Origin of the sequence: Bacillus sp. HMSC036E02, from assembly GCF_001836235.1 — a bacterium.
Taxonomy (GTDB): Bacteria; Bacillota; Bacilli; order Bacillales; family Bacillaceae_G; genus Bacillus_A; species Bacillus_A cereus.
Genome location: NZ_KV827842.1, coordinates 1 through 43,477, shown reverse-complemented (window position 1 = coordinate 43,477; position 43,477 = coordinate 1). Strand labels below are relative to the sequence as shown.

The following is a 43,477-nucleotide window of genomic DNA, read 5'->3' as shown; positions in this document are numbered from 1 at the left end:
TATTCCTATTCCAGAGGTAAGAGCATATTTGGCAACAAAGTTACCACATTATATGATACCTCAACAACTTATACCAATTCACAATATACCATTAACACAAAATGGGAAAATAGATAGAAGTAAGTTACCGAAGCTAAATACACTGGGCAATAGTAATTATGTACCACCAAGAAATGAAATAGATAGTAGTTTAATTGATATTTGGAGTAGTATATTAGGCGTAAATAATATTGGTATAAATGATAATTTCTTTGAATTAGGTGGTCATTCTCTTAAGGGACTAAAGTTATTCGAAAATATCAAGAGAATGTTTAATGTGCAACTGCCATTAAGTTTATTATTTCAAAAGGCTACTATTGAACAATTAAGTGATGTAATAAGTAGGAATAAAGGAATAGACAGTGAGTGTTTAATTCCAATTCAAAATAGAACAAACAAGGATAGTCAATGGTTCATTATTCATGGGCAAGGCGGGGGTATATTAAACTATTATGATTTGGCTAGAGAATTAGGAGAGGATAAGACTGTATATGGGTTACAATCTATAGGATATGATGATAGTAGATTTCCAAACTTATCTGTAGAGGAAATGGCGGTAAGATATATAGAAGAGATTAAACAAGTAAAAAAAGAAGGGCCATATACCTTATTAGGATGGTCTTTTGGAGGAATAGTTGCATTTGAAATGGCTAGAAAATTAGAAGAACTAGGTGATAAAGTTAGTTTTCTAGGTTTACTTGATGTTCATCCTATTGAACAAGGTAGGGAGATTCTTAGTTTAAATATTAAGAATGCATTTGAAGAATTGGAAAAATTCAATGATCAGTTAGGGATTGAGAAAATTAGTTTTGAGCAAATGAGTGAAGAACAATTAATAGAATCTTTACTGAAAAAATTTACATTGAATGAAAATAGTTGTCAGCAAAATTTTGAAGATCCAATGATGAATAAGTTAAAAGTAATGATAGCTAATAGATATGCATACCTAAAATATAATTGTAAACAAAAAATAAAAGCAGATATCTTTCTATTTAATGCATCTATTAATGACATTCACCCACTAGTAGATTATAACAGATGGAATGAATATACATCAGGGGAAGTATACGCTTTGCAAGTGCCAGGTTCCCATCTGAGTATGTTAGAGAAACCGCATATTCATGAATTGGTAAAGAGTATAAAAATGAATTTTAAACAAATGCTCTTATTAGCACATGTAAATAGGTGAAATATTATTTGAAATCGTACACTATTAGTTTTCTAAAAGTCTCATAAATTCGTGTATAACATATTATGAGACTTTTTTCTTTGAGACCAGTCAATAATAAATATAAAGAGGTTGGAAAATAAGTGGAAAATATGAATATAAAATAGAATATTATCCTCTGAAAATGTTTTTTACTATTAAAAATAAATAGGAATTGTTCATTGAGAGTTTTTTATATATATATAAGATGTTAGGTGGGAAGGAAATAATGAATATATATAAGGTACGTGTGCCAAGAAATATAGAACATAATATTATGCAGAAACTTATGTGTTTGGTCTCAAAAGAAAAGCAGATGAAAATACAGAAATATAAAAGAAAGCCCGACCAATATAGTGCCTTAATTGGAGACATTATAATAAGATATTTAATTACTACAAATTTCTCAAAAGAAAATAAAGATATTAAATATAAATACAATGAATACGGAAAGCCTTATGTTGATGAGTTAAATCATTTTCATTTTAATATATCACATTCCGAAAGTTGGGTTGTTGGAGCTATTCATGAGGAAGAAGTAGGAATAGATGTAGAAAAAGTTCGGCCCATAGATACTACAATGATTAAAAATATATTTACTGAGGAAGAATTTAATTATTTAAATTCATTAAATGTAGAACAACAATTAGATGTGTTTTATGAATTATGGACTATAAAAGAAAGCTTTGTTAAATGGATAGGGAAAGGGCTAACTATACCTTTAAACTCTTTTGTTATTAATAAAAATACAATATTTTATGGTGACATGTTATCTAATGAGGTTTATTATAAAAAGTTTACTATTGGTAAAGATTATAAGCTTTCTTGTTGTGCTTCTTTAGACAGTTTTCCAGAATCAATAATTGAAATTGATTTTGTTGATTTGTGTAATTACTTTATAGAAGATAAGCATTCTTACATAGTTTAAAATGAGCGATATTTCCCTAAGGAAAGAAAATTTTCGGGAATTTAATTTTGAAAATTCTAAAAGTAAAGATCTGAATAAGTAATTAAACTTGCTGGATATGCAATCATTTTACGCTTAATAGATTACTTTGTGTATATATTAGTATGCCATTCATTGTTTGTTTACTTAGATCAATGGTTACAATAATAATTGTTAGCGTTGTAGCTGTAACAATTAAGAGATTATCATAACTATAAATAGCGAGCCAGTAGAAGGAGTATATCTCTTTTAAAGAGGGCTCTTTAATGACTGCAGCAGTAATTTGCATCTTAACTGACAATCCGGAAAACGATACTTTTGAATGGGCGGATTTTATAGAGATGGGGCTATAAAAGAAACGGCCAACATTGTATGTATATTATTAGTAAAAAAGAGAATTCAAGTATGAATTGACAGAAAATTGATAAAAGAATTGAGAAAGCTGAAAATTCAGTATTTTGAGTATATTTTTAGCGTTGTAGTGTGTAATATATTCAGCAGAGCTATATCATAAAAAATAGGAATATAGACTAACAATAGAATTATATGTAAGTATTTATGAGTAAAAATAGTATTCGAGTTCATATAGGCTATATATCAACTGCTATACATTAGTTTAAAAACAAATATAGAAAAGTGTGGTAATGGATCCACTTAAATTATATTTGCAATCTATTATGTTTTACCTTAGCTGTTTAATAGTTTTGATTTACATATATGTGTAAATACATTTTTGTTACATGCACTTATTCAAAAGGGAGGTAATATAATAATGGCTATTCGAAAACATTTAATTACTCTTGAGGATCTTACTGATAGTGATATTAACCAAATTGTAACTCGTGGGGTAGAGTTTGCCGCAGGTAAATCGCAACCTAATCACATATTAGCGGGAAATATAATTGGGATTTACTTCCGTAAAACATCGACTAGAACTCGATCGGCATTTTCTGTTGCAGCATTAAAGATGGGTGCACAAATTGTATCGTATGGTCCAAATGATTTGCAAGAAAATACAGGGGAGTCTATAGAAGACACTACTCAAGTACTTTCGCGAATGCTGGATGGACTAGTAGCAAGAACTGCAGATAGTCAAAAGGAAATGGAAAAACTGGCATCTCAAAGTCGTATGTCAGTCATTAATGCAATGAGTGCGGAAGAACATCCAACACAAGCGCTAACAGACCTAACAACAATGAAACAAAAATTTGGTGAAATAGCTGGATTACGGGTTTTATATATGGGAGAAGGTAATAACAGTGCAGCAGCTCTAGCTCTTTCTTTATCTCGTTTTCCAGGTACGGAGTTATATCTTTTTACACCTGCTGGTTATGGAGTGTCTCCAAGTGTGCTTGAAAAATCAAAAGAATATGCACGATTTTCTGGTGCTAAAGTTATAGAATGTCATGATATAAAAATGTTACCTAGTGAAGTGGATGTTGTATATACAACAAGGTGGCAAACAACAGGGACAAGCAAAATAGATCCTTTATGGAAAGATGCATTTAATCCATTTGCAGTGACAGAGAGAATTTTGACTTTATATCCGGAAGCTACTTTCATGCATGACCTCCCAGCACACCGGGGGGAAGAAGTAGCAGCAACAGTTATTGATGGACCGAAAAGTATTGTATTTACCCAGGCCGAAAACAAGCTAAATAGTGCTATGGCAGTACTTGAATGGTGCTTAGCTTACCGATACTAAAGAATTTAGCATTTATTGTGTTTCAGCTATAAGTTCTATTTGAGCTACATTCGAAAGGACATTTAAAGTAAACATGAATATAAGTTATTTAAAAGTGATTTATATTAGAACTTACAAATGTTTAATTAATTTTTTTAGATTTTAACCAAGAAAGGAAGCAAATTATGCTCAAGAAATTAGAGAGTTTAGAAAGGGTAATCGGCAACACACCTATGATTAAATTAGAGCATGAAAAGATTAATTTGTATGCAAAACTAGAATATTACAATTTAATGAATAGTGTTAAAGTACGTGCTGCTTACCATATTTTAAAATCAGCAATAAGTCGCGGTGAAGTGACTGAAAATTCTACGATTATCGAATCTTCATCTGGTAACTTTGCGGTTGCTCTTGCTACTCTTTGTAGGTATATCGGCCTGAAATTCATACCAGTTATTGATCCAAATATTAATGATAGTTATGAGAATTTTTTGAGAGCAACTTCCTATCAAGTAGCTAAAGTGGATGAACGAGATGAAACAGGTGGCTATTTATTAACGCGTTTAAATAAGGTGGAAGAACTTTTAAATACTATTCCTAAAGCATACTGGACAAATCAATATAATAATGCTGATAACTTTGAAGCCCATTATCAAGGAATTGGTGGAGAAATATCTAATGATTTTAAACAGTTAGATTATGCCTTCATTGGAGTGAGTACTGGAGGAACTATCGCTGGGGTATCTACACGATTAAAAGAAAAATTCCCTAATATTAAAATTATTGCGGTAGATAGTCAAGGGTCCATTATTTTTGGTGATAAGCCTCGTAAACGGTACATACCAGGAATTGGTGCCAGTATGATACCTGGTATGGTTAAAAAAGCATTGATTGATGATGTAATGATTGTACCGGAGGTTTATACTGTTGCAGGTTGTTATGACCTATTTAATAAACATGCAATATTTGCTGGTGGATCATCAGGGACTTCATATTATGCAATCCAAAAGTATTTTGAAAATAAGGATGTTCAAAATACACCTAATGTTGTTTTCTTGTGTCCTGATAATGGACAAGCTTACACATCAACTATTTACAACGTAGAGTGGGTAGAATGGCTCAATACACAAAAATCAGTAGAAGACCAATTAGTTTCTTTATAAAAATGATATAGAAATGAGGAAGCAATTATGATGTATTTAAATACCAAACATATCAATGAAATGGGTGTTAATTGGGAAGAAACAATAAATGTCATTTCAAAGGCAGTAAAAAGTCTTGATTTAGATGATTTTTCTCAGCCAATTAAGCCATACTTACGTTTCGATGATCCGTCTAATAGAATTATTGCTATGCCAGCTTATATTGGAGGAGAATTTAAGGTTTCAGGAATCAAATGGATAGCTAGTTTTCCGAAGAATATTGAGAAAGGTATTCAACGTGCTCATTCAGTTACTATATTAAATGATGCTATGACTGGAAAACCATTTGCGACGCTTAATACAGCAATGGTCAGTGTTATACGAACAGCTTCTGTTACAGGATTAATGATTCGAGAGTTTGCCAAGTTAAGAGATTTAAATAATGTTAAAGTTGGAATTATTGGATTTGGACCTATTGGTCAGATGCATTTAAAGATGGTAACTGCCCTATTAGGCGATAAAATCGAAAGTGTTTACCTATATGATATCAATGGAATTAAAGACGAATTAATTCCTGAGGAAATTTATTCTAAAACTCAAAAGGTTAATGCTTATGAAGAAGCCTATAATGATGCTGATATTTTTATTACTTGTACTGTTTCTGCAGAAGGTTATATTGATAAGAAACCTAAAGATGGAGCGCTACTACTCAATGTTTCTCTTCGTGATTTTAAGCCTGATATCTTAGAATATACAAAATCCCTAGTTGTTGATAATTGGGAAGAAGTCTGTCGTGAAAAAACTGATGTTGAAAGGATGCACCTTGAAAGAGGTTTACAAAAAGAAGATACAGTATCAATTGCTGACGTTGTAATCCGAGGAGCACTGCAAAACTTCCCTTATGACAAAGCAATATTATTTAATCCAATGGGTATGGCCATTTTTGATGTAGCCATTGCTGCTTATTACTATCAAAGGGCTAGGGAAAAGGAAATTGGTGTTTTATTAGAAGACTAGTAAAATTATTAAAGCGCAGTTTGAAATAATTGTCTAATAGCTGCTAAATATCGGTAAACACGACTAATCATTATAGAAAATTAGTTATTTGATAAGCTTAGAATTTATGTAATTATTTGAGGAGCTGTTTTTATGAGTGAAATTATTTCGGCCTTAGATCTCTTACATCCCAAGCAAATTCGCTTTCATGAATCATATGAACACAAAAGATTGGAACAAATTTGTCGTGTAATGGAAAGCGAAGGTGTTTTACGGAATCCTCCCTTAGTATCTGAGCTTAGTGATGGTAATTATCTGTTACTTGATGGTGCCCATCGTATGAAGGCTATGATGGCATTAGGTTGTAAACGCGTTGCTGTACAGGTAGTACCTGATGAAAAAATAAAAATTCGTGCTTGGAATCATTTATTACCAATGGGGGAATGGGTAAATCATTTAAAGAAAGAACCTACAATAATTTGGTCAGGTAAGGTTATTGCTAATAAACGTTTGCTTGCAAAGATTACAGAAGCAAATAAACAAGAACATTTTTTATATGTAAGGGATTTAAATAGCGATTTATTTACCCATTTAGAGATATGGCATCGTATTGTTGGTTTATATCAACATGAGTACACGGTACGCCGTCATTCAAATGATACTGAGGTCTGGCCTCATTCAAATGAAATATTGATGAGTTATCCAGAATACTCGTTGATGGAACTGAAAAAGGTAATTGAAGCAAAGTTTTTAATGCCAGCGGGAGTTACTCGTACGACGCTTAGTGGTCGGTTATTGAATTTACGTATACCACTTCATATATTGCGTACGGAAGTATATCCTGCTGGTGAATGGGAAACGTTATGTGGAAATTGGTCAAAATGTTTACGCCTTTATGATGAGCCAATATATGTTTATGATGCTTAATATATTGTTTAATGATTATGATGTATATTTTTTATTTATTTGTAAAAATTTCATTATATGATTTATATTAATTCCAAAATATTTTTATTATGTTATAAAAACTTTTTGAATTAGTATTTAAGACTAATCTAAGAGAGGTTTGTTATCGGATGGGGTAAATATTACCAAAAAAGATAAAGTGGAGATCTCTAAAAAATTAAAAACTTTCTTGGGTGATCAATATTCACTTGAATTAGGAGATTACATAAGCTTTGAGATACTTGAATTTATAATAAAAGAATTAAATCCACATTTTAATCTAGCTACAAAAAATAGGTTGGAAATTCTCTTGAAAAATATAGAGAAAGAGATATATAGTGAATTAGTTTCACATGAAAATAACAAAGTATAGGCAATATTACATGTATTTAAATGTAGAATAGTATAAACCTATATCTACATAATGTGTTGCTATTAATTTGGTAGAATAGTGAGGAACAAGAGAATTGGTAATATACAATTTTTAGAAGAGATGGAATTGAGAAGTGAACATACTTACAATTTCATCTTTTTATTTTTGACACGCTTTTTGCAATTAAAGTATGAAAAAGGTAGCTGTACTTTTGTACAGCTACCTTTTTTAAAAAATTTCGTATACAAGAACAACTTTAGCGTAAACTTGCGCTTAATGGTACTTGAGAATAAACTGTGAAATTGTTACTATAAGTGCCATGTTTAGAAAATGAGGAAGAAATTGAACTGTTCCAACTCTTGTAGATAGATCCAGATGTATCTGCTCTTAGAAGTACGTTTGAAAAGCTAGCTTGGCTAAAAGAATTACGTCCAGTATCTTCAACGCCCTGAACCATTTTTACTGGTTCGTATTGAGAAAATGAGCCATATACAGGCTGATTTGTATATCTAGGGATTCCATTTACATACATAGTAACCGTACCATTGCCGTTATTAATTATTTTAAGGTTTACTCGATCACCATCTTTAATTGATGTATCATATTGTGTGTTCCAATACTTATTGTTTTGACCTGATTCATTATATCCTGAATTAAGAAATACTTTATATCCACTTGGTGTTTTTGAAATACCACCTTCAACTTTAGATGCTCCAATACCTAAATACCAATTCACATATCCATCCTTAACAACAACTGATTTTGGTAGGTTTATATCAGCTGCAATTCCAGTATAATTACTATTTGTAACACTTTTTATAGCACCTTCTGTAGCTGCAAAACTTGTAGTTGAAAACATTGATAGAGAAATTAGAAGTGAACCGATTAGATACATCATTTTTTTCTTACTTTTCCTTAATACTTGATTCATTTTTAAATCACCCTTATTTTTAATTATTAAATTGTATTAAAAGTTGGCCAACTAACTAAGACTTACAAACCAAAGATACATTAGGTTTAATTAAATGTATATATTTTCCTGGCATAAGTCATTGAAATGTCAAATAAATTAGATGTTTCATATTTATCAATATAGGGGGAGTTGACAGCATGAAGTGTTATGTCTATTTAAAATTATGAAGGTTTTGTTAAAAATAAGATTAAAGCTTATAAATTTGTTGGGTATAATGTGTATTACGATTTATTTAAGAGAGATAAATATGAATGGAATACCAGGGGTTTTTCAAAAGATATATTTGAAATTCTGAGAAATAAAATAAAAACAAATGAAATAAATGAATTGCTTGTGTTAAAGAATTTATTGGAATAGTTAGTAGGTAAAGGGAAATATATGATTTAAAAAAGTTAAAGGCCTTACTTCAAAAAGAGAAGAAATTACAGAATAAGACTAAGTGGAAGTTTTAAGTTTATAATTAATAGACAGTTTTAGTTAAGGAAATTTAAAAGCCGTGTCTTTAAAGACACGGCTTTTAAAAAAAGGGATAACAGTTAACAACTGAAGGTACCACCATATTACCATTATTGGAATTTTTATTCCATATTATCGTGTTGATAAATAATTTATGTTATAGAAAGTGGGATGAGGAGAGAATCTTTGTAAATTTTGTAATAAGGAAAGCGAATATTGAATTTAAAGTTATGTTTAAAAAGGAATAGAATTATTCCTTTTGCTTTGCAACGTATATTAAGCATGGTTCAAAATCATGTATAGATTATAATATGATTAAATATAGTGTGGCTAAAAAATTTCAAGACAACAATTCATTGGAACGGTAAAAACTGTTTTCGGAATAGGTGTCTTTTTTTGTATTGAGTAGAATATATTTTCTCAACAGGAAAAATTGTAATTATCTATAAGTATTACTTATAAGGATAATAGGAAAATAGAAATTAATAATAAAGGAGAATGCGAAATGTTAACAGTAATATCTAATAATGACCTAGCTAAAATACGCGAAGAAGATGTAGATGTAATAAGGGTAATGGCACATCCGATTCGATTAAAAATTATAAGCGAGTTAATACATCATAAAATGTGCAATGTTACACAGTTAACAGAAATATTAAAACTTCCACAATCCACTGTTTCACAACATTTAGCAAAGTTAAAAGGAATTGTAATCCGTGCAGAAAGAAAAGGATTAGAGATGCATTATTATATTAATAATAATAAAGCACGTCAGATTGTAGAAATTTTAGGGCTGTAGATTAACATAGAAAAAAGTTTCCTATTATAAAGGGAACTTTTTTCTATGTTAATCAAAATATAATAAGTTATAAAGAAATTACAGCTAAAAAAAAAGAATGGTCTCAAATAAACATAAATAGGGTAAAAGAAGAATTGAAAAAAACTTCAAACCACAACTTCGCACGAAATGCTAATTTTACGAACAATAAGATGTATAAATAAAAATATAATACAGTATTTAGGGATTTCGAGCTCAATTGCATGAATCTCCGTATATTGGTATGTGTCCATATAATTCATATTTTATATAGGAATCATTAAATACTGAACTATTCATTGAAAATATTCATAGTAAATTACCTTTTACTATATAGGATTTTTTCTTATGTTGATCTAATTAACTCCTCATAATTATGATTAAATTAACCAATTCATGTTAGATAACGAATTTTAAACTGTTTTCATATATTGATTTTTTGTATGAATTTATATATAAAAATTGTTTTATTTTGCACACCTGTGAACGTAATTTTTGTACTAATTTTTATAGCTTAATACAAATTTATCACGTGCTTATCTATAATTTTATTAGAATGACTACACTATCCTTAGTTAATTTCGAGTATATTTTAGCATCCCATAATTTAATTATGTAAATAAGTCTGTGTAAAAATTGAATTTTACGCGAACTTGCGTTCGCGTATTTTTCTGTTATAGTATATATGAGGTGATTTTTATGGATTACAGCAAGCAACGTCAAAAATCCGTACATCGTAAAAAATTATACGAGAATCTAAATGAAATGCCCTTTTACATAGAAGAATTTGTGGAGTACAAAGAATTGCATGATGCCTCTCCCTCCACCCTACTGAATTATGTATATGATTTTAGAGTCTTCTTTAACTGGCTATTATCTGAGCAAATTATTGAATTTAAGCCCATTAAAGACATATCCTTCTCTGATTTGGAGAATTTAAAGAAAAAAGATGTTGAGAACTTCATGAGGTTTCTAAAACTACAACAAAACATGCAGAATTCCTCTGTTAATAGAAAAATTTCAGCCTTAAAGTCTTTATTCAAGTACCTTACTTCCCTATCAGAGAATGATGAAGGAGAATGTTATTTTTATAGAAATGTAATGGCCAAAATTGAAATACATAAAGATAAAGAAACATTAAATGCCCGTGCAAAACGTATGAGATCTAAGATATTTCATAATGATGACGATCAAGAATTTTTGAATTACGTTAAGTACGAACATGAAAAATCTTTAACAAAACATCAGTTGTTCTATTTTCTAAGAGACAAAGATCGTGATGTAGCTATCCTCTCCCTCTTTCTTGGTAGTGGTATTCGTGTAAGTGAATTAGCAGATCTTCGTATGGAGGATATAAACCTAAAAGAAAGACTAATTGATGTAATCCGCAAAGGAAATAAAGAAGATTCAGTATGGATTACCCCCATTGCATTGAATGATCTTGAAAAATATATGGAAATTAGAGATAACAAATATGCCCCAGGAAAAGAATTAAAAAATGTATTTTTATCGAAGTATAAACATACTGCTCAGCCACTTTCGGTTAGAGCTATCCAAGATATAGTAGAAAAATATACTAAGGCCTACGGTAAAAGAATGTCTCCCCATAAATTAAGACATACATTGGCAAACAAATTATATATGGAAGAAAAGGATTCATTACAAGTGATGCAGCAACTTGGGCATACCAGTCAAGATACAGCTTTGCTATATACACAACTTGGGGAAACAACTATTAAAGATAGTTTAGGCAGAATAGGAAAGAATAAAGAATAAGGGGTTAGCAATTTTGTATTGCTGAACTCTTATTCTTTTCCCTATCCAAAAACCAAAGGGTTTAAATATTATATATATTTCGCTTGAAATGAAGTTTTATTATATGAAAAATACATATTATAAATTTCACATTAATTAGTTTATAAAAACATTTCATAATATCCATGAACCTCCAGCTATATTAGCATGTGCTAATCGAATTGGGATTTGAAAGTTCACTAAATTGGAACATTCAATCGAATCCAACTATGCTAAAATAATTAATGTAAGCGGTCAACCTCTCAGTGAATGCGTAACGGATTGTGTTTCAATTTAGTATTTGATCTTCATTACCCACAAAAAAGCCACTAAAGTAAGCGGCTTTTTTTGTTTTGAAGCTATTAATTTAGAGTGACAGGTTTGCTGTTATAAACCGCAGAGTATAATTTAATAAAAATGCTTAAAAACTTTTGACTAGATTCTTTGTAATTCCCTCTTCTAACATAATATTCCATTGAAATCAAATAATTAAATAAATTAGAAAGGTTCTGGAGCTATCTACCTTCGCGAAAGTTTAGGAGGGAATCTACTGGTGAAAAATTATAATCTTTAATTATTAATATTTGTTACATAATAAGCTTTTCAAATTATTAAAGCATTACTCCTGTGATTTCAATGTTTATACATGTTTAAATTGTTTTTACGCCATAATTGTTTTTTCTGTTTGATTCTTTGAGGGAAACTAATTCAAATACTAATTATTAATTTATGCCCATCTGTAATAATGAATTAATTACATAATAGGTATTATCTAAATCTATTCAAACTTGAAAGTTCACTAGATTGGAACATTTATTTGAATGCAACTATGCTAAAATAGTGAATGTACCGTTAATCTTTCAGCAAATGTATAATGGCTTTTGTTACGATTTAATGTATAGTTGTAAAATAAAAAACCACTACTTTAAGTAGTGGTTTTTTATTTTACAGTTAATACTTTATAAACGACAAATTTCTAAAAAATTCAACTGCAACTTACTAAAAAATAATGCTATATTTACTGGCTAATTTTATATAAATTAAAATGATTATCTACTATTAAATTGTTCCTTATACTCTTTTAATGCTTCTTTCCAATGTCTTAATGGTTTTAATCCATTCAGGATAATGCAATCTTTGCTTAACACTGAGTATTTAGGTCTATTGGCTATTTGCGGGAATTCTTCCGTCATTAAGGGAATTATATTTATGTCTTTATTGAAGCCTTTAAAAAATTCAACTGCAAACTCATGCCATGAACATATTCCTTCGTTTGTCACATGATATAATCCGTATTGATCCGTCTCTATTAACTCTTCAATAAAATTTGCTAAATCTAGTGCATAGGTAGGTGAACCAAACTGGTCAGATACCACGCGGACTTCACCGTATAGATTTGCTATTTTTCTTATCTTAGCGATAAAGTGACCGTCTCCCTTTCCAAATATCCACGAAGTTCTTATAATAAAATGCTTATTCGTGTATTTTGTTACTAAATGTTCTCCAGCCAATTTTGTTTCTCCATATATATTTAATGGATTAGGATGATCCACAAGATTGTATGGTGTATGCTTTTCGCCATCAAACACATAATCCGTACTAATATATACAAATTTACATTTTATTCTTCCTGCAGCTTGAGCAATATACTTGGTACCTAATACATTTACTTCATATGCCAATCCTTTATTTTTCTCTGCCCCATCTACATTTGTAAATGCTGCACAGTGTACAATTACATCTGGCTTTAACCTATCAAGATAAGAGCTAACTCTTATTTTATTTGTAATATCTAACGTGGTACGATTCACACCATATAGCTCATGATGTGTTCTGCTGAGTACTTGCATTAAAGTTTGTCCTAATTGTCCATCTACTCCCGTTATCAGTATCTTCATTTTAAAATTCCTCGTTTAACTTATGTAATTTTTAGTTAATAAAATTCATTCCCACCACGTACGGTTATCTATATACCACTTAATTGTTTGGGTAAGTCCATCATCAAATAGATAGTGTGGTGTCCAACCTAATTCTTCTTTCAACTTAGTAGCATCCATGGCGTAACGTCTATCATGTCCTAAGCGATCTGAGGTAAATGTAATTTGCGATTGATCTTTATTTAGGAATTTGAGTACTTTTTGTACAATATCTAGATTTGTATATTCATTATCTCCTCCGATATTATAAATGTGCCCATCTGCTCCACCATGCAGAACTAAATCAATAGCTACACAGTGATCCTCTACATGAAGCCAATCTCTTATATGTAATCCATCACCGTATAGAGGAATATTTTTATTATTTAACGCATGAGTTATTGTTAATGGTATTAATTTTTCCGTGAACTGATAGGGACCATAATTATTGGAACAACGAGTTATATTCATAGGTAAACCGAATGTCTCATGATACGCTCGTACCATTAAGTCTGCACTAGCTTTACTTGCACTATAAGGACTATTAGGAGCTATTATTGTATGCTCTGTAAACGCACCCGTTTGAGATAATGTCCCATATACTTCATCTGTAGAAATTTGTACAAACTTTTTCACTTTTGTTTTATATGCTGAGTGTAATAAGGCTTGTGTACCTAATATGTTAGTTTGGACAAAGATATGGGGAGTTTTAATACTTCTATCAACGTGAGATTCTGCTGCGAAATTTAATACATAATCAAATTTCTCTTTTTTAAATAGCTTATCTATGAATATTTCATTTGAAATATCCCCTTTGATGAATTTATAATTTTGATTTAGTGATATTTCCTTTAAATTAAATAAATTTCCTGCATATGTTAATAAATCTACATTTACAATTTGGTATTGAGGATATTTCTTTAACATATACCGAATAAAATTACTACCAATAAATCCTGCCCCACCCGTTATTAATAATTTCAATTAAAATCATCTCCATAAACAAAGTTGACATTAGTATCTTTTAATCTAGGTAGTTTTTTATCTTTCTCTGATAAAATTGGTTTATTAGTTGGCCATAAAATCCCTATTGTTTCATCATTCCATAGAATTCCCTCTTCATGGTTAGGTGAATAATACTCATCTACTTTATACTGGACAATAGTATTAGGTTCTGTAGTACAAAAACCATGAGCAAACCCTTTAGGAACGGTAAGTAGACGGTTATTATACTCATTTAAAATTGTTCCGAACCATCGTCCATACGTTGGGGAGCCCTTTCGGATATCTACAACTACATCGTAAATAGAACCTGAAATGCAGCTCACTACCTTCATTTGGGCTTTAGGATTCAACTGATAATGCAGCCCACGTATCGTGCCTGTGTGAACAGATAATGATTGATTATCTTGTACAAAGTCTCCCTGTATATCTAAGAGTTCAAATTTTTTCTTATTACATGTTTCAATGAAGTAACCACGTTTGTCACTGCATTTATCAAGCTCTATAATAAAAACACCATCTAATGCTGTATGAATTTTACGCATTCTTCTCTCTCCATTCATTTAAATGCTATTGATGGGCAACCCTTAATAAATATCGGCTGTATTGATTTTCCTTTACCGAATTTGCCATTTTTAATAGTTGCTGCTTGGTTATATATTTCTTTTTAAATGCAATTTCTTCTAAACAAGCTACTTTTAAACTCTGTCTTTTCTCAATTGTCTCTATAAATTGTGCTGCTTCTAATAATGATTCGTGTGTACCTGTATCCAGCCATGCATAGCCTCTTCCCAATAATTCAACTTCTAATTCTCCCATCTTAAGATATTCTTTGTTTATATCTGTTATCTCTAATTCCCCACGATTAGATGGTTTAATATTTTTTGCTATTCCTATCACACGTTTATCATAAAAATACAGGCCAGTTACTGCATAGTTTGATTTTGGTTCCTTTGGCTTTTCCATGATATCAATCACATGCTTTTTAGAATCAAACTCTACTACCCCAAAGCGCTCTGGATCATTGACATAATAACCAAAAACTGTAGCTCCCCTAGTCTTCTTAACAGCTTTTTCTAGTAATTCTGTTAGTCCATGACCATAAAAGATATTATCGCCAAGAATTAAAGCTACATTATCATTTCCAATAAATTTCTCAGCTATAATAAATGCTTGTGCTATACCTTCTGGATAAGGCTGAACAGTATATGAAAGGGTAATTCCATATTTTGAACCATCACCTAACATTTGCTCAAATTTATTAATATCTTGTGGCGTTGAAATAATTAGTATCTCTCTTATACCCGCCAACATTAGTACTGATAAAGGATAATAAATCATGGGTTTATCATAGATAGGTAATAATTGCTTCGATACAATTTGGGTAAGGGGGTACAATCTAGTACCGTTTCCACCTGCAAGAATGATACCTTTCATGGCATTATGCTCCTTCATAGTTTTTCTGATATGCTCAATTAAGAGCTTAAGCTTTAAAAACTATATAGCTTATTTTGCAGGAGACCGATACATACTTAATAAAAGTGGCCTCCTACATAAATAATTAATTTAAATATTTTCCTATTACAACAGAATTATAATTACCACCATAAGAATATGTACTAATTAAGGCATTGCTCACCGGAGCCTTACGAGGATTTTCTGTGACGAGATCTATTCTTCCTCTATGACTCTTTACATTTTGCGTAGCTGGTATTTCACCATCAAATGCACATATTACACTAATGAGAGAAAGAAGGCCTGCAGTTGCATGAGTTTCCCCAAAGATAGATTTTGTAGCACTAACAGGAGCCCCGATACCAAATATACGTTCTATAACTCTCTCTTCAATACGGTCAAAATATGTATGACCATTGGCGGCTGCACAAATATATTCTATCTCTTCTGGAGAAATCATTGCCTCTGTCATTGCTAAACGCATAGATTCCTCCCATGCCTTTCCTAGATGATTTAGGTCCCCTATTTTACTGTCATCAGATGTTAATCCAAAACCTTTAATTTCAGCTAAAATATTACCATTTCTTTTTAACGCTGCCTCCTCACTTTCTACAATAAAGGCAACGCTCCCTTCACCAAGTATGGTACCGCTACTATTACAATCAAAAGGCCTTATATTCTCAGTTGTTAAGTACCTTTTTATTTTTGAGTGTCCCTCTATTATTGGATTATTTACTTCATCTGCCGTTACCACAATGAATGTGTCATAATCACTAGATTGAATCATGGCATAGGCATAGTACAGTGCACTAATACCAGAAACCCCACCACATGAAATAGTTGAAGTAGGCCCTTTTATTTTAAAGTTTAATGAAATATGTCCAGCTGCTGCGTTCATAACTGTGTTTGGAAATAATTTAGCATTGGCGGCCTTAACACCCTCTTGGATAATAATCCGGTTAAATGATTCTACCGTTCCTACTGGTCCTGTACCAGTAGCAAAAATAATTCCTATCTTGTCCCTATTATTTTTATCTATCTTTAAGTTCCCGTTTTCTATAGCCATTTTCACTGACAATACTGCATGTTTGCTAATTGAATCCATCTTCCTTAATAAATTAGGATGTATTAGCCTTCGATAGTTTTGTTCTGGTATTTTCCCGGCTTGTATGCACTTAGGGTTGTCGTTCCAATGTTTAATCTTTGAGGTACCACTCTTTTCCTTAAACATACAATCTTTAATTTCTTGAAGGTTTGAAGAATTCCCAGCAAGTCCCCCTACACCAGTAATTACGACTTTTTTTTCTTTAATTAGCTTTTCCTTTGCCGCTGATAACTCAAGGTTCTCATTGTACTTACAGAATAAGATACTTGCATTGTTTCCACCGAAAGCAAATGAATTTGATAGTACATAACTCAAATCACTTACCCTACCTATGTTAGGTACAAAATCTAGATTAAACTTTTGACTTTCAACTTCAAAGTTTATAGTTGGAGGTAAATATCCATGTTGAATAGCAAGAATACTTGTTACTGCTTCCGCCGCCCCTGCGGCTCCTAACATATGTCCTATCATTGATTTAGTTGAAGAAACTGGTGTCTTATTTTCAGTAATTAATGTACGAATTGCTTTTGGCTCTGATACATCATTTGCGGGTGTACCTGTTCCATGTCCATTGATATAGCTTACTTCCTTAGCATCTATGCTGGCTTTTTTTAAAGCACCTCGCATGGATCTCAAAGCACCTTCCCCACCTGGATCTGGTGCTGTCTGATGATATGCATCTGAAGATAAATCGTAATCTACTACTTCAGCTAGGATATTTGCACCCCTTTTAATCGCATGATCTAATGATTCCAAAACAAGAATAGCTGCACCTTCTCCGATTACCACGCCATTACTCTTGCTATAGGGCGATGGTGGCGTTGGTGCTAGTGCTTGTAAACTATTAAAACCACTCATTGACAATTTAGATAAGGGATCTACACCACCGGTTATCATGATATCTGCTTTGTTATTTCGAATTGTATCCAGCGCAAATCCAATTGAATTTGTACCAGCGGCACATGCATTCGAAATAATCATTTTTGGCCCTTTTATTTTTAAGTCTCGCGTAATATTGTCACAGGGCGTATGGATTGGATACTTAAAAAGTAACGTTTCATCTGCTTTTTCAATTCCATCTTTAATCCACTGATTATGAAATTCTTCCCCGCTCAACATGCCTCCTAAAGATGTGCCTAATGATATTCCAATTCGGTATGGATTAAAGTTTTCTATTTTTAATTTTGCGTTTTCTACCGCTTCTCTTGCCGCCATGACACCTAATTTTCCACAGCGATCCATATCCTTTATTTCATCCTTAAAGAAGTAATCATCTACCTGAAGGTTTTCAATCTCTCCACCATAATCTGTTACCATTTCAGCCATATCGATATTTTGGATTACTTTAATACCAGATTTCCCAGATTGAATATTATCCCAAAATTCTTTTACACTATTTCCGTTTGAACAAATAATTCCCATGCCAGTTACGACGATTCGTTGATTATTCATGTTCATATGCCATCACCTTTACAGTATTTTGATTGACCATGATTTAGGTAGAATATATGGTGAGGACTGAGTATGTGCCTCATACAAAGCATTTTCTTTATTTTTCACATAAAATCCAATTCCTGAAACAGCAAATGGTTCCTCTAATAAAGCAATTCCGAGTCTCCTGTTTAAAACGGGACTTTCTTTAAGTTCAATAACTTTACCAATTAATTGTTCCTCTATAAAAATCTCATCATTAACTGTAATTTTGCTCTCTATTCCTGTCGTGAATCCCACAATTCTTTTATTTACGCCAGCTTCCGATTGCTGTTCTAAGACTTCTCTTCCATAAAATTCGTCTTTATAAAAATCAATAAACCATTCTAAACCAGCTTCAAAAATATTTAGTTCTTCTAAATGTTTGAATTCAAAATATGGATGTCGAATTTCTAACATTAGCGTCTCTAATGTTTCCCAATCTACTTTCTTCAATTTAATATCTTCTTTAAAAGAATTTACAGTTTCTAATACTATTGGCTCTAGGCATTTTTCAAACAATAATTGATAACCATACTCTGCTGTTACACCTGTTCTTGCTAATAGAAATTCTTTCCCAAATAATTGATTTAACACAAATGATTGAAATGGCAGTGATGATATTTCGAAGTCTAAAAACTTTTGAGCTAATTTCCATGCATACGGACCTTCAAATCCAATTTGAGAATGTGTTTGACTTATATCTATAATCTCAACTCCGCTTGGTTTTTGGTTTTGCAACCAGGCTAGTACCATTTCTTTTTTATGCGGTGTCGTAATAACTGTAAGAGAATCCTCATTTTTAAACAGATTAATAATATCAATTACAGTCCCATCTTCTTGTAATAACAAAGTAAAGAGTGTTGTTTCTTCTTCCATAAATATAATATCCTTCGTAACTAGACGATCTAGGAACTCTACATGGTCCTCACCTTTCACCACAATTCTTCCTGTTGTTGATAAATCTATTACACCAATTCCGTTACGTACTGCATCATATGCTTCATTAGTTTCTTCTTGTACATTAATTTGATTACTCATGATTAAGCGCCCCCAATTCTCTCTTTATCACATCTTTTATTGTCGGTAGATTACATACATTATTTATATACAGTTGTTGCATTTTCTTTAATTTATCAATCTCCTTTTTGCTATACAGCATATTAAATATTGTTTGACTAGTTTCTTTTAAATCAAACATTTCACAAGTATGCACACATTTAAAATAATCATTTTGATCCATCAATGGTGCTAATTCTTTATGCCATCCATTTGGAAATACAAGAAATGGATAAAGTCCATTAGGTAGTATATAATTCCATTTTTCTATAATGCTTCTTAAGGTAGGATTATGGCTATCTCTTTGAGTCTTTAATTCTTTATATTCCAAATGGTTTACCAGACTAATTACAGGTATTTTTCCAAATACCGCTTTTCCCATTGAGCAGGATGTAATATTATCGGTGATAAATAAATCACATGATAATATTAGTTGCTCATATTCTTCCAAATGAAGAAATGGTAGTGAAACAAATTCTATTTTTCCTCCATTTTTCATAGAAACAAATTTGGTCTCATCTGAAACCCCAATTAATTTAATACATGTATCGCTTGGAAAGTCCTGAAGATATAGGCTTAATAGTTCTTGTAATATATATTCATAACTAAATCTTGCATCATTGTACTGTTTCTTCTCCATAAGCCTCATTTTTACTAATAGGTTGGCCCATGATGATTTCGCAATCATAATTAATTTATCTTGTTCCCTACAACCTAGTTGTGTTCTTATTTTCATTCTTATTTTTTCATCTATTTGTAAAGCCTCTTTATATAATTTGACAGAAGTAATATTCTCACTATCTTGTTTATAACTATTCACTGGACAAGTTCTAATTAGCTTAAATTGAGAGGGGATTTTAGGTAGTTCTATCAATGACCTTTTCTTTAAGCTATTGTAATTTGCATTTTTAAAAAGTTTATTTTCTAATAATCGATCCTCACTACCCCAAGCTAAAGAATCAATAGAAAAACAAGGTATGTGTAGGTTTAATAGATAATCAAGATCAATAATTGGAGACTCTAAAAATAAATTATGGTAATCAGCTAAAACAATAGCATCAGGTTGAAATAAATTATTGATTTGTTTTATAACCCCTTTTTGTTTTAGCCCCTTTGTTAGTGATCTAACATTTGCTACAGATTTATTGGCATACCATAAGAATTTTTCACTTGTTAAAAAATATACTTCTCCATCCTCTTCAATTTGTTTCGCTAGACATAAGGCATTGTGCAACTCACCAATGCTAAAGTGACTAGGTGCAATAAACAATACTTTCATGTCATATTCCCCTCTAATAAAATTTGCGAAAAGTATTCACTATCAAGTAAAGTTTCTCCAACTGCAATATTAAAGTGAATATCTCCATCATTAAATTCATTCTGATTACCATATATTCCGATTTGTATCCCTTTTTTGGGCCATTCGTATATAAAACATTTTGTACTATGTGATAATGCTAAAATAGATACAAATAACCCATTAGATAATTCGAGAATTACCTTATTATCTACATAAATCTTTCTTTGTTTGCCATTTGGTAATAACGTGTTTTGCTCTCCATTCTGCCAATAATACATCTTTTTAATTTTTGTTTTTCCTTTTTTCTCCCAGAATAAGTGAAAGACACTAGTTTTTATTTTATCTTTCTGTAGGCTTTTCAATTGTATTTGTAAAACAGGTAGATCATATACAGTTGTATATTTAACTTTCCACTCATCAGATTGACAGAAAATCCGATTAATAAATTCCTTATATGTATTTTCTGTTGCTACTACTGAATGATTACTTTTATTGAGATATATTGAATTAATGCTTAAATCTTTCCTACAATCTGGAGTATAAGAGTTAGCTGTTGGTATCATTACACCGGGTAAAAAATTATAAGAACTTAATACTGAGTTTTCTTTTAAAATCTCCTTATCTTTATACATAAATTCTGTTATTTTACTACTTTGGTTTACTTTAATCTTTAAATTTAGTACATTATTTTGAACTAGATATTCTTGTTTTTTTTCGCTATATGTTAATTTATTTCTTCCTTTAAGGAAAAGATATATTTTTTTAGTTATCGCATTTCTATTTAATTCATCTTGATACGTAAGTACGGCATAATGTGCTTTTGACCAATTAACCTTTCCACTAAATTCAAAATTAAAATTGCTTATAGATTCTATGTCTTGTATAAACAATTGTTGTTCGTAGGATGTCTGAGGGAAAAACAAGGTTAATTTCCCCTTTAATATGGAAGAAAATAAGTTTTTTAGACTTCCATGAATATGAAATTCCCCGTTTTCATTTATAATATGAAATTGGTCAGTCTCAATTGAGTACGGAATCTTATTAGATATGAATTTGGATGTATGACTAGTAATATCGTTATAGATTTCTTCCACTTCATCTTTGCTATCATGGGAACATAAAGTATAATAGTGCGTTTTTGTTATACATTTTTCTTTATCATTCCGTTTAAATATTACCGCTGGCATCCATCTTAATCCAAATAGGATACGCTCTATATTTCCTTTCCATATAAATCCAATATTAATATTTTGCGATTCAAACAATGTATAATTTCGCTCATACATGTTTGGATGACTAGGTAGATCAAATTGATTTACAAATTCATAGTCATGTAGTGCATATGGATACTCACCATATACCATAGGTTTAGAAACTAGCCCACTCTTTAGTGGTACCGTCATTTTCGCATCATATAACATGCACCAAGGATATATTTTTATATATTTTCCTTCCTGTGCGAAATCATTTATTTGAACTATCTTATCTGACAAAAAACAAATGCTTCTCTTTAATCTTGTTGCCTCATGAATAATTTCAAAACATGAATCAGATGTTATTTCCCATGACAGCTCATTTACTTTCGGTTCTTTTACTGCATTTAAAAATGGATAATCTAGATCTGGCCATGCTTCTTTTGCTAATAACTGCTGCTTTCTAAGGTCATATATATATAAACAACCAGTACTTTTACTTATTTGTACAGTTATATACATATTTTCTAGAACTAAGTATTCTTTTGTTTCATAAACATGATTTTTCCCATGCGCATGAATCGGAATTATTGCCTTTAATTCCCCAATATTTTTATTTTGATGACTAACAGCCGAAAATGTCATATTAGTGATACCAATTTTTTTAGGATTCAATACAATAATATGATCCTTTATTTCACCCGGCTCTATGATACAGATTTGGTGTTTTTCTAGCGGTTTGAAATCTAGTATTTTCGAGTTTTCTTGTTGAATAAGTAGTTTGTAAATTAATCTATCTAAAGAATTATTTTTTACATTAACGATACATGCAGATTCTTTTCCATTAATTAACTTAGGATAATTAGCAACATTTACTTCTAACGGATTTGCTATGGTTACTCCAAAATGAACCGTTAGTTCTAGTTCTTTTGCTTTTAACTTAGTAACAAGTTCTCCCTCAATTTCCTTAGTAACTGTTATAACTTCTTCCCACTCGTACTTTTTATTTGGATAAAAAGTTTTCTTTAAATCAATTAAGTAATCGTCCCCTATCTTCGATGTAATACTAACTTCAATAGGATTTGAAAAGTGATTTTCATATACATAACAGATATGAATCTTCTCTCCAACAATTAAATTGTTTCCTTCTAAAATATAACTAGTGAATCTTACTTGTTCTGTTTCTACCTCAGTAATTTTTTCACTTTTTATATCAACCCAACAATTCACATCTTTTGCTCCAAGATTAATAGCATACTTTACAACTTCAATTCCATTTCTTGTTATGGCGTTACTCTGAATAGAACGTAGGGACTTCAATCCCCTAACTGTTTTCCAACCTCTAGATAGCCATATATCTTGGTCACTTTTTGAAATAATTGGTTTAAATGCATCTAACAGGTAATTAATAACATAAGGTAAATAGCTCCTTAAATTCAGGTAGCCATCATAGTCTATATAAGACCTACTTGTTTGATATAACCCCACTCTTTTATAGAGTGCCATGGCTACTTTATCTTCCGGATTCACTTCTGTATCAATATATTTAATATCTTGTTGGATAAGGTTTTTAATCGCATAAGCAAATAATTTATCTGGTATATTTCCCGAACGAAATTCTGGATGAATTAAAAAGAATCCTGCCCAGGTCCCATCTGAAACTGCTGCCCTTTGACCTGACAAACTAGAAAATAATAAGGAAGCTATAATTTCATTTTCATATTCAGCAATTAAATATAACTGTATCTTCCGCTCTCGAAATAATTGCTTGATGTCCTGCTTATTTAAGGGATACCCATATTTAATGGGGCCATATTGATATTTATTATAAAAATGAGCTAACTTCTCACTATCTGCCTCTGTACACTTACGAACTTGAACATCCATACCATGGATCATATTTCCTCAACTCTTTTAGAAACTTGAATACTACCAGTAGCAACTTTCTTTTTATCTACATAAGCCGTGATTTCCACTTGTGAGATTACCCCAAGTGATCTTCCAATTTGGACATGTAATTCTAGCTGGTCTCCTGGTACTACAGGTTTTAAAAATTTCATATTACGTACAGAAACTAAATAACCCACATATGAACTTGGATCTATTTTAGGTGAACATGCACCATGTGTATCTATTTTTGCTAGTTCTCCTGTAACATAAACAACAGCCGTCATTTGTGCCAAAGCTTCAATAATTAACACTCCAGGCATTATTGATTCATTTGGAAAGTGCCCTTCAAAAAAAGGTTCACTTACAGTTACATTTTTAATACCAATTCCACTTTTTCCTGGCTCAAGTTGAATAACTTTATCTAAGAAAAGGAATGGCCATTTATGCGGTAAGATATTTCGGATTTGATCTGCATTTAATATCGGTCTCACTGCACATCATCCTCCCTATTTTCTTCAATAAAATCGGCAATTTTATTAATAGAACCCAGTACTGCCATATTCTCGTCATATACTGCAACGCCAAATTCCTCTTCAATTGCCAGAAATAGCTCTAACGCATCCAAGGAGTCAACTCCTAAGCCTCTTCCGAATAATGGCTGATCATCAGTAATGAAATGTGGTTCGATTTCTAAATCTAATCTCTCAGTAATAATTTCTTTAATTCTAGTAGTTAATTGTTTTCTTTTTTCAGCAATAATTTTTGTTTCTACATACGTAAACATCTGTTTTCCCCTTTTCCTTGTTTAACTCAAAATTCGTCATTAAATCATCTAATGTTTAGCCATTAACTAATCCACCATCCACTGTAAAAACTTTCCCGGTGATATAACTTGCATAGTTAGAGGATAAAAATGTTGTTAGATATGCTACCTCTTTAGGATCTCCAATTCTGCCAAGCGGCACTAGTTCTAACATCCTTTTTAATGTCTGTTGATCCATTCCTTTTGTCATATCTGTTTTTATAAAACCAGGTGCAACAGCATTAACCCTAATCCCGTATTCCCCACCTTCTAATGCTAAGGTCTTGGTTAAGGAAATAACCCCACCCTTTGAGGCAGAGTAATTACATTGACCTCTTGCACCCGTTATTCCACTTGTCGACGTAATATTTACAATAGAACCTCTTTTCTGTCTCATCATTATTCTTAATGCTTGTCGGCAACAAAGAAATGTTCCTTTTAAATTTAAATCAACCACATGATCCCACTTTTCTTCGCTCATCATTGCAGCAAATCCATCATTTATAACTCCTGCATTATTTACTAAAATATCTATTCTTTTTTCCTTTGAGCGTATGTGTTGAAACAATTTATGAATAGAGGCTTCATTTGTAATATCTACATGCATAGGAAACGCTTTTCCACCTTTTTCTCCTATAGTATTTGCTATTTCATTTGCTAATTTTTGATTACTTTGAAACGTAAAGTAAACAGTTAAGCCCTGTTTGGCTAGGTCCATTGTTATTGATTTACCAATGCCTCGTGATCCTCCGATAACTAATGCCACTTCGTTTCCATTAAACATAGACCCGTTCCCCCTTAAATTCTTTCTCTATTGTAGTAAGGCTTCTTTTTAAATACATCGGTGTTTCTGTAGAGGATACAGATATGTTCTGCTTAAAGGAGCGACATAACTTGGTTAAAGTATTTCCGGGACCTACTTCTATAAAGTGTTTCGTACCATTATTCAATAAAGTGTAGATAGTGTCTTGCCACATAACTGGATCTACGCATTGTCTTTCTATATCTTGTAAAATATTGATTCTATCTGTAGTTAGTTTTCCTGAACAGTTTAAAACAATTGGTATTTGAGCATTTTTTAACGAAAATAAATTTAAATACTCCTTAAACTCAAGAACCATTTCTCCCATTAAACGTGAGTGAAATGCATGACTAGTAGAGAGTATTTTAGTTTTTATACCATTTTTTTGATCTAGTACCTTTTGAAATTTAAGAATGCTCTTACTCTCACCAGAAAATACAACCTGTGTAGGGGAATTATAGGCAGCAATATCAATTTCATATTGTTTAGATTCCTCTACAACTTCAAATAATGTTTGATATGTGTTCGATACAATTCCTAACATACACCCCTCTTGCTTTACATTACTCATCAGCTGACCACGCTTCCGTACAATGGATAATGCATCATGGAATTGTAAAGATCCTGCTTCTACCAGTGCGGAGAATTGTCCTAAGCTATGCCCCGCTACTTTAGATGGCCTTATACCATGCAAATGTAAAATTCTTGATATCCCCGTGCTTACCGTAAGAATAGCTGGTTGTGTAACACTGGTTTCTATTAATTTTTCACTTGGTCCATATAAACATAGTTGCTTTAAATCAAATCCTAGCGTATCATTTGCTTCCTCAAATAATGGGACAAATATGTTTGGGTATTTATCCAAATACCCTTTACACATCCCTACGGATTGAGACCCTTGTCCCGGAAAAATAAATGTAATCATATGACACCCCCGCTATTTTCAAATTGAAGCTTTTCTAAAATTTCTTCTGGTAATCTACTGATTAATTGATCATTGGACCTTGTTAAAACGTGTTTTGAAAATCCCTCCGCTAACAAATCTCTACATCTCTTGCGGAATAATTTATAAACAAATTCTATATAAACTTTACTTTCATTCTTAAGATAGGTTTCTACAATTAAGTCGTCTTGAAAACGAGCTGATTTTTTGTAGGTACATCTTATATCAATAATTGGAAAATACAATTTTTCCTGTTTTAAATACTGGTTTATACCAGTCATATCTAGCATTTGAAACCTACCCAGCTCAAACCAATGAAAATAATGAGAGTGGTGAGCAATTCCCATAGGATCGCATTCCCCAAAACGAACATTCACCTCATTTTTTACTAAGTACACTTATTTCACCTACTTTTCATAAGAACGTCGAAATTTTTGTATGGAGATTGTTAAAAATAAAATTCCCATACCAATTAATGCAGCTGATGGAATAAGAACAGAGGAGAACTCTTTGTTATATACTAATAAATCGTTAAAGCCTCCCATTGCCCAAGCTGTAATCGTAATATGCGCTAGGTTTTGCATCCATTCAGGCTCTATATAAAGTGGCCACCAAGATCCACCCAAAGCAGACATAGTTAACACGATTAAAATAGAAATACCATTTGCTTGTGATCTTGTTTGACATATAGAAGCTAATAAAATTGCCAGGCTTGAAGCTGCAAATGCAGTACATATCACTAGCAATATAATTCCTAATACACTTTTCCCTAGCCACATTCCAAATACAAAATGTCCTACGCTAAAAAGGACTGCACATTGAACAATAGCTGTTATAAAGCATGAGAGCATCTTTCCAAAAATGATTGATAATGTATTAATAGGTAAAGTAAGAATTTTTCTTAACGTTCCATTCTCTCTCTCTTCTACTAATGCACCTGCGGCTGCTGCAGTACCTAAAAGTACAAACATAACGGCATATCCTGGTACATTAGATTCAAATGGAGTGGGTTTATGTTCATTATCTGATGCTAATTTTTTAAACTCTACTTTCACATTTACTTCCATTTGGGCAGAGGCTTGTTTTACAATCTCTTTAGTCATATCTCTTTGTATTTCTGATACAATTTGAGTTACAGCATTTGAAACAACACTTGGAATAATGCGATCAACTTCATCTTCTATGATGATGACTTTGGCCTCTGTCCCTGAATATACATTTTGTGTGAAATCCTTAGGAATTACGATTGCCGCTTTTTTAGTTTGAACTTCCTTTTTCACTTGTTCTTCTGTATATGCTTTCTTTTTACCATTTAGTTCATAAGTTTCTTCTATCTCAAGGGCAGGGATTTTTTTCAATTCCTCAATAACCCTTTTAGAAAGTTCTCCATTATCATTTACTACTATAGGAATCTTGAATTTTTCCGTCTTACTATCAAATACATTTGATAATGCAAAACTAGCAACTGCAATAACTATAATAGGTGTAATAAATAAATAGATTAGACCAGGAATATCCTTTAAAAGAATAAGTAAATCTTTCTTAGCTATATACCAAGCTTTCATTTTTACCATCTCCTTTCATTTAAGACCTTAAATTTTTGCCCGTTAAATGTAAAAATACATTTTCTAAATTAGAATTTTTAACATTAAATAATTCGATTTTCAAATTATATTTTTGAATTAATTTCATAACTTCTCTTGTAACATTAAAGCTATCTACACATTGAATGATGACTTTTTTATCTACCAAAGTGCAGGACTTCACATCAACAATCATTTTTGTTTTATGTATAAATTCTTCTGGAATATTTGATATTACAATCTCTAAATAATTTTCCCCATACTTTGTTATTAAATTTTTTGGGGTGTCAATATCTAATATTTCACCCTTATCATAAATTGCTACACGATGGCATAACATCTCAGCTTCTTCCATATGATGAGTTGTATATATGACAGTGATTCCTAGTTCTTCTACGAGATGGCGAATACAATTAAAAATATGGTTTCTTGATTGCGGATCAATTCCCACTGTTGGTTCGTCTAAGAAAATAACTTTTGGCTTATTTAACAAACCGATCACTAAATTAATTCTTCTTTTCATACCACCTGAAAATGTATCAATTCTCTTATGTGCCCAATCCTCAAGCTGTGCGAATTGCAAAGCTTCTTTTATGCGGCTTTTTTTCCTATTTCCCTTTAATCCATATAAATCGGCATAAAAAGATAAATTATCATATGCAGTTAAAGTCGGGTATAGCGCTAAATCTTGAGGTACTACACTCACATTTTTTTTAATCTTATTCCGTTCAGTATACAAGTCGTAGTTGCATACTGTACCATACCCTTCATCTGGCAGAGTAAGAGTAGATAAAATCGATATAAGTGTTGTCTTCCCAGCTCCATTCGGTCCTAGTAATCCTATAATTTCACCTTTACGGATATCTATGCTTAAATTCTTAATAACTGTATAATCTCCATATGATTTCTTAATGTATCGAATGGAAATCATAGTATTTATATCAGTCATAATGTTTCCCCCTTCTTCTTGCTGTTACAATTTATTAGAAGTGACTCTTCTTTATCTCCATTAAAGCTTCAAGGTATTTATATCCATACTTTTCATCTGGTTCTAGGTATGTGCCTTCTGCCCACTCATTCCAAGCATTAATAAATAAAAAGTCAGTGTCCTTACTATGTTGTAAAAGATACTTCTTAAACTTATCGGGATTAGCCCCTTTCACAATTAAAGCGCTTTCTTTTTTCCTTGGAGAGTTATCCCAATCTACAAATGCCCCTTTATATATGTTTTCACGTTCTTTAATTTGACGATTTAATATTCTTTTCCATACAAAATCATAACTTAAGTGAAAATCTTTTTTTTCTTGATGTAGTGAAGTTGTATTACCTATTAGTTTTTTTAAAGTGTACATAGGTTCAAACTCTATAGCAGCATCAAAAAGAAAATCTGATTTATCTTCAAAAATTGTTAACATTTCTACAAAGTGTATCCCCAGAAGCCCTTCAGATTGAGCCCATTCATTCCATAGACTCAACATTTTATTTAGGTTTGGTATAGAAGCTGGTCGGTAAATTACAAATATCGGTTTATCTTTAATATTTAAATAGTTTTTGTTTTTAAAGAATGGCAAAAGATAATTAAAGTGTTCTTTCCAATCAGACTCATCCCCATATTCTTGTCGCATTAATACTTCTTGGTCTTTTCCATCCCATGATCTTGTCCAAGATTCATTTGCCCAACATAAGCAATATGGGAAATCAATCTCCTTACATTGATTTCTCAATTCTATTGGTTTTTCTAGTAATTTTTTCCCTTTGAACCAATAGTGATAATAGCAAAAACCATCTAAACCATACTGTTTTGCTAAATTTATCTGCCACTTATGTACATCTAAATCTAACAAATTGTAATAATAATCCCTTAATGGAGCCCTAGGCTGATAGTGTCCCAGAAAACGTGGTTTTGCTTTTTTTACATTGGTCCATTCTGTAAAACCCTTTCCCCACCATAAATCGTTTTCAGGTATTTCATAAAATTGTGGTAAGTAAAAAGCAATAGTCTTCATTAGTAAGGACTTCCCCCTTCCCAATATGCAATGACTCACTTATTGATAAAAAGCAATTACACAATATAAAACTCTGCTTTTTAACACGAAACTATTTAATCTGATGTTAAATCTTGTCACAAAATAAGGCAAAAAGACCCTAATTATTGTAATTTTCACACATAAAAAACTATATTTTTAATTTTTTTTAGAAAATTATTCAAAAAAACACTTTAAATCCAGTTAAGTATTGTATAGTTTTATATGATAGGAGGGGAAAAATATGTCGTTTTTTGGCGAAAAATTCACAAATTTATTGGTAAATTTAGATGTAGTAAGCCTAATTGGAAAAATAAAGCAATACCAAGGGAGATTGGAGGTCTATGAGAAGGAATTTCCATGTACATTAGAAAAGTTGCAAAAATCTACTCAGCTTCAACATACCAAAGATTTTGTCGCAATGTATAAAAACTTAAAAATAACAAATAAAAGGTTAAAAGAATTAATTACATATGATCTGTCGCCAAAAACAATGATTGAAGATGAAATATCTTGTTACGTTGATGCGCTATCACTCATTCATAATAACTATGAAAGACTTACTATTGATCCAAGCACAATCTTAGAAATACATTTTCAACTTTTTAAATATGCTACTTCGGATAGTGGAACGTGGAGAAAACAGGACATCTTACTTGAAGAACATGAGCAACTTAATTTCTCATTTTATTGCTATCGTCCTTTAACGATTAAAGAAATCCCAGAAGCAGTAAAAAATTTATGTGAGGAATACAATTATTTATTAAATCAAAAAGATATTGATCCACTACTTTTAATTTGTAATTTTGTACTTAATTTTATATGTATTTTTCCTTTTGAATCTGGAAATGGAAGAATGGTACGTCTACTTCTATCTTTATTACTATTACAAAGTAAACATTCACTAGTGAAATATATTTCACTAGATAAAATAATAAAAAAATACGAGAGAGATTATTATGATGCCCTATATAAATCTTCAGCAAATTGGCATTTTCAAGAACACAATGTATCCTTTATATTAAAATGTCTATTACATATTATTCTAGAAGCATATAAAGAACTAGACGTACATATTACAAGTTACCAACTGAAAGGGAACAAAAGCTATAAAATTAAAGAGTATATATTAAAACAAGAACTACCTTTTACAAAAGAAGCAATACGAATGGTATTTTCAGATGTTTCACCAAGCACAATCAATAAAGCATTTGCTTGTTTACAAGAAGAAAAATTAATTAAACTAATATCAAAAGGCCGTAATGCAGTTTGGACTAAAACAAAAATATAAATAATATCAAAAAAATATAGGGTAATTTTCTAACATTAATGATTAAAACATACATATAAATTTATTTCACATACACAATAGATATTTTTACATAATACATATAGAGAGAATTTGTCGCTACATTATTCATACAACTATTTTTGTATTTTTTCTCTATACTTCCGAAAGTCTGATAACAGACTTTATAGGAAGTATTTAAGATATACAAACTAGACATTCAGATTTTATATCCCCACTATTATTTTAGTAATAGGTACGTTTGGCATTTATTCCTTTTCACCTAAAGCATTTTAATAAAAGTAAAAGAGAAAATACCTGGATTTAGCTTTAATTCATTAAAAAATTCGATTTCACTTAAGTAAGTGCTGATTAATCTTGTCTCTAATAGCAATAGCTATAAATTCTTCAATAGAGCTATTTGTTTCATTTGTAATTTCTTTTAAGTATTTGTATTCCTTACTTGTAAGTATGACAGACTTCGTTACTGTATTACTATCTAAATATACGCTATGATTCATTCTTGGAACAATTTTCCCTTCTATTATATAAGGCGTTAACTCCTCAATCCATTCCATTTGAATTCCTGGTGGTAATGTAATTAATGATTGACGAATTTCAAAATACCAAAATGTCTCTTCTTCTAAAATCTTTATATTTCTTGGAGATACGTACTGTAATATATTATCGATTATGTGAAAAATGTTGTTTCGTAATTGCGCAGATTTAGGAAAACGAAACTTAACAAACCTTTGATGATGACTTCTAGGTTTATCCGACAGTTTATAAGCGGACTCATATCCTGCTTTTAATGCCTCACTAAGTGTCATATTAGTTCCAAATTCATCAAGAACTATAATATCACCACGTTTTGGAATAGAAATAACACGTGCCAATGTATTGCCTTTTACAAACTTTTGAAATAATACTACATTATATTTCTGCGAAAATGTATATATGTGATTAGTTTGTTCTACTTGCTGAACAAGTTCACGAACATCCTCCTCCTTCACAAATTTTGTTTGTCGATTACGATGTTCTATTAAAAAATAAACTAACTTTCCTTCTTCTATCCATTTTTCAAGCTGATTCATACTAATATGATACTCTTTACTTGCTTGGTATAAAGTAATCCCCTCAATTTTACGTTCTTCTTTTACTTTTTCTACTTCTTCTCTACTAAATAAAAAACTACCATCTAAACGCCACGTATCCTTATTGATTGGTGTTAGCTTTCCTTGCTTCATTAAATTATTAAAAATAAAGTGACTTATATCTAAATAATCTTTTACTTCATTTGTAGTCATAGTCATTTCATATGCGCTAATCATTCTAATTCCTCCTCACACCTCGTAATTTACATAATAATATTATGTAAATTAAAATTTATAGTATTTACATTTTAAATAAATTATAACATACAACGTTATGTAGATTAGATTATAAATTATAATGATGTTTAATTTAATTTTCTTTTAAAATTCAATTTCACTAAAGATTAAAATATATTAGCAAAATAGTATTTTTTAAATTTAATAATAACCATAGAAAATGGGAGATTTTCTATAGTCATTATTTATTTATAGCTTTGTAAAATTTAATCTTAATATATTATTTAATTTCTAAATGATTACGTTATAATATTTAATATAAAAGAAATTTATAAAGGATTGAATAACATTGAAATTTGAAATAGATATTATTCATAGTGATACTTCTTTAAATAACATAGAGCAACAAAAACAAAATTTTACAAATCTAATTACATTATGGAATCCTGATTATATAAATGAAGCGGAATTAAAAAAGGAAAATAACGAAAGAGAAGATTCATATACATATGAAGGATTTTCAGATGAAGAAATACTGTACTACTACTTGAATCGACAAACACATTTTGACCAAGAAAAACGAATCAAGGATGTATCAAGAATTCTATATGCACGTGATTTAAGTCAGTTTTATTTCTTTATTAGACAAAGTGAGGAATTTCTACAGAAAGATGTAAAGGATTATAAATTTGGTCAAGTATGGAGAAACCTTAGGAAACGGCATATCCGTAATTATCAAAAATGGTTATCTCAAGAGGCAACCTCCTATCAGTCAAAAGATAAATACAAGCCATCTACAGTTAGTAGAAAGCTTGGTGTTATTCGTTCATATTTGAAATGGCTATATGAAATCCAATATATTCAGGATCCTCTACATGTTGAGATACTAAGTACAACTGTAAATAAACAACATAAACCTAAACGGGAGTTATCATATGAGGAAGTAAAACAATTGCTTCATTACTACAAGGATAATGAAATCAATTACGCTTTATTGTCAGTTCTAGCTACCACAGGGTTACGTGTTGCAGAAGTCGCACATGCAAAGTGGGAAGATCTTGAGTATGATACTATACGAGGACGATATTATTTAAAGGTTGATACAAAGGGAGATAATGAGCGGATTGTTTCCATTAATAAGGAGATTTTTAATCGGATTGTCGCATTTCGAATGCGGAGAAGATTACCTATAGACATTGGAAATAGAAATGGTGGAACAGTATTTCAAACTAAAAACCATACTGCTTATAGAGAGAATTATTTGTCACAATATATTTCTAAAATCATTAAGGATACTCAGCTACCCTTTACAGAGAATATGGGAATTACTCCCCACTTCTTTAGACATTTTTATGTACAGTACTTATATGATTACAAAGGATTACCACCTCATATTATCGCAGCTGCAGTAGGTCATAAAAATGATCGTACTACGAAAGAAAATTATTTGAATCAGCGATTGACGAAAGATAATGATGCCGGTAATTTAATTTTGGAAGATGAATTTTAAATTGAACCTCTATTAAATAAATATTAAAGCGATTCAATAACACCACTTATAGTTATGTATTTTTTATATAATTAGAATCGATTTATTGTCTGTTTATTTTTATTTATTCACATAAATGTTCATTAGTAATTCGCCAAGTATCCCTATAAATAAGTTGTATTTTGTGTAATTTAGTATACCCTTTTATAAAATAATTAGAAAAATTCTCACCAGAATTTTTCATAATTTAAAACTTGATTTCATTTAGAAGTGTTAATTTATTAGTTGTAAATAATATATAATTCAATTTTTTTGTTCTAATAAAGATTACTTCTGAATTTTTGAATTTATTACCAATTTCTACTGCTTTGTCAGTATTTTTTAACGTATTATTTTTATTAACCTCAATTATATCTTTTAATGGAATATTAATTGTTGCACCTTGCCATGTAATGGCTATTTTTTCGATTGATTTTATAATTTCTATTTCTTTCATATTACTAGTAACTCCTTAATCTATTTGTATTTATCTATATAATAGAGTATATATTTAGAATAGAAACCAGCCAATTTCATATATATTCACTCAGCCATTGTGTAAATAGGTAATTCTAGTACAAAGATTCTTAAATTTAGTTACAATCTAGGGCAGATTTGCATTTTTTTTGATTTGAGCTTTCGGATAATCTAAATTATGATGATATTATTTATAATATTAAATGCTATGAAAACACAAATAAATTCAGCATATCTCAAGTCGTGACAACATAAAGAACTCTGAAAATGAATTGAAGTGGCTTTAGCATGACTTAAAACCTATAGGGTTATTTTTTAATAGTTAAAAAATAACCCTATAGGTGGGGATAGATAAAAGTATCTTATAACGAATAAGTCCATATGTGAAAAATACAAAGGAATGGTGCTAATGAGAAATAAAACTAGATATCAAACATGGATTCGAATGAAAAAACTGATTGTATTTTTGATAAGCTCAATAATTCTTCTTTTAATAACATTATTGCCTATTACTTTCTATCTGCGAATCCTATCAGGAGTTATAGCGATACCTTTTATTTATATAACATTTATACTTTCTTATTCTACTTACCAATTCGCAACATTTGGAGAGGATTATCAATCGAAAATACATAATTTAATTGTTAAAAAAGTGAATTGGGATGGAAAAGGAAAAATATTAGATATAGGAACAGGTAGTGGGTCATTGATTATTAAGCTTGCAATGACTTTCCCTAAATCCTTTTTAACTGGAATTGATTATTGGGGGAAGAATTGGGAATACTCACAAGATCAATGTCAACAGAATGCTAAAATAGAAGGTGTATCTGATAGGGTTAATTTTTTAAAAGCAAGTGCCGCTGCACTCCCTTTGCAGGATGATGCATTTGATTTAGTTGTAAGTTGCCTAACATTTCATGAAGTGAAAGATACAAACAATAAAATAGAATTAATTAAAGAGGCTATAAGAGTATTAAAACCTGGTGGTGAATTTATCTTCTTAGATTTATTTATGGATGAAAAAATATTTGGTGATACAGAAGAGTTCTTAAATAACCTAGAGAAACTCGATATATCTAAATTGAATAGCTACAAGCTTGCTGAAGAAATGGAATTACCAAAGCTTTTATTAAATAAAAAAGTATTAGGAAATGCAATGATTTTGAGTGGCAAAAAGTAAAAGGGTATTAATTGCCTACGAAAGTATTGAAGGGTTTTCTAAATAAGGGTACTAACTTTATTTAACAAAGTGATGTAACTCTATGTATTTTTATTAGCGAGCGGATGTAGACCTATTTAAGCATTTAGTGTGTTTGGTAATCAAATATGAATTTTTCAAGCGGTAACGTAGTGAAGCACTTTATATAGGGGTAGCGCCACATCGCTATCAAGCTAAGATTATGTAAAATCAATTTCAGGTGAGAAGGTTTTGAAAAAGCTGATTTTGTATTAAATAAACCAAAAGATATTTTGAATTTACTTTAACCAAGCTCGTGTCTAATAAAGAAATTAAGTTACTCACTAAAAAGTCGATTTCTTAACGTACAGGAAATCGACTTTTTATTTATAGGATTAGCGAAAGAAATTTGGTTATTGTTGGCGCTATCTTTCAGTGAAGGTTTTATTGATATTCTAGTTTTATTAGCATAAAACACCTTAATTCTAGTTACCTTTATGCTTCTTATTAAAATTCCTGGCAAAGTTTATGGGTTAATAATTAACCTACGGCTAATTTATAGGTAAACTGATAATCAAAGTGTTAGCTTGATGGAAATAAAAGAACTCTTTTTAAATGTAGTTGGAAATTTAATTAAAAAATATGAGGTTTAATCTATAATAATTACAAATTAATTAATAAGAAAACAAAGAGTGATTCCTCTTTTTATACCGTTTTATCTTTTTTCGACAGAAGACTCCTTCCTCAAAAATGTGAAGGTGTGAAACACCAATTTTAGGTGGGAGATGAATGTCGGTTGGCATAAGCCAACATGTTTGTTATCATTTACTTGTACAGATTGCTCTTCGAAAACTGAAGATATGAGGTTGGTTGCAGAAAAACGTTGCAACCGTAAAATCTTCAACGTTCTATCGCCCCATGCTTACCGAAGTTGCGAAAACCAAGCTAAAGTAGGGAGTGTGGTGCGTTAACGTACAAGATACTTATGTTCTCACCGTAGGGACTACGGGTAGAGCCTGCTAAGATAACCGGTGGATACACCGGTGTTCGCAGGAATCTCCCACTTCAAAAAGTCCGTAAGGATGTTAAGTGGTGAGTAGTTCAATAAACCGGAAAAACTTCAATTTTTGTTGGCTGTGAAAACCTACGTTCTAATTCTCTTTTAATCTTTTTAACAGCAAAAACTTCTGAGGATGCATGAACTTTAGCTACCTTTTTTATAGCAGTATTACCCGTGACTAAAATATAACTTACCGAATACGATGAAATCATATATTCACCCTTTCAATGTAACATGTTGTTATAATATATGATCCTTATCTTAACTCTATGAAAGAAATGTAAATTAATATAAAGTTTCCTTTTTAATTTATAGCATATACTTAACTAAATATTAATGAAAAAAGTCCTCTTTTCTCGTTGAAAAGAGGACTTTTACCGTATCATATTAAGGTTTTTCGGGTACTAGTAATAGTAAGTAATGTACTGGGATACAATTTATTTACTATGCAATTAAGTATAACATGTATATATCATAAAAGGCTGTGTCAAATTTACGAATAAATATAGTATCAAAAGACTTATAGGTAACCAAGTACTGAATTTAAACTATTTTCATACTTCTGCAGTTGACTAAAATTTAAATGAAACTTTAAATTGAGACTAATTATCCAATGTTCTTATCTCTTCGGGAATATCCTTGAATTTTTTATTTTCTTTCAACAATCTATAAAATTCACTTTTTAATATATTTTTTTCGCGCTCTAGTTTCTTTTGATGCTTAGTCAATTCATTTATACGCTTCGCACTTTCTTGTATTTTTAAATACATGCTCATAATCAACCTCCCAATAAATTATGCTTAAATATATGAGGTTTTTGTACAAAAAATACGGTAAAATTTTTTGTACAAAGGAAGCTTTTCTTTGGTAGTCATTATAGCCTTGCTATCTGGAGTTTATGTGTGGAGACATAAAAACTTCATAGGAAAATTATCTTTACTTCATATCAGCTTCAGGTGCATGCGATAGTATATATACATAATAAAACTAGAAAGAAAGAGCTAATCAAAATGTCACTTGACACAAACATTATTCTTTATTAGATGTACAACAGTGGATTGCTCATCATTCGGATAATAGTCGCATACAAGTAAAAAACAATGATTAAATTCAGCACCTTACTCGAAATCTTACTCAAATAAGTACGCAAGTGTAAATAAAGGAAATTAGACATTTATACACATTTTGTATATAAATTAACCGTTTCCTTACATGTTAAGGAAACGGTTGTTGACTTATTAAAAAAAGTTATATTTTATTAATTACTTCCTGGGTCTTTAAATTCCACTTCTCCTTCATTATATTCTTTAGTAGTACCGAATCCTGAATTCCCACCTTCAATAAATGAGGGTTGTCATTGATTTGGTCCTGTCTCATCTTGAAAAGTATTTACTAGATCTTGGTTAGACTCACTTATGTCTTCTTGAATAAAAACATGTGTTACATATCCTATTAAAATACCAAGTATAACTAGGCTGCAGCAAACAACTACCTTAATTCATGTTCCCTTCATTCTCTTCATTCCTCTCTTAGGTGCAGCATCTATTCTTTATAAAAAATGTATAAATTGAACTTACAGTTACTTTGAAGTTATGTCATTCTTTGTTTTCTCTAAAGTAAACACATTCATTTTTCAAGAAACATCTTGTACAACTAAATTATGTTTTTGTAGATAAACAGCTTTATCTGACTGTTTTGCTACGTCTTGTGAATGAGTTACAACAATAATACATTTATTTTCTTTATGCGCTAACTCTTTAAACAATTCAATAATTTCCATAGACGTTTCTTGATCTAGGTTTCCAGTCGGTTCATCTGCAATTAACAAGTGTACATTACAAGATAATGCACGAGCGATTGCGACACGTTGTTGTTGCCCACCGCTAAGCTGTAACACATTCCTTTTTGCTTCTATTTCTGTCAATCCTACTTTTTTTAGTAGCTCCAATGCTCTTATCTTTTTATTTTTTACATCGACTCCTGTTATTTCCATTGCTGTTATAACATTTTGCAATGCGGTCATATAAGTAATGAGATTATAAGATTGATAGATAATTGATACATACTGATTTCGATAAGAGTCGAGACCAATTTTACGTATATCCCTTCCTTTATATAAGACATATCCACTTTTTGGAACGTCTAATCCACTGACTAAACTAAGAGTTGTTGTTTTTCCTGAACCGGATGGCCCTAAGATAGTATAAAATCTTCCAGTTTGAAAAGAAAAATTTACATTTTGTAAGATTGTAGTTCTCTTATTATTACTTTCATAATGATAATTGATATTTTTAAACTGTAAAATTGTCCCCATATAAATTCTCCTTATTCGTCTTTTAATAAAATCTGTTTTGGATTTAAACGAAGAATGAATAATGCCGGAAGAATCGTTCCTAGCATAGCGATTCCTAATCCAATCCCCCCTACTTTTCCTAGATCTTCAGTTGAAATACTTACATCGATATTATCAACCGGATCTACGTCTGCAGCAGGGTTACCACTTAATTTTGCTATAGGATCTTCCGGTTTATCTTCATTCTTTGCTATTTCACTAGATAACAGATTATCACCCACTTTTTGAGAAACTTTCTCTCCTGTTGCTAAAGATAAACCAAAAGCTAATACAGCAATACATAATACCTCAACTAGTAGTTGACCCATTAACTTCCACTTTTTCTCGCCTATAGATAACAAAATTCCCATTTCTTTTCTACGTTTCTTAATAGAGAGCATAATGATTAAACCTAAAATCGTTGCACCTGCAATAGACACCATAATTACAATCGTTTTCGAAAAAGATGCAATATTTTCGATTGGACCAATCATCTGTTTATAAACGTTATCTTGTGCATCTAATTCATAGTACGCTGGTAACCCCAATTTTTTTGCTTCTTCTTTAAATGCATCAATATCCTTAGGATCCTTTAATGAATAGATTGCATTTTCCAGTGAATTCATAACAGAATACGGTACATATATTTGATTAGCAGGCTCTAATAAAGCAAAAGATTGTCCTCCAAAAGATGGAGCCTCTTCTTTAGATTCATATATACCTATAATTTCTAGCTCTTTCGTGGTAAGTTCCTCATCCATTACTTCACCTATCTGTAATTTATCACCCACTTTTAAAGTGTTTTTTTCAGCTAGTTTTTTTTCAATCATAGCAACGTTTTTTCCTACTGTTTTTGACGTAATTCCCTCTCCTTCAACAAGTTTTAATTTTTTGTCTTGAGCAGCTTCTAATAAAGAAAAGTCTCTAACACCCTGTAAAGTGAAATTTAAATTATTATTTGGACCAAATGATTGAGCTCCTCCAGATGGTTCGACATTATGAAGCTCTTTCAGCTCAGCAATAGCACTTTTTAGATAATTATAGTGATCTAAATACTTAGAGTTCTTTAATTTATCAGCTTCTTTTTTTTCAATGCTTGGTACCTTTCTTGCTTCATTAGCATTTTGATTACTGTTTTGTTCTTCCAAATACTTATTTATATCGATTCTTAAGTTGATATCAGCTCCTAATTGTTGTCTAGCCAAATCTGTTGCTTTACTGGATGCACTTTGAATCGTAAAACCAGCGAATACCAAATTAGTAACAATTAGAAAAATAGCAAGTAATATAAGTGACTTTCCCTTTCTTGATTGTAAACTCAAAAATGATCGTTTGATAAAATTCATGTTCTCTAACCTCCTTCATGCCATAGTATTGTATCAATCTGGAGTTTATATGTGGATTATCTAGAGATTTGTGGAGTTTATATGAGTTTCTGGTGCAAAAACTTCAAGATAATTGCAAGTAACCTTTTAAATTTGGACATATAAACTGTGATTTAGACCATACCTTGCCACTTTGGCAAATTTATGCCTGCAACGATAAAATTTTAAATCCATCATAAAATCGCTTAAAATTATAAAGACATTAAAAATAAGGCTTTACCAAACCCACTTAATAACACTTAATTATAGGAGTGTTATCGTACATTATAACTTAAAATAACTTGCATAATAACTTATTTTAACTTAACATATTCTTATGGAGGTTACTTATGAATCAAGAAGAAAGATTGATACGAGTCTTTAATTATTTAGAAACAAATAAAACTATGAATATAAAAAAAATGTGTGAAATGTTTCATATCTCAAGAGATACTGCAAGAAGAGATATAGTAAAACTTTCAAAAAACAAAGCAATAGTTAGAACTTATGGCGGAGTGGCTTTAGCTACTTTTCATAAGAAAATTGATACTTATCAAGTTAGGTCACAGACTGAATTAGAAACGAAAAAATCGATTGGAATGAAAGCTGCAAATATAATTGCAAACAATGACATGATTTACTTAGACGTTTCAACAACTGTCAACTTTGTAGCGCAACATTTACAATCAAAGAAAGTAACTATTGTGACAAACTCTATTGATACTGCTTATATGTTAGCTCAATCTGAAGATACAACTATTCACCTTTTGGGAGGAACTTTAAATAAGGTTTCTCGACATACTACGGGGACTTCGACCACTGAAAAACTCAAAGATTATCACTTTGACAAGGTGTTCATTGGAACCGCAGGTATTACAGAAGACGGGATATACTATGGTTTTGAAGAAGATATTTATTTCAAGCGTGAATTAATAAAACATGCTGATCAAGTTATTTTAGTGGCAGATCACACTAAATGGAATCAGCGACGAAATTATAAAGGTTTAACGCTTGAATCTATAGACACATTTATTACAAATCAAGTTATGTCTAATGATTTATATAATACTTTGAAAGAAAACGGTGTTGAGGTAGTAATTGCAAGTGAAGATTAAAAAATAGGGAGGCTTTATTTTGATTACATCTCTTGTTTTTGACGTAGACGGCACAATTTTAGACACAGAAAAAGCAATACTAAAATCCTTACAAAAAGTTTTAAAAGAAGAACTAAAGGAAGATTATGCGTTACAGGATTTAAAATTTGCATTAGGGATTCCTGGAAAAGAAACCTTAAGAAAATTAAAAGTACAAAATATAGATGTTGTTCATCCGAAATGGGCCAAATCTGTACTAGATTTTTCTCATGAAGTTTCCGTGTTTGAAGAATTAGAAAGCATTATTAAAGAGTTATCCCTTAGTAAATTAAAGCTTGGTATTGTTACATCAAAAACTAAGCAAGAATTAATAGATGAGTTCGAGCCATTTGGTCTAAGCGGTCATTTTAAACATACAATTTGTGCCTGTGATACGGATAAACACAAACCACACCCTGAACCATTATTAGCTTGTTTGAAACAATTAGATGTTCCTAATGATGAGGCAGTATACATTGGAGACTCTATATACGATATGCAATGTGCGAAAAGTGCTGGTGTTAAATTCGCACTCGCTTTATGGGGCTCAAAGACAAGGGAAGGTTTTGAAAAAGCTGATTATGTATTAAATACACCAAAAGATATTTTGAATTTAATTTAACCAAGCTCCAGTCTAATAAAGAAAAAGGATTCCACTAGAAAATATGGACAGAGAATCAAGAGACAAAAGAAGCTGAAGGCATTTATATATTTGAAGAAAAACTGATGCGGAAATGCACAATAAGAGACTTCAATCTTCCAGTGTTAAATATATTAGGATAAGAATTTTTAAAATCAATAAAAAGCTAACCAAACTGAATCATAGTTATGTTAAATAGAAAAGAAGGAGATAGCTTCCTTCTTTTTGCTGAATTCTGCCTTATGATGGCTCGCCCATCGTCATCAAGCTAAGCTTATACAAAGTATAATCTTAGGATGGATTGTTTCTTTTTTCCAAAAAGGGTCGTCATATCAAAAAAAGAATTTTGTACGTTTAGACACATTTCAACCGATTTCTGTACGTTAGAGAATCGGTTTTTACTTCTGTATTTCTTTAAATTTTCGTTTGTTAATTTTTTGATAAAGAGGGCCACGTGATATTCCAATGCCTTCTATAATTTCTTTGATGGAACATTCATTACTATCATACATACGTAGTGCACTTGAAAGTTATTCTTTTTCTAGTTTTGGTCTCCCTAATTCCTTCCCCGTTTTTTACTCGCTTTTACATCCATATTCAGTAAGCGAATGAATTTTTATATGTTTTGAAGAGCTTACTTTACGGTTCATAGCAAGAACCCTGTCATTCCCCCACAAAAGTAGAATACTCCTACTATAATACTTATTATTATTTTCCATCTTCCTTATCATTCTGATTTACACCCAATGATAGAAGCTGAATATTCAATTCCATTTACAATTGCTTGTGTTCGATATTGTACTACAACCTCTAAACCCTTTGAACGAAACTTTTTTACAACTTTATCTAATTCCATTTTTAAATCCTTACGACTCCCAGATCTAACTATTTTAATTTCTATAGTTTTCACAGTAACACCTCCTAAACAAAATGGTAAAAATTTATTGCGTTCACTATCACTTTGTTCTTCTTTACAATACATTTAACCTATTAAGATTCAAAATTATACAACAAAAGAGTGCAACGGTTTAGAATCAATCTTTTCACCTACCTCTTAACTTCATACCATTTATAATTGAGTTCTTCACCAAAACCACTTGTGATAATACCTTTAACAGATGAATGTTGCAAGTAAGAACGAACCATTCAATATTTTCTATTCAAATATGATAGAATAAAAATATATCAAAAACGGAGGGGAAACAAATGAACTCAAACACAAAACAGTTTA

At 31.0% G+C, this 43,477-nt stretch carries 38 protein-coding genes and 2 pseudogenes; 15 read left to right on the top strand and 25 right to left on the bottom strand.

Translation table 11 applies throughout. The features are described from left to right. Positions 1 to 1,228, top strand: a 1,228-nt coding sequence (locus HMPREF2590_RS12555) for a thioesterase domain-containing protein (RefSeq protein WP_141763535.1), incomplete at its 5' end; no start/stop codon positions are given. Between the two features lie 247 nt (positions 1,229 to 1,475). Further along, positions 1,476 to 2,174, top strand: coding sequence for a 4'-phosphopantetheinyl transferase family protein (locus HMPREF2590_RS12550; RefSeq protein WP_001028936.1), 699 nt, complete (start codon positions 1,476 to 1,478; stop codon positions 2,172 to 2,174). 103 nt (positions 2,175 to 2,277) lie between these two features. Here HMPREF2590_RS12550 and HMPREF2590_RS30545 read toward each other — a convergent pair whose 3' ends face one another. Continuing rightward, positions 2,278 to 2,493 (bottom strand): hypothetical protein, encoded by a 216-nt coding sequence (locus HMPREF2590_RS30545; RefSeq protein ID WP_153601868.1) that lies wholly within the window; start codon positions 2,491 to 2,493, stop codon positions 2,278 to 2,280. A gap of 471 nt (positions 2,494 to 2,964) precedes the next feature. On the opposite strand from HMPREF2590_RS30545, the gene HMPREF2590_RS12545 reads away from it, so the two are divergent. The 5 genes from HMPREF2590_RS12545 (at position 2,965) to HMPREF2590_RS12525 (ending at position 7,332) form a co-directional block, all read left to right on the top strand. Continuing rightward, positions 2,965 to 3,897 carry an ornithine carbamoyltransferase gene (locus tag HMPREF2590_RS12545; protein ID WP_001007705.1) on the top strand — a complete coding sequence of 311 codons (933 nt, stop codon included), beginning with the start codon at positions 2,965 to 2,967 and terminating at the stop codon, positions 3,895 to 3,897. Positions 3,898 to 4,061: 164 nt separating this feature from the next. Continuing rightward, positions 4,062 to 5,039 (top strand): 2,3-diaminopropionate biosynthesis protein SbnA, encoded by a 978-nt coding sequence (gene sbnA / locus HMPREF2590_RS12540; RefSeq protein WP_000914214.1) that lies wholly within the window; start codon positions 4,062 to 4,064, stop codon positions 5,037 to 5,039. 27 nt (positions 5,040 to 5,066) lie between these two features. After that, positions 5,067 to 6,035, top strand: a complete 969-nt coding sequence (gene sbnB, locus HMPREF2590_RS12535; protein ID WP_002099038.1) for a 2,3-diaminopropionate biosynthesis protein SbnB — start codon at positions 5,067 to 5,069, stop codon at positions 6,033 to 6,035. 132 nt (positions 6,036 to 6,167) lie between these two features. Beyond that, entirely contained in the window at positions 6,168 to 6,941 is a 774-nt protein-coding gene (locus HMPREF2590_RS12530; RefSeq protein ID WP_001289600.1) for a ParB N-terminal domain-containing protein, read from the top strand. Positions 6,942 to 7,080: 139 nt separating this feature from the next. Beyond that, positions 7,081 to 7,332, top strand: coding sequence for a DUF2164 family protein (locus HMPREF2590_RS12525; RefSeq protein ID WP_000947505.1), 252 nt, complete (start codon positions 7,081 to 7,083; stop codon positions 7,330 to 7,332). Positions 7,333 to 7,588: 256 nt separating this feature from the next. On the opposite strand, the gene HMPREF2590_RS12520 is transcribed toward HMPREF2590_RS12525, so the two are convergent. Continuing rightward, positions 7,589 to 8,263 carry a hypothetical protein gene (locus tag HMPREF2590_RS12520; protein ID WP_001077581.1) on the bottom strand — a complete coding sequence of 225 codons (675 nt, stop codon included), beginning with the start codon at positions 8,261 to 8,263 and terminating at the stop codon, positions 7,589 to 7,591. Positions 8,264 to 9,266: 1,003 nt separating this feature from the next. On the opposite strand from HMPREF2590_RS12520, the gene HMPREF2590_RS12515 reads away from it, so the two are divergent. Both HMPREF2590_RS12515 and xerS read left to right on the top strand, forming a co-directional pair. Further along, positions 9,267 to 9,560 (top strand): ArsR/SmtB family transcription factor, encoded by a 294-nt coding sequence (locus HMPREF2590_RS12515; RefSeq protein WP_070861425.1) that lies wholly within the window; start codon positions 9,267 to 9,269, stop codon positions 9,558 to 9,560. A 717-nt stretch (positions 9,561 to 10,277) separates the two neighbouring features. Then, entirely contained in the window at positions 10,278 to 11,354 is a 1,077-nt protein-coding gene (gene xerS / locus HMPREF2590_RS12510; protein ID WP_000386596.1) for a tyrosine recombinase XerS, read from the top strand. Between the two features lie 1,067 nt (positions 11,355 to 12,421). On the opposite strand, the gene rfbD is transcribed toward xerS, so the two are convergent. From rfbD to HMPREF2590_RS12430, 16 genes are all read right to left on the bottom strand, one after another. Then, entirely contained in the window at positions 12,422 to 13,270 is an 849-nt protein-coding gene (gene rfbD, locus HMPREF2590_RS12505; RefSeq protein WP_000697864.1) for a dTDP-4-dehydrorhamnose reductase, read from the bottom strand. Between the two features lie 45 nt (positions 13,271 to 13,315). Continuing rightward, a complete protein-coding gene (gene rfbB / locus HMPREF2590_RS12500) occupies positions 13,316 to 14,272 on the bottom strand; it encodes a dTDP-glucose 4,6-dehydratase (RefSeq protein ID WP_000770929.1) in 957 nt (318 codons plus the stop codon). Further along, positions 14,269 to 14,835 (bottom strand): dTDP-4-dehydrorhamnose 3,5-epimerase, encoded by a 567-nt coding sequence (rfbC, locus tag HMPREF2590_RS12495; protein WP_001226083.1) that lies wholly within the window; start codon positions 14,833 to 14,835, stop codon positions 14,269 to 14,271. Before rfbC ends, rfbB begins: the two co-directional genes overlap by 4 nt. Before the next feature lie 25 nt (positions 14,836 to 14,860). Further along, positions 14,861 to 15,727 (bottom strand): glucose-1-phosphate thymidylyltransferase RfbA, encoded by an 867-nt coding sequence (gene rfbA / locus HMPREF2590_RS12490; RefSeq protein ID WP_070861423.1) that lies wholly within the window; start codon positions 15,725 to 15,727, stop codon positions 14,861 to 14,863. A 124-nt stretch (positions 15,728 to 15,851) separates the two neighbouring features. Further along, positions 15,852 to 18,308 (bottom strand): beta-ketoacyl-[acyl-carrier-protein] synthase family protein, encoded by a 2,457-nt coding sequence (locus tag HMPREF2590_RS12485; protein WP_070861422.1) that lies wholly within the window; start codon positions 18,306 to 18,308, stop codon positions 15,852 to 15,854. 12 nt (positions 18,309 to 18,320) lie between these two features. After that, positions 18,321 to 19,361: an aminomethyltransferase family protein gene (locus tag HMPREF2590_RS12480; RefSeq protein ID WP_000070728.1), complete on the bottom strand. Its 1,041-nt coding sequence runs from the start codon at positions 19,359 to 19,361 to the stop codon at positions 18,321 to 18,323. After that, positions 19,354 to 20,658 carry a DUF6365 family protein gene (locus HMPREF2590_RS12475; protein ID WP_070861420.1) on the bottom strand — a complete coding sequence of 435 codons (1,305 nt, stop codon included), beginning with the start codon at positions 20,656 to 20,658 and terminating at the stop codon, positions 19,354 to 19,356. Before HMPREF2590_RS12475 ends, HMPREF2590_RS12480 begins: the two co-directional genes overlap by 8 nt. Further along, positions 20,655 to 23,771, bottom strand: a complete 3,117-nt coding sequence (locus tag HMPREF2590_RS12470) for a GNAT family N-acetyltransferase (RefSeq protein WP_000581210.1) — start codon at positions 23,769 to 23,771, stop codon at positions 20,655 to 20,657. Before HMPREF2590_RS12470 ends, HMPREF2590_RS12475 begins: the two co-directional genes overlap by 4 nt. Next, positions 23,768 to 24,253: a 3-hydroxyacyl-ACP dehydratase FabZ gene (fabZ, locus tag HMPREF2590_RS12465; protein ID WP_001247406.1), complete on the bottom strand. Its 486-nt coding sequence runs from the start codon at positions 24,251 to 24,253 to the stop codon at positions 23,768 to 23,770. The genes HMPREF2590_RS12470 and fabZ overlap by 4 nt, the downstream gene beginning before the upstream one ends. Further along, a complete protein-coding gene (locus HMPREF2590_RS12460; RefSeq protein ID WP_000495741.1) occupies positions 24,250 to 24,546 on the bottom strand; it encodes an acyl carrier protein in 297 nt (98 codons plus the stop codon). Before HMPREF2590_RS12460 ends, fabZ begins: the two co-directional genes overlap by 4 nt. Positions 24,547 to 24,601: 55 nt before the next feature. Next, the gene (fabG, locus tag HMPREF2590_RS12455; RefSeq protein ID WP_000481739.1) at positions 24,602 to 25,348 is read right to left on the bottom strand and encodes a 3-oxoacyl-ACP reductase FabG; all 747 of its coding nucleotides are present in this window, start codon (positions 25,346 to 25,348) and stop codon (positions 24,602 to 24,604) included. Next, on the bottom strand, positions 25,341 to 26,291 hold the full coding sequence (locus HMPREF2590_RS12450; protein ID WP_000627587.1) for an ACP S-malonyltransferase: 951 nt from the start codon (positions 26,289 to 26,291) through the stop codon (positions 25,341 to 25,343). Before HMPREF2590_RS12450 ends, fabG begins: the two co-directional genes overlap by 8 nt. After that, on the bottom strand, positions 26,288 to 26,707 hold the full coding sequence (locus HMPREF2590_RS12445) for an acyl-CoA thioesterase (RefSeq protein ID WP_000281618.1): 420 nt from the start codon (positions 26,705 to 26,707) through the stop codon (positions 26,288 to 26,290). Before HMPREF2590_RS12445 ends, HMPREF2590_RS12450 begins: the two co-directional genes overlap by 4 nt. A 9-nt stretch (positions 26,708 to 26,716) precedes the next feature. Next, entirely contained in the window at positions 26,717 to 27,874 is a 1,158-nt protein-coding gene (locus HMPREF2590_RS12440) for an ABC transporter permease (RefSeq protein ID WP_000649290.1), read from the bottom strand. A gap of 19 nt (positions 27,875 to 27,893) precedes the next feature. Beyond that, the gene (locus HMPREF2590_RS12435) at positions 27,894 to 28,841 is read right to left on the bottom strand and encodes an ABC transporter ATP-binding protein (RefSeq protein ID WP_000129820.1); all 948 of its coding nucleotides are present in this window, start codon (positions 28,839 to 28,841) and stop codon (positions 27,894 to 27,896) included. A gap of 34 nt (positions 28,842 to 28,875) precedes the next feature. Further along, a complete protein-coding gene (locus tag HMPREF2590_RS12430) occupies positions 28,876 to 29,898 on the bottom strand; it encodes a glycosyltransferase WbsX family protein (protein WP_000848168.1) in 1,023 nt (340 codons plus the stop codon). Between the two features lie 262 nt (positions 29,899 to 30,160). Here HMPREF2590_RS12430 and HMPREF2590_RS12425 point away from each other — a divergent pair, with 262 nt between their 5' ends. Beyond that, positions 30,161 to 31,207, top strand: a complete 1,047-nt coding sequence (locus tag HMPREF2590_RS12425) for a Fic family protein (RefSeq protein ID WP_000007500.1) — start codon at positions 30,161 to 30,163, stop codon at positions 31,205 to 31,207. A 350-nt stretch (positions 31,208 to 31,557) separates the two neighbouring features. Here the strand turns inward: HMPREF2590_RS12425 and HMPREF2590_RS12420 are convergent, their stop codons facing one another. After that, on the bottom strand, positions 31,558 to 32,535 hold the full coding sequence (locus HMPREF2590_RS12420; protein ID WP_000622370.1) for a hypothetical protein: 978 nt from the start codon (positions 32,533 to 32,535) through the stop codon (positions 31,558 to 31,560). Positions 32,536 to 32,884: 349 nt separating this feature from the next. On the opposite strand from HMPREF2590_RS12420, the gene HMPREF2590_RS12415 reads away from it, so the two are divergent. Next, positions 32,885 to 34,045, top strand: a complete 1,161-nt coding sequence (locus HMPREF2590_RS12415; protein ID WP_070861418.1) for a tyrosine-type recombinase/integrase — start codon at positions 32,885 to 32,887, stop codon at positions 34,043 to 34,045. Positions 34,046 to 34,271: 226 nt separating this feature from the next. Here the strand turns inward: HMPREF2590_RS12415 and HMPREF2590_RS12410 are convergent, their stop codons facing one another. Continuing rightward, positions 34,272 to 34,520 (bottom strand): SunI/YnzG family protein, encoded by a 249-nt coding sequence (locus HMPREF2590_RS12410; RefSeq protein WP_070861417.1) that lies wholly within the window; start codon positions 34,518 to 34,520, stop codon positions 34,272 to 34,274. Positions 34,521 to 34,949: 429 nt separating this feature from the next. On the opposite strand from HMPREF2590_RS12410, the gene HMPREF2590_RS12405 reads away from it, so the two are divergent. After that, a complete protein-coding gene (locus HMPREF2590_RS12405) occupies positions 34,950 to 35,720 on the top strand; it encodes a class I SAM-dependent methyltransferase (RefSeq protein WP_070861415.1) in 771 nt (256 codons plus the stop codon). Between the two features lie 1,659 nt (positions 35,721 to 37,379). On the opposite strand, the gene HMPREF2590_RS30340 is transcribed toward HMPREF2590_RS12405, so the two are convergent. From HMPREF2590_RS30340 to HMPREF2590_RS12395, 4 genes and pseudogenes are all read right to left on the bottom strand, one after another. Beyond that, positions 37,380 to 37,553, bottom strand: a complete 174-nt coding sequence (locus HMPREF2590_RS30340; RefSeq protein WP_176748657.1) for a hypothetical protein — start codon at positions 37,551 to 37,553, stop codon at positions 37,380 to 37,382. 482 nt (positions 37,554 to 38,035) lie between these two features. Next, a pseudogene (locus HMPREF2590_RS31075) lies at positions 38,036 to 38,275 on the bottom strand (hypothetical protein). Between the two features lie 135 nt (positions 38,276 to 38,410). Beyond that, positions 38,411 to 39,091, bottom strand: a complete 681-nt coding sequence (locus HMPREF2590_RS12400; RefSeq protein ID WP_070861414.1) for an ABC transporter ATP-binding protein — start codon at positions 39,089 to 39,091, stop codon at positions 38,411 to 38,413. 11 nt (positions 39,092 to 39,102) lie between these two features. Beyond that, positions 39,103 to 40,455: an ABC transporter permease gene (locus HMPREF2590_RS12395; protein ID WP_070861412.1), complete on the bottom strand. Its 1,353-nt coding sequence runs from the start codon at positions 40,453 to 40,455 to the stop codon at positions 39,103 to 39,105. A 368-nt stretch (positions 40,456 to 40,823) separates the two neighbouring features. Here HMPREF2590_RS12395 and HMPREF2590_RS12390 point away from each other — a divergent pair, with 368 nt between their 5' ends. The 3 genes and pseudogenes from HMPREF2590_RS12390 to HMPREF2590_RS30715 form a co-directional block, all read left to right on the top strand. Further along, on the top strand, positions 40,824 to 41,588 hold the full coding sequence (locus HMPREF2590_RS12390) for a DeoR/GlpR family DNA-binding transcription regulator (protein ID WP_070861411.1): 765 nt from the start codon (positions 40,824 to 40,826) through the stop codon (positions 41,586 to 41,588). A gap of 19 nt (positions 41,589 to 41,607) precedes the next feature. Next, on the top strand, positions 41,608 to 42,228 hold the full coding sequence (locus HMPREF2590_RS12385) for an HAD family hydrolase (RefSeq protein WP_070861409.1): 621 nt from the start codon (positions 41,608 to 41,610) through the stop codon (positions 42,226 to 42,228). Positions 42,229 to 42,242: 14 nt separating this feature from the next. Continuing rightward, positions 42,243 to 42,445: pseudogene (locus HMPREF2590_RS30715) on the top strand (YdhR family protein); the annotation flags it as partial. A gap of 528 nt (positions 42,446 to 42,973) precedes the next feature. On the opposite strand, the gene HMPREF2590_RS12375 reads toward HMPREF2590_RS30715, so the two are convergent. Beyond that, complete coding sequence (locus HMPREF2590_RS12375) at positions 42,974 to 43,156, bottom strand: hypothetical protein (protein WP_000848336.1); 183 nt, start codon at positions 43,154 to 43,156, stop codon at positions 42,974 to 42,976. Positions 43,157 to 43,477 lie beyond the last annotated feature (321 nt).

Excerpts from the sequence above, each read along its gene's own strand:
- HMPREF2590_RS12550 (WP_001028936.1), top strand. The coding sequence starts at position 1,476 with ATGAATATATATAAGGTACGTGTGCCAAGAAATATAGAACATAATATT.
- HMPREF2590_RS12545 (WP_001007705.1), top strand. The coding sequence starts at position 2,965 with ATGGCTATTCGAAAACATTTAATTACTCTTGAGGATCTTACTGATAGT.
- sbnA (WP_000914214.1), top strand. The coding sequence starts at position 4,062 with ATGCTCAAGAAATTAGAGAGTTTAGAAAGGGTAATCGGCAACACACCT.
- sbnB (WP_002099038.1), top strand. The coding sequence starts at position 5,067 with ATGATGTATTTAAATACCAAACATATCAATGAAATGGGTGTTAATTGG.
- HMPREF2590_RS12530 (WP_001289600.1), top strand. The coding sequence starts at position 6,168 with ATGAGTGAAATTATTTCGGCCTTAGATCTCTTACATCCCAAGCAAATT.
- HMPREF2590_RS12520 (WP_001077581.1), bottom strand. The coding sequence starts at position 8,263 with ATGAATCAAGTATTAAGGAAAAGTAAGAAAAAAATGATGTATCTAATC.
- HMPREF2590_RS12515 (WP_070861425.1), top strand. The coding sequence starts at position 9,267 with ATGTTAACAGTAATATCTAATAATGACCTAGCTAAAATACGCGAAGAA.
- xerS (WP_000386596.1), top strand. The coding sequence starts at position 10,278 with ATGGATTACAGCAAGCAACGTCAAAAATCCGTACATCGTAAAAAATTA.
- rfbD (WP_000697864.1), bottom strand. The coding sequence starts at position 13,270 with ATGAAGATACTGATAACGGGAGTAGATGGACAATTAGGACAAACTTTA.
- rfbC (WP_001226083.1), bottom strand. The coding sequence starts at position 14,835 with ATGCGTAAAATTCATACAGCATTAGATGGTGTTTTTATTATAGAGCTT.
- rfbA (WP_070861423.1), bottom strand. The coding sequence starts at position 15,727 with ATGAAAGGTATCATTCTTGCAGGTGGAAACGGTACTAGATTGTACCCC.
- HMPREF2590_RS12485 (WP_070861422.1), bottom strand. The coding sequence starts at position 18,308 with ATGAACATGAATAATCAACGAATCGTCGTAACTGGCATGGGAATTATT.
- HMPREF2590_RS12480 (WP_000070728.1), bottom strand. The coding sequence starts at position 19,361 with ATGAGTAATCAAATTAATGTACAAGAAGAAACTAATGAAGCATATGAT.
- HMPREF2590_RS12475 (WP_070861420.1), bottom strand. The coding sequence starts at position 20,658 with ATGAAAGTATTGTTTATTGCACCTAGTCACTTTAGCATTGGTGAGTTG.
- HMPREF2590_RS12470 (WP_000581210.1), bottom strand. The coding sequence starts at position 23,771 with ATGATCCATGGTATGGATGTTCAAGTTCGTAAGTGTACAGAGGCAGAT.
- HMPREF2590_RS12460 (WP_000495741.1), bottom strand. The coding sequence starts at position 24,546 with ATGTTTACGTATGTAGAAACAAAAATTATTGCTGAAAAAAGAAAACAA.
- fabG (WP_000481739.1), bottom strand. The coding sequence starts at position 25,348 with ATGTTTAATGGAAACGAAGTGGCATTAGTTATCGGAGGATCACGAGGC.
- HMPREF2590_RS12450 (WP_000627587.1), bottom strand. The coding sequence starts at position 26,291 with ATGATTACATTTATTTTTCCGGGACAAGGGTCTCAATCCGTAGGGATG.
- HMPREF2590_RS12440 (WP_000649290.1), bottom strand. The coding sequence starts at position 27,874 with ATGAAAGCTTGGTATATAGCTAAGAAAGATTTACTTATTCTTTTAAAG.
- HMPREF2590_RS12435 (WP_000129820.1), bottom strand. The coding sequence starts at position 28,841 with ATGACTGATATAAATACTATGATTTCCATTCGATACATTAAGAAATCA.
- HMPREF2590_RS12430 (WP_000848168.1), bottom strand. The coding sequence starts at position 29,898 with ATGAAGACTATTGCTTTTTACTTACCACAATTTTATGAAATACCTGAA.
- HMPREF2590_RS12425 (WP_000007500.1), top strand. The coding sequence starts at position 30,161 with ATGTCGTTTTTTGGCGAAAAATTCACAAATTTATTGGTAAATTTAGAT.
- HMPREF2590_RS12420 (WP_000622370.1), bottom strand. The coding sequence starts at position 32,535 with ATGATTAGCGCATATGAAATGACTATGACTACAAATGAAGTAAAAGAT.
- HMPREF2590_RS12410 (WP_070861417.1), bottom strand. The coding sequence starts at position 34,520 with ATGAAAGAAATAGAAATTATAAAATCAATCGAAAAAATAGCCATTACA.
- HMPREF2590_RS12405 (WP_070861415.1), top strand. The coding sequence starts at position 34,950 with ATGAGAAATAAAACTAGATATCAAACATGGATTCGAATGAAAAAACTG.
- HMPREF2590_RS30340 (WP_176748657.1), bottom strand. The coding sequence starts at position 37,553 with ATGAGCATGTATTTAAAAATACAAGAAAGTGCGAAGCGTATAAATGAA.
- HMPREF2590_RS12400 (WP_070861414.1), bottom strand. The coding sequence starts at position 39,091 with ATGGGGACAATTTTACAGTTTAAAAATATCAATTATCATTATGAAAGT.
- HMPREF2590_RS12395 (WP_070861412.1), bottom strand. The coding sequence starts at position 40,455 with ATGAATTTTATCAAACGATCATTTTTGAGTTTACAATCAAGAAAGGGA.
- HMPREF2590_RS12390 (WP_070861411.1), top strand. The coding sequence starts at position 40,824 with ATGAATCAAGAAGAAAGATTGATACGAGTCTTTAATTATTTAGAAACA.